We start from the raw sequence: 57,671 nt of genomic DNA, 5'->3' as shown, positions 1-57,671 counted from the left end.
CTGTGCCAGCGCAGACCCCCCAAAGCCGAATATTCCAGCCAGGACGGTGGTTAATATCAACAGGGTTGCGCTTTTGTGCACCGCCCCACCCGCAGCAACCAAAGGACTTTTGTTCACTCAGATTCCAAATGAAGAGATTTGGCTAAGCGTTTGGGATAACCTAACAGAACCGAGAAGGCAAGAAACCTTCCCGCATGTGTGACGTACAAACTTGACTGATTGCACTCGCTATCCGGAGAATCAAAGCTGCCAATGAAAGCGGCTCGCCACTTTAATCCCGGCCCTTCAGCTTTAGCGACCATCATCGCCGTGGTCTCGACTTTGATCTTGCTCGGAAGCGCGTCCGCACGCGCCGATCTCAAGGTCACGATCGGCAATCCCGGCCTCGAGCACTTCGATTCCGACGGCGGCGTCGAGCTCGATTTCGGCCTGACCGATCCCAACGGCAACCCGGTCGGGAATCTCAAGCCCGACAACGTCAAGGTCTACGAAGACGGCAAGCTCGCGAAGATCCTGGATTTTCGCGGCGTAGGGCAGGGGCGCCCGGTCGATATCGTGTTCGTGATGGACATCACCGAGTCGATGCAGCCCTATATCGACGCGGTCAAGCAGAACGTGATTGCGTTCGCGCAGGACCTGGCATCGAACAATCGCGACTACCGGCTCGGCCTCGTCACGTTCGAGGACTACGTAGTCTCGAAAGAGAAGGACTGCAACTGCCCGTATAGCTACACGATGACCTCGAACGTCAAGGAGTTCACGGACTGGGTCGGCGGGCTGCACGCCGGCGGCGGCGGCGATATTCCCGAAGACCAGCTCGACGCGCTCGCTTATGCCGCGACGTTTCCCTTCCGGCCCGAGGCCGAGGGCATCATAATTATCGTGACTGATGCGCCGCCGCATCACGCGGGTGACGGCTCGGCGTTCTCGCAACACGACCAGGCCTACTGGGACCATCATCCGGATAAGAACGCCGACGTGACGAACCTCACGGGCGACAAGGTTGCGGCACTGATGAAGAAGAACGGCCTGACGCTCTACGCCGTCGTGCCGCCGCCGTTTATCGCGCCCGAATATCAGCAGATCGTCGATGCGACCCACGGCCGCTCGTACAACATCATCACCGAGGAGGGACGCTTCCCCGAGCTCGTGCGCGAAATCGGCCATTCGATCGCGACCGAGTATTCGCTGACTTATCGCACTCCGCGTCCGATTGAGGACGGCACCAGTCGGAGCATCGAGCTCAAGATCGATTACGACGGCCAGAACGGCGACGCGGCGACATCGTATCAAGTGCGCGGCGTCGGCGGCGCGGCGATCAACGTCCCGGAAGACACGGGCAATAGCGGCGAGAATACGACCGGAACGGGACTGCGGCAGTTCTCGTTCAACTGGTGGAACGCCGCGGTTCCGATGATCGGGCTGTTCGGTTTGTTCGCGCTCTCGCGGATGCGCTTCGGCGTGTCGCAGGAAGAACTGAAAGCAATCGTACAGGCGCAGGGGAGTGCCCCCGCGCCGTCAACTGTGATGCAGCAAGCGGTGCGCACAGTTCAGCGCACAGTCTCGTCCGTACCGCAGCGCCCGAGCGCGCCGCAGACTCCGCCGGTCACCTCGCCGCGTGGACCCGGGATGACCCAGGGGGCTCGCCTCGTGACCGTCAATCCCGGAGGCCCGCTGCCTTCTGAATACGCCCTGATGAAAGACGAGGTCACGCTCGGGCGCGGCGAGGACAACGACGTAGTGATCCCGCACGCCAGCGTCTCGCGATCGCATGCGCGCCTGATGCGCCGCGATGGCGGCTTCGAGCTGATGGACCTCGGCTCAACCAACGGCAGCTACGTCGATGAGCGTCGTATCCAGGGTTCGGTGTTCGTCGGCGCGGGCGCGCAGGTGCGCCTCGGCGATATAAAGTTCGTGTTGCAGATTTAGCTCGCTTGCGAGGTCGCGATGCGCGTTTTCGTCACCGGCGCCACGGGATTCATCGGTTCTGCGATTGTTGAGGAGCTGGTCGCCGCGGGTCATCAGGTGATTGGGCTCGCGCGCTCGGATGCCTCCGCGAAGGCCCTGGAAGCAGCGGGCGTGCTCGTGCATCGCGGCGATATCGAAAATCTCGAAAGCCTGCGCAGCGGCGCCGCGGTGTCCGACGGCGTCATCCACACCGCCTTTAACCACGATTTCTCACAATACCAGGCCAACTGCGAGACCGATCGACACGCGATCGAGGCACTCGGCTCGGCGCTGGCCGGCTCGAATCGTCCACTGATAGTCAGCGGCGGCACCGCGATGCTCGCGCCTGGTGGCTCTGGCACCGAGGATGACGCGGTGGTTCCCAGCGCCGCCGGCGTTCCGCGGAGCGCGTCCGAAGAGGCGACGATGGCACTGGCGGCGCAAGGCCTTCCCGCTTCCATCGTGCGTCTGCCGCCCTCGGTCCATGACACGGTGAAGATGGGCCTGGTTACGCCGCTGATCGAAATCGCGCGCGAGAAACGTATCTCGGCGTACGTTGGCGATGGCACGAATCGCTGGCCCGCGGTGCATCGCCTGGACGCGGCCCAGGTCTTTACTTTGGCATTGCAGAAGAGCTCAGTCGGCGCCCGCTTTCACGCGGTCGCAGAAGAGGGCGTCGCGCTCAAAGACATCGCCGAGGTCATCGGGCGCCGCCTGAACATTCCCGTCGTCGCGCAATCGCCCGAAGAAGCCGCCGAACACTTCGGCTGGCTCGGGTTCTTCATGGGCATTGATTCGCCCGCCTCGAGCGCACAAACGCGGGAGCGCCTCGGATGGCGTCCCACTCATCCCGGACTGCTCGCCGATCTCGAGCACGCGCGTTCTTGAAATTTGAATGAAGGGCGCATCTGCGGCGCAACCACGCCGCAGATGCGTTTCGAATAGATTCTCAGTGCCCCGCGTTCTGGAGCTTCTCCGGCGTGAAAAACGCGTTATCGACCGTGCCCATGTCGATATACCAGCATTCGCGCTCCTCGGAGTTCGGCCCCGGCATATAGACGACGGAGCTGACCCCGGTCTGCAAATCCTGATCGACGAGGCCGAGCTGGAACATCCGCTTGTAGGGATAAATCGCGACCTTCGCGTCAGGCACCGGGCGATCGCGATAGGTCTGGAAGGTCGCGATCGTTTTCCAGAGCGCCCCGTTGCGATCGTATTGGTCCGAGGCGGTGATGAACCATCCTTCGGCATCGAGGTAGAGGGTGCGCTTTGGGATCGAGAGATCCGTCCCGGGCTTCGCGTCCGCCTCGACTACGTAGAGATGGCGCATCTCCCAGGCTTCGGGGCAAATCGTCTTGCCGCCATCGGTCGGACAGGGTTGCTCGGGCGAATGCTCGGCGTGCACGGACGCCAGCATGTTCTTGTCACCGAGGTACTTGTAGGTGAAGTCTTCGATCTTGGCCGAGAACCCAAAGTACGAATCTGGGTCGAGCGTGTTGACGTAGGCCGGAGCGCCGCCGCCTGCGCCCACTCCGCCCATACCGCCACCACCGCCGCCCCCGCCCGAGAAACCAGGCAGCGCCGCAATCGCGTCGGAAAGGATTTCCGGCGACTGACGGCGCAGTCGGCGGGTTTGCGGATTGAACACCCACACGTTGTCATCCTGCTTCGGATCGATGTGGCGGAAACGCAGCATCCCATAGCCGCGCAGCGAGGACGGCTCGAGGAAAGGATAAAAGCCAAACCGGTAACGGACACCGCTTGCTGCCCCGTCGGGATCGGTCGGAACGGGCGGCACCTCGATGCGGCCGATATTGTTATAGAACGCGAAGTGTCCGACCGTGTAGTAGCTGAGCGGCTCGCCGCTCGCGTCCGCTCCGTAGCTTGCGACCTCAGGAAAGCGCATATCAATATCGTCGCTGTACATCGGGCGGAAACTGAAGTTCCACATGATTTTCGTCGCGACGGTCGGATCGTTGGGATCAAGCAGCGGAAAGGGCTGGCCCGAGACGTAGTTTTTCAATGTTCCATCGGGCGCAAGCTGAACCTGCGGCGAGTACTTCTCGGTCGCGGCCGTGAACGGCGGCGGCCACTCGAGCTTGTCCGACGGCACGATTTTCATCGTCATGCCCTTCTGCACGAGCACGTAGTTGCCGGGGCTCAGAAGCCCCTGGACTTTCGCCGCGTTGTCCTTGGTGATGAAATCTCCCGGCTTAACCTGCGCTGCTGATACGCCCGCCAGAGCCAAAGCGGATGCCACCACAGCCAGCACAGCCGCGGACTTCTTGCCTAACTCCATTTTGCCTCCAATCCTCACGCGAGACCTCGCCCAATTGTCTATCGCGAACGTACAAAATCCGCGAACAATTAGCAAACCTCTTTGTGAACAGCGCCAGGTGCCGCCCTTGAAATCCTCAGTTGTCCGCATCATTCCCTGGCCATATTATCGAAGCAGAGGACGCAGTTTCTGATGAATATGAAGGCTGGGGCGCGGTACTACTCGGCGCTTATCATAGTCGCGGCGATCGCGGTCTCACCAGTGGCCTTTGCGCAGTTGTCGCGGATGGGTCCGCCGCTTCCCACGACAGTTGTGGTCACCAAACCGGCTCCGGGGCAGATATACGGAAATCAACAGGTCGTCACCTTCGGTGTGAAGAACAAGACCTACAAGTTTATCCTCAAGGACGCTTGGGTAGACGATCCGCAGCAGATCGTGCATTGGCCCGACGTGTGGCAGCAGGTCGAACAATACCGGCCGAATTTCCAGACCCAGGGCCTCGACGCCGACGTGTTCGAGAAACTCGAACCGGGCCAAACGCTGACCGTGCGCGGCATGTACGCGCCGCTAAACCAGACCTTCGAAGTAATGGGCACCGATCAGGGCGCCACCTTCCAATCCGCTCCGCACTACTAGGCGAGCGCGCAGGCCAGACAGAACGGGCTCGCGGAAAAGCATCGATTGCTCAAACTTCTCTTCCTGATTTGAGAAGGGTACCTGAAACTGCGCTCCTCATCGCCGCGCCGAGCTCGCGCTGACGATAGTCGAAGATCTCGCGCAGGCTGCGATCGACGAACAGAAGCCGCGCGATCTCGCCGAGCGGTCCGAACGGTATCGCGTACTCGACGCGATCCATCATCTCGGTTTGATCGCCGACCGCGCGGAAGTCGTGTGTATGCCGAAAGAAGGCGTAGGGGCCTTTTTCCTGGATATCGACAAACCTAAGCGGCGGCTCGACGAGCACGATCTTCGTCCGCCATTTGATCGGAACGGCGTAAAGCTGGAATCGATACTCGAGAACCGTGCCTTCGAGCGCTACCGGAGGGGGCTCACTTAAAAATTCGAAGTGCAGGAACGCGGGCATCAGGCGCTCGAGATTGCGCGGAACATTGAAAAAATCGAAAGTCATCCTGAGCGGATAGGGCACCAGCTGCGCGCGCTCGAAGAGGTGGATTTTCACGGCTTCGAGCCTAGCCGAGCCGCGCTCGCGACGCAGTCGGAGCGCACGTTGTAGGCTCGCCCGCCCTGATATACGCTTAGCTCTTCTACTATTCCGCCTCGAAAGTATTAGATGAAGAAACTCAAGGGATCCCAGATCGTGATCGAGAGCCTCCTCGCCGAGGGAGCCGATGTCGTCTTCGGCTACCCCGGAGGCGCGATCCTGCCAACCTACGACGCGCTCCTCGATTCTCCTATCAAGCACGTGCTCGTGCGCCATGAGCAAGGCGCCACGCACATGGCCGAGGGCTACGCGCGCGTGAGCGGCCGCCCGGGCGTATGCATCGTAACGTCGGGGCCGGGCGCGACCAATGCCGTCACGGGTATCGCCGACGCCTATATGGATTCCACGCCGATGGTCGTTCTGTCGGGGCAGGTCCCGACCTCGCTTATCGGCAACGACGCGTTTCAGGAAGCCGACTTCGTGGGAATCACGCGGCCGTGCACCAAGCACAATTTCCTGGTCAAGAACGTCAAGGACGTCGCCAAAACGATCAAAGAAGCCTTCTTCATCGCGGGTACTGGCCGGCCCGGACCGGTCGTCGTCGATCTGCCGCGCGACGTGCAGCAGGCCGAGCACATTTTCAAATATCCCGACAAAGTCGAGCTGCGCGGCTACAAGCCTACGTTCAAGGGCAATCCACGCCAAATCGAGCGCGCGATCGAAGCCATCGAAAAAAGCTCATGCCCGCTCTTCTATGTCGGCGGCGGTGTGCAATGGTCGGGCGCTGCGCCCGAGCTGCGCGAGTTGGTGCGTGGGCTGCATATTCCGGTCACCGAAACGCTGATGGGCCTCGGCTCGATGAATGCCTCCGATCCGCTGCGGCTCGGGATGCTCGGGATGCACGGCTCGTATGGCACCAACACGGCGGTCGTTAACACCGATTGCCTGATAGCCGTCGGCGCGCGCTTCGATGATCGCGTTACCGGACGGATCGCGGACTTCGCTCCCAAGGCCGAGACGATCATTCACATGGATATCGACCCCTCGTCGATCTCCAAGAATGTCAAAGTCGATATTCCGATCGTCGGTGACATCAAGTCGGTGCTCACTGACATGCTCGTGCAGATCAAAAGCCACGAGAGTATCGGCAAACGCCACGCCGACTGGGCCAAATGGCATCAGCAGATCATGCAGTGGCAGAAGGACCGCCCGCTCTACGAGCGCGACGCCAAGGAGCGCGAGAGCGTATCGCCGCTGAGCGTGATCGAGGAGATGCACAATCTCACCAAGGGCGACTGCATCGTCGCGACCGACGTGGGACAGCATCAGATGTGGGTGGCGCAGCTCTTTCCGTTTGAGAATCCGCGCTCGTGGCTGACCTCGGGCGGCCTCGGCACGATGGGCTACGGCCTGCCGGCCGGAATCGGCGCCAAGTTCGCCGCGCCCGACAAGCCGGTGATCGTGGTGTCGGGCGACGGCTCGATCCAGATGAATATCCAGGAGCTCGGCACGGCGGTTCAGTACGGCGTCGATATCAAGGTGATCATCCTGAACAATCATTTCCTCGGGATGGTCCGGCAGTGGCAGGAGAAGTTCTACCAGGAGCGTTACTCGTACTCCGCGATGTCAGTACCGAACTTCGTCAAGCTCGCAGAAGCATATGGCGCGCACGGCTTCCGTATCGAGAAGTCAAAAGACCTCGTTGCAACAATGAAAGAAGCCTTCGCAACGCCGGGACCGGTGCTGATCGACGTGGTGATCCCGAAAGAAGAAGCGGTGATGCCGATGATCCCGCCGGGCGGATCGATGTCCGAGATGCTCTTCGCGTAGGCAGAACAAGATCACCACCAAGACACGAAGGTCACAAAGAAGGACGGCGCTGACGCCGTCCTTTTGATTTTCCGTTTGAAGTTAGTAGGGTGGGCGTCCCTGCCCGCCATTAAGACGGCGCGCTTCGCGCCCTCGACTCTGCCTTGGCGCCCTTCGTGTCTTGGTGGTGATCTTTTTGATTGCTACTGTCCGACCACAATAACTGGAGGACATAATCGATGGCGGCGCGCGTTCCTTATCTTAACCGTGACGATCTGCCCGAGGCTGATCGGGAGATTTTCGACAACCTGACTCGCGAGCGTGGGAATGTTGGGAACATCTTTCGTGCGCTCGCCAATACTCCGAATCTGCTGCGGCGATTTTTGGCGCTGGGCGGCGAGTTGCGAAACGGCACCGCGCTCGATCCGAAGCTGCGCGAGCTTGCGCTGATGACGGTCGGCCGGCTCACGGAGGCCCAGTACGAATTCACGCATCATTGGAATCTGGCGCGCAGCGTCGGCGTCCCGCGCGCGCAGCTCGAGGCGCTCGCCGATTGGGAGCGCTCGCCGCATTTCAACGATCAGGAGCGTGCGATTATCCGCTATGCCGTCGAAGCGACCCAGAACGTCAAGGTCAGCGATTCGACCTGGAACGGGGCGCTCGGCTTTCTCGATCGGCGGCGGATGATGGAGCTGGTGCAAAATGTTGCGTTCTACAACATGGTCGTGCGCATCCTGGTGCCCGTCGGCGTGGAAGTAGAAGAGGGCGTCACCCGCCGCTGAGAAGAAAAAAAGATCGCCACCAAGGCACGAAGACAGAAGCACGAAGGCACAAGAATAATTGGCAAGGACGGCGCATCCGCGCCGTCCTTGCCTACCTTCGTGACTTCGTGTCTTTAACTAAGTGTCTTTGTGGTGATCTTTTTCTTCTCTCCCTTCGCGAGGCCGCCATAAGCGCCACCGACTTTCTGCATTAGAATCATTGACAGTTCTTTCAATCGGTGCGAGTAACTGGCGCAAGACCTGCGCCTTCGGGCTGGAGGATGGGATCATGGCGGATTTCGACCTCGTTATTCGCGACGGAATGATTATCGATGGCACCCGGATGCCGCGTTTTCGCGGCGATATCGGGGTTAGGAACGGCCGTATCGCGAAGATTGGCCGCCTGCGCTCCAGCGATGGCGCCAAGGTTATCGACGCGAGCGGCATGATCGTCGCTCCCGGCGTCGTCGACCTGCATACGCATTACGATGCTCAGCTCTTCTGGGATCCAAGCTGCTCGATTTCGAGCTGGCACGGTGTGACCTCGATCGTGATCGGTAACTGCGGCTTCGGCTTCGCCCCGGTGCATCCGGAGGGACGCGAGCGCGCGATGCTCACGATGACGCGCGTCGAAGCGATCCCGTATGCCTCGATGAAAGCCGGGATGCCGTGGGACTGGACCACGTTCCCCGAGTTCCTCGACAGTATCGACCGTCATCCGAAGACGCTTAACATCCTGCCGTATGTGCCGGTCTCTCCGCTGCTCACTTATGTGATGGGGCTTGATAACGCCAAGTCACGTCCGCCGACAGAGGCCGAGGAGCGCGAGATCTGCCGTCTACTCGACGAGGCGATGGATGCCGGTGCCTGCGGATGGTCGGCGCAGCGGCTCGATCCCAACGGGCCCGCATGCGTGCAGCGCGATTTCGACGGCACGCCGATGGTCTCCGACCTGATGGCTGATGAAACCTGCCTCGCGCTCGCGCGCGTGCTCGCGCGGCGCAACGAGGGCTTCGTGCAGATGACGCTGGTCTCGACCGACCCGATGCATGACATGAACCATTTCGAGCAGCTCGCGCAGATAAGCGGGCGGCCCGTGCTCTACAATGTCGTGCAGCCGCGCGACTCGCGGCCCATGGTTCATCGCCAGACGATCGAGTGGCTCGAGAGTTGCCGTCAGCGCGGAATCCCCGTTTACGGTCAGGCCGTCACGGTGGATACCGGCATGGCGTTCACGTTTATCGACTGGAACCTGTTCGATGAATGCCAGGCGTGGTGTGATGCCACGACCGGAACGCGCGAGGAACGCGCGCAGAAGCTCAGTGATCCCTCGCGCCGCGAAGCGCTGCGCAGCAAGATGCCTTTCGTGATCACCGATCAGTTCGATCAAATCTTTGTGAGCCAGGTGGAGCGCGCTGAGCTGAAGGACAAAGAAGGTCTTACGCTGCGCGAACTGTCGGAGCGCACGGGGAAGCATCCCGTGGACGCGATGCTCGATCTCGCCGTCGCCGACGATCTCAACGCGGAATTTTACGCACCCGGACCGAATCAGAACATGGACTTCATGAAGGAGATGCTCGAATACCCGTACCTGATTCCGGGTGTTTCCGACGGCGGCGCGCATACCAAGTTTTTCACCGGCGGCCAGTACCCCACCGAGTTCCTGGCCAATCTCGTGCGCGAGCGCGGGATGCTGCCACTCGAGGATGCGCACTGGCGGTTGAGCGCCCTGCCTGCCATGTGCGCGGGATTCCGCGATCGCGGCACGCTGCGCGAAGGCGCGCCGGCCGACGTGATCGTGTACGACCTCGACAAGCTCGCAGTCGGCCCGATGGAGAAGGTATACGATCTGCCGGGCGGCGAGTGGCGGCGAATCCGCAGGGCGAAGGGCTACCAGGCAATCGTCGTCAATGGCGAAGTCACAATGAGCGACGGCCTCGCCACGGGCGCAACCTCGGGCCGCCTGCTACGCCACGGCCACGGCGGTTAAGCTACGAAGTCTTTCCGAGGAAGATGTAGTGGGGCGGGCGTCCTTGCCCGCCGTTAAGATGCGCGGGTCTTCCCGCGCGTCTATTCTGCAGGCAACAATCGGTGGCGCGAGCCATCCGGCTCGCGCGTGTCAATGGCGGGCAGAGACGCCCACCCCACTGCATTTTCAAGCTATATTTCCATCGTGAAGTCGCCTGCGGAGCATTTCGAAAACGGGGTGGAACTCTTCAACGCCGGCCGCTTCTTTGAATGCCATGAGGCCTGGGAAGAAGTCTGGAAGCGCTCGCAGGGCGACGAGAAGCTCTTCTACCAGGGTCTGATTCAGGCCGCAGTCGCGATCCTGCACGCCGAACGAGGCAATCGTGAAGGCGCACGATCGCTATGTAGCCGCGCGATGGCCAAGCTCGATCAGCTTCCGGCCGAACATATGGGACTTGCGATCGCGGAACTGCGCGAAGCGGTCTGCGATTTCATTGCGATGGCAACTGCTCCGAATTTGGCGGAATTGCCGCCCCGGCCTCGACTCAGGCGAATTGCAGACCGTTAGCCATCGTCGATTTCCAGTCTCTACGGGCCGCTTAGGTCGTCCTCATATAGAAAGGTAATTTTCTTTAATGACTCATTCTGATTTATTAGAATGGTTCAAGATGTCCGCCGGCGGCTGGAGCGCATGCATCGTCTCGGGCCAGGGAAATACAGGTGGATGCTGAATTTAGTGGCGGATTTATCGTCCGATAGATGAGGGTCGAGGCGTGAAGCCGACCCTTTACATGCAAGCCTTTCCAGGAGGAGTTCATGGTTAAGAAGTTCGCCGCTATCGCGGGCGGCGTCCTGATCGGTCTGGTTGTAGTTTTCGCCCATCAAGCCGGCGCCTTCCCGTTCTGGGGTTCAGGCGACGACTCAAGTGCGGCGCCGTCGCCTTCGGCGGGCAACTCGATGCCGATGGCGTCGGAGCCGGCCAAGCCCAACACCCCCGAGCCCAACGAGCGCGTCGGCGTCATTTCCTCGTTCGCGCCGCTCGTCAAGCGCGTCATGCCGGCGGTCGTGAGCGTCAAGATCGTTCAGGACGTCAAGATTTCCGGCGGTCCGTTCGGTGGCTTTCAAGGCCCTGGAGATGAGGGCGGCGATCCTAACGCAGGACCCGGCGAAGGCGATCAGGGCGGTGGCCCGGGAGATCAGGGTGGTCAGGGCGGTGGCGGCCCAATGCAAGGCGATCCTTTTGAGCAGTTCCGGCGCTTCTTCGGCCAGGGCATGCCGCGCGAGTACAAGCAGCATGGTCTCGGCTCGGGCGTAATCGTATCGCCAGACGGATATATCCTGACCAACAACCACGTTGTTGGTAACGCCGACGAAATCGACGTGCAGCTCTTCGACAAGCGCGAATTCACTGCCAAGGTCATCGGCAAAGATCCCAAGACCGACCTCGCGCTAATCAAGATCGACACCAAGGACAAGGTTCCGCTTCCGGTTGCTCCCCTCGGCGTATCAGGCGACACCCAGATCGGTGACTGGGTGATAGCAATCGGCAATCCGTTCGGCGTCGGCACCACCGTAACCGCCGGTATCGTATCGGCCAAGGGCAGGATCCTCGGTGGCGACTACGACGACTTCATCCAGACCGACGCGTCGATCAATCCCGGCAACTCGGGCGGTCCGCTCTTCAACGCCGAAGGCCAGGTTATCGGTATCAATACCGCGATCTACAGCCGCACCGGCTCCAACGTCGGTATCGGTTTCGCGATTCCCATCGACCTCGCCAAGAACGTGATGGATCAGCTCAAGGCCCACGGCCGCGTGATCCGCGGATGGCTCGGCGTCGAGATCCAGGAAGTCACCAACGACCTCGCGCAGTCGTTCGGCCTCGCGCAGGCGACCGGCGCCTTGGTGGCGAAGGTTGACAAGGACGGACCTGCGGCGAAGGGCGGAATCGAGCGCGGCGATATCGTGATCAAGTTCAACGGTCACGACGTTCACGACGAGCACGAGCTGCCCGCTCTTGTCGCGGAAACTCCGATCAACAAGTCGGTGCCCGTCGAGATCATCCGCAACGGCAAGCACATGACCGTACAGGTCACGACCGGTGAGCGCACCGAACCCACGGTGCAGACCGCCAAAGCGGAAGATCAGGGCGGCAGCTGGGGTATGCAGGTCGGCGATCTGACGCCCGACCTCGCGCAGCAGCTCCATATTGACATCACCAAGGGCGTCGTCGTGCGCAAGGTGAATCCTGACAGCCCGGCGGCGGATGCCGACCTTCAGCCCGGTGACGTTGTGCTCGAAATCGATCACAACAAGGTCGCGACCGTGAACGATTTCGTCGCCAAGGCCAAAGCGGCCAAGGACTCGAAGAAGCCGGCGCTGCTGCTGGTTCAGCGCGGCGCGGCCACCCTCTACACCGTGATCAAGCCGCCATCGGAGCAAGGCCAGGGCTAATCACGAAACGGCTAGTCAATTGAAGCAGCTCGAGCGGCACGGCGAGAAATCGTCGTGCCGCTTGCATTTTGATGCCTTCTTTCGCCGCATCGTGCGCGATGCTACCGGTTGAAGCGTCAATGGAGTTTCCGCGCAAATGCGATGTGCTGATCGCCGGTGCCGGTCCCGCCGGACTCGCGACCGCGCTCTATCTGTTGAAGGCGCATCCGGAGATGGCCGGCCGTGTCGTCGCGATCGACAAAGCGGCGCATCCGCGCTTCAAGACCTGCGCCGGCGGTTTGATTCCCAAGACGATGCTGGCGCTCGATGAGCTCGGAATCACGCTCGATGTTCCCGCGGTCGATGTGATGCGCGGCGCTGCACGGACCGAGGTCGGCGACGTCGATCTCACTCGCGGTGACACATTGTGTACAGTGATCCGGCGCGATCAGTTCGACGCGATGCTCGCGCACAAGGCGCGCGCCGCCGGTCTCCAGATCGTCGAGCGCTGCCGTATTGCCGGCGCGGCACAGGACCCATCCGGCGTTCGTGTTGCGACCGATCGCGGCGCGATCGCGGCCAGCGTTGTGATCGGCGCCGATGGCTCCGGGAGCCGGATTCGGCGCTCGATCTTCGGCGACGGCAAGGAAAATCTGGGCCGCGCGCTCATGAGAGATATCGCGGTTAACCCGGAGGCCGCGCGCGAATTCATCGAGCATCGCTACGTCTTCGACTTTCGATGCGTCGGCGGCGGTATCAAGGGTTACTCATGGTCGTTTCCCTGTCTGATCGACGGCCAGCCTCATCTGAACGTCGGTATCTACGACCAACTGCCGCGCGAAGACCACGGTATCGCGGGTGAGCAGTCGCTGATGCTTTCCGAACTGCGGCGCGCGTTTCCCGAACTCCCGCTTGATGATCTGGGCCATCGCAGCATGAACTGGCACGCGTTCCCAATTCGATGGTTCGATGAATCGGATCGATACGCGCAGGGCAGGGTGATCCTTGCTGGCGATGCGGCCGGAGTCGATCCGTTGATGGGCGAGGGCATTTCCTGTGCGTTCGAGCACGGCAAGCTCGCTGCCGAAGCGGTCGCGAAATTCAGCGCAGGCGATAACATGGCGCTCAACCAATACGATCGCGCGCTTCATCGCGGCACGGTCGGGCGCAAGCTTAAGATTCTCTCGTTCGCGGCGCGAAACTTCTACGGCCGGCGGCATCGCGCGTTTTTTCGCATCGCCAGGATGAGCCGCCGCGCCCGGGAAATCGGCGTCGATTGGTACAACGGCGCCGCGCATTTCGATGAGCTGCCGCCGTCGGCGCTAGTCGCCAAATGGATGCGCGCAGTTTTGTTTCGCGCACCTGTACGGTAGCATCATCGAGGTTGGGTGGTATGGCGAAGCGGGTGCAGTCGACTAGTGTAAGGCCGCGCAGAACCGCAAAAGCGGCTCCCGCGCCGCGCCGCTCCCGCCCCAAACGCCGCCGCCCCACGATTCTGCTGGTGATGGCGCTGACCGCGCTCATAGCCGGCTTCCTATTCCGCCGCATGATGCTGCCACAAGCAGTTCACTACCTGGCGTACCGCCCACCCGATCATCCGATTGCCTCGCCCGCATCAGAATCGACGAGCAACGAGAACTTGACCGAAAGTGATCGCCAGGCCCTGGAGGCTGTCGCCAGGAAGAAATGAAGTAGCGCGATGAGTGGGCAGATTCAGGTTAGCGACGATTTAGGGTTTCGCGTCGATTTGCCCGCGGCGCCGGTGCGGATCGTCTCGCTGGTGCCGAGCTGGACGGAGACGCTTTTCAGTTTCGGATTCGAGCAGGAAATCGTTGGTATCACGAAGTTCTGCGTCTCGCCTGAGGGCAAGGTCGCGTCGATACAAAAAGTCGGCGGCACCAAGAATCCCGATATTCGTGCGATCGCAGCACTCGAGCCTGACCTGGTAATCGCCAACGCGGAGGAGAACCGGCGCGAAGACGTCGATCGAATCCGCTCGCATGGAATCGCCGTGTTCACGACCTATCCGCGTACGATCCCCGGCGCGGTCGATTCGATCCTCAAGCTCGGACGCGTGCTCAAGCGCGAGGCCGCCGCGGGAGCGCTGGCGCGGCAAATCACGCTGGCGGTCGGCGGTATCGAGGCGGGCCTCGGCATCTGGAACAAGATGCGGCTGCGCGTTTTTTGTCCGATCTGGAAAAAACCCTGGATGACTTTCAACGCCGACACCTACGCGCACGATGTCTTGCGGATGCTCGGCTTCAACAACGTGTTTGCATCCGCCGGCGAGCGCTATCCTGTGACTACCCTCGACGAGGTCCTGGCGCGCCGTCCCGACATCGTGATTCTGCCCGACGAGCCTTACGAATTCGGCGACGACGATGTTGCCGAACTGAAGCCGATGCTGCCGCCTGCGCTCAGCCGCCGCGTGCTGATCGTCAGCGGGCGCGATCTGCATTGGTACGGCATGCACATGGTGAAAGGTCTCAAGTCGCTCGCTGACCGGCTCGCGAAGGTTCGCGCCGCCGTAATCTGATCGATTAGTCTTACGCAGCCTCGGCGCGTTAGAATCGCAATTAGTAATGTTAGGCAGATTATCTTTCATTGCCGCGTTGATGATTCTGATCGCGATGGTATTCGCGTCGTTCAAGAGTTTTCACGCGTCCGATTTCTCAGCCTCCGCACATCCTGTGGCGGTCGCGATGAACCATAGCACTGCGCCTGCTGCCGGGATGAGCGACGCCCCTGCGCCTGCGCCGATCTATCCGGGTGTTGCGGCCGCGCCGCCGCAGGACGCGGTTCCTGCTTCGCCCTCGAATCCGCAGGTTGACGCGAACTACCCGCCGCCCGGGATCGTTCAGCCGCCACCCGAGGACAATTCCCAGGCTGCGGTGCCCGACAGCAATAACGACGACAACAACAACGACAACAGTGACAACAACGACAACAACGACGCGCAGGCCGATCCGGGCGCGCCGCCGGTATGGCAACCGCCGCAACAACCGAGCGACGATCAAAGCGCCGATCAACCGGCAACCAATGGCATACCCGGTATCGTAATGCCCGGTATGCCGCCTCCCGACTAGGTCGCGGTTGCACCGTCACCGCAAAACGATTTAAAGGTCTGCGATCGCGAACTATGAAACGCGACTGCGCATCTTCACTGCTCGATAACGCTCAAGGAGAATTCCGATGCCTTCACCAGCGCCGCTTTCAGGTATCAAAGTGCTCGATCTGACCAAGCTCGCGCCGGGACCGTTCTGCACGATGATCCTTGCCGACCTCGGCGCCGAAGTGATCAAGATCGAAGAGCCGGGGCCGCCGACCGGTCGCCGCGCGCAGCAGGCCGGCACGGCTGGCCTGCAGGGACCGGGCGCGGGCTTCAGCAGCTCGCCGTTCAATGCGCTCAATCGTAACAAGAAGTCGATTGGACTTAACTTTAAGACTCAACCGGGCAAGGAAATATATCTGCGGCTGGCCATGCGCGCCGACGTGATTGTCGAAGAATACCGCCCCGGCGTCGCCGATCGCCTCGGTATCGGATGGGAAAAGCTCTCGGCACGAAATCCCAAGCTCATCTACTGTGCCATTACCGGCTACGGTCAGACCGGTCCCTATAAGAACTTGGTCGGTCACGATCTCAACTACATCGCGACCGCGGGCGTGCTCTCGATACTCGGCCGCAAGGACCAGCCGCCGACGATTCCCCACAATCTCATCGCGGACTATGCCGGCGGCGGCTTTCACGGCGCGATCGGCGTGCTCGCGGCACTCCTGGCGCGCCAGCAGACCGGCCGCGGACAATACGTTGATATCTCGATGATGGACGGCAGCCTGGCGCTGCTCGCGCAGGCCTTTTCGACCTTCTTCGCCGGCGGCAAAATTCCAACCCGCGGCGAATCGACGACCGACGGCGGAATCCCGAACTACAACGTCTATGCGACCAAGGACGGCAAGTTCATCACCATCGCGGCGATCGAACCGTGGTTCTTCGCCAACCTTTGCCGCGCGATGGGCCGCGAGGATCTCATCCCGCACGAGTATGACTCGTCGAAACGTGCCGAGATTTCGCAGTTCCTTACCGGCGCGTTCAAAACGAAGACGCGCGACGAATGGTTCGAATTGCTCAGCACGACCGACATCTGCGTCGGCAGGATGCTCACCTTCGACGAGGTCCCCGACGATCCCCAAATCAAGGCGCGCAACATGATCGTCGAAGTCGAAGCTCCCGGCGGCGCCAGGGTCAAGCAGGTGGGTATCCCGGTGAAACTCTCAGAAACTCCCGGATCGATAAGAACGCTCGCGCCCCAGCTCGGGCAGCATACCGAGGAAATTCTCACCGGTCTCGGCTACGCGCCGGAGGATATCGCGAAGTGGCGCGACGACGGCTCGATCAAATGAAGTGGCGCTGGCGCGCCTTCGCCCGCCAGCGCCGGCTCGTTACGGCGCAGCCTTCACCATTGCGTCGGTGGTGAAGAAGTCGCGATCCACCGCGCCCATGTTGATATACCAGCATTCCTTCTCCGGCGTGTTGCGGCTCGGCAGATAGCACATCGCGGTCATGCCGCTCTGGGTATCGGTCGCAGCCGCGGCCACGACAAAGGAGCGTTTGAATGGATATATCGCGACCCGCGCATCAGGCACGGGGCGATCGCGATACGTCAGCCAGTAAATATGGTTTTGCCATAGCTGTCCCTGCCGATCGTACGCGTCTTCGTAGAGCGGGAACCATACTTCGCTGTCGATATACAGAATGGTCTTTGACTGCAGCGCCTGGCTGTTATTTTTGCTGTAGCGGGGCGTCGCTTCGACGATGTACATATTGCGTTCTTCCCAGTTCTCCGGGCAGGCGCTCGCGCCGCCGTCGGTGCCACAAGTTACCTCGGGCGAATGAGCTGCGTGCACTGAACCGAGCATCGTTTTCTGGCCGAGAAAACGATAGTTATATTCTTCGACCTTAGCGTTGAAGCCCGAATAGTGATCGGGATCGAACACCACTATATTTCCGCCGCCTTCGCTGGACAGCCCGCCGCCCGTTACCGCGTCGGTCATCATGCCCTCGTTCAGCCGTCGCACGCGGCGCGCGCCGGTGTTCCATGACCAGATATCATCGGGCTTGGTTGGATTCGCATAGCGATAACGGATGAATCCCGCGCCGCGCATATTCTCTGGCGACATAATCGGATAAAGCGCGAATAGCCAGTACCGATTGGTAGTCTTGTAGTCCGGATCGATTGGAATCGGGTCGACTTCGGTGCGGCCAACTTCGTTGTATCCGGCATAATGCCCGACGTCGATTTCATCGAGCACGTTGTACGAATGATGCAAGCCGCCGCGCAGATTCTCGCACGCGAAATAACGCAGGTCGTAGTCATCGGTCGTGATGGGCCGAAATACATTGTTCCAGATGATCTTGTTCGCGACGTTCGGGTCGTTCGCATCGAGAAACGGGAACGGCTGGCCGGCGACGTAATTGACCAGCGAGCGGCCGTCGGCCGACATTCGCACCTGGTCCGAGTATTTCTCAGTCGCGTCGCGATATGGCGGCGGCCAGTCGATACGCGACGACGGCACAATATGCATAGTCATGCCGTTTTCGACTTTGTAGTAAACGCCAGGCGCGACCATGTCTTTTATCTTGTAGGCATTCTGCGAGTTGATCATATCGCCGGGCTTCACCGTGGCATTCGCAGATGCGCTCCAGCAGAACGCCAGCAACGCAACTGCAATCGGTGCGATACTCAATCGACACCATTTATTTTCTCTATTCATGAAATACTTCTCCGCGCCACTTTACTGGTGGCGCATTCGAGTGATGAATTCCGAATTGAAACTGGCGCGAGTGGCAATCAGCGCGCGGCGCGCCACAAAACATCAGAATTCAATCAGGCGAATTCGTCGGAAGATGGCGGAGAAGTTCGTCTATGGAAAAAGCTTCTGGTGGGCCGGTCACCGATCTCAACGTCGCGTGGGCGGGTCGAAATCCGCGGTTGGATCCGCGCCGGCGGCGCGAGGAGCGAATCGGCAAGTGGAGCGCGCGTGGCGCCCGCGGCATCGGGCGCAACCTCTTCGCTGGTACAGTGGGCGATGCCGCGCGACGGCGGCGTAACCACCGCCGCGAGCGACAATATCGACAAGGGCAGGGCGCGCGGCGCTGGAGCAATCGTCAACGCGCAGAACGAGATGAGCAGGATCCGCTGAACAGAGTTCAGTAGGCGGAAAAAGAGCATCCGAACGATGCTGGATATGCCGCGTGCGAACCTCAACGGCATGCTTCAATTTCACGCCTCGCGTTTCTCGAAGTCAAGGAGAAGTAAAATCGAGTTGCGCCGTCAACGCGTAAGCTCTGATGCATTGCTCAAATCCGCGAATCGATTCAAAATGCATCCATGCCACACAACGCCTTGTTCGTTCGCGGGCCGAATGAACCTCTGCGCATCGAGCGTGCCGAGGGACCCTGGCTCTTTACCACCGATGGCAAGAAGATCCTCGACGGTGGCGCCGGCGCGATCGTCGTGAATATCGGCCAGGGCCGCAAGGAAATCGCGGAGTTGACGGCGCGGATGGTCTCGACGCTCGATTACGTATTGCCGGTATGGAGCTCGCCCGAGCGCGAACAGCTCGTCGAGCGGCTCGTGGGCTGGACGCCGCAGGGAATGGAGCGCTTCTTCTTTACGAGCGGCGGCTCGGAAGCAATCGAAGCGGCGCTGAAGTTTTCGATTCTGTATCACAAGATCCGCGGCAAAGATTCCAAGCGCAAGATTATCGGGCGCCGCTTTTCGTATCACGGCAACACGATCGCCGCGCTCTCCGTCGGCGGCAGCAGCCGGCGTGCCGACTACGAGCACATCCTGTTCGATTGGCCGAAGATCGGGCCTTCGTATTGCTACAGATGTCCATGGGGCAAGACCTATCCCGAATGCGATACCGATTGCGCGACGGCGCTCGAGGAAGAAATCAAGCACAACGGCGCCGACACGATCGCGGCGTTTATCGCCGAGCCGATGATGGGCTCGAGCGGCGCGTGCACTCCGCCGGTCAAGGAGTACTGGCCGAAGCTGCGGGAGATTTGCGATCGCTACGACGTGCTGCTGATCGCCGACGAGGTGATGACCGGCTTCGGACGCACCGGGCGCCGCTTCGCCGTCGATCACTGGAACGTCGTGCCTGACCTGCTCGTTGGCGGCAAAGGGTTGACTGGTGGTTACATGCCGATGGGCGTGCTGGCCGTCAAAAACGAGTTGGTCGAAGTGGTCGAGCGCGCCAAGGCCGATTTCATGTTCTACACCTACAGTTCGCATCCGATCGCCTGCGCCGTCGCCAACGAGGTCCTCGCCATCATGGAACGCGAGCGCCTCGTCGAGCGCGCCGCCGAAGTCGGTGCCCGCCTGGGTGCGCATATCAAGGAAGAGCTGTCGGGGCATCCAATGGTTGGTGACATCCGCGGCTCCGGGATGTTCTGGGGCGTCGAGCTGGTCGAGGACAAGGCCTCGCGCACGCCGTATGCGCCCGAGAAGAAAGTGACCAATCGCGTGCTCGGCGCGGCGGTGCGGCGCGGGCTGTTCTTTTATCCATCGAGCGGGATGGCGGGGAAGGCGGGTGGTGACGCGATGATGCTCGCGCCGCCGTTCATCATCGGCGATCCCGAAATCGAGTTCATCGTGCGCACCGCGCGCGACGCGCTGGAAGAGATTCGCCCCAACCTGTAGCCTCGAAACGTACGCGCAGGCCGCGGAATCTAACGACTCGAGAGGAAACTGGATGGCCGATAGTATCATCGGGCCGACTTCGCATTATTTCTATTCGCAGCGGCTCAAGCTGCACTACGTCGATTGGGGAAACCCGGACAAGCCGCTGATGGTGCTGGTTCACGGCGGACGCGACCACTGCCGCAACTGGGACTGGAGCGCGCTCGACCTGCGCGAGCATTTTCACATCATCGCGCCCGACCTGCGCGGACACGGCGACTCCGACTGGGCTGTCGGCGGATCCTACTCGATGATTGATTATGTGCTCGATCTGGCGCAGCTGATGTCGGCCGTTGCGGCCGAGCCCGCCACGCTTATCGGGCATTCGCTGGGCGGCAGTATCGTGCTGCAGTACTCGGGAACCTTTCCCAGCATGGTCAAGCGCGTGGTCTCGATCGAGGGTCTCGGTCCGCCGCCGGGGATGATCCAGGACACTCCCGCCTACGAGCGGATGTCGAACTGGATCACGCAGATGCAAACCCTCGCGCGGCGCAAGGTGCGCGAATACCCGTCGATCGACGAGGCGCGGGCGCGGATGCGCGAGGCCAACCCCCATCTGAGCCGCGAGCAGGCGCGCCATCTGACGATCTGGGGTGTGCGCCGCAACGAGAACGGCACGTATTCGTGGAAGTTCGACAACTACGTCCATGCGACGTCGCCTTACATGTTCAATTCGAAGGATGCGCGCGAGATTTGGGGACGCATCACGTGTCCGACGTATTTGATTCGCGGCGCGGAATCTTGGGCTGGTGATTGGGTCAAGGACGGCCGCTTCGCGACCTTCAAGAACGCCGGGACCACGACCGTCGAAAAAGCTGGCCACTGGGTGCATCACGATCAACTGGCAGAGTTCCTCGAGATCGTGCATCGCTTTCTTGAGATTTAGCCGCGAGTTTGTTCTGAGTGGAATTGTATGCGCGCGCCAGGACTCTCACTTCGTTCTGATCAGTTCGAGTACGTTCGGCTGATCCTTCTTTCAGTGATCGTCGGTGTGCTCGGCGCGCTTGGCAATCTTGGCTTCCGCGAGCTGATCGATTTTTTCTCCTGGCTGTACCGCGGCCTGGAATGGAACTTCCTCGGTATTCCGCACGGCGGATGGCATCTGGCCTTTGTGCCGATCATTTTGCTTAGCGGCGGCCTCGGAATGCTGCTGCTGGATGCGCTGTCGCCCGGCGATGTGTTCGGCTACGGATTTCCGAATTTTCTCGAGATGGTGAATCTCGGCACGGCGCGCATCAAGCGGCGATGGATCGTGGTCAAGGCCGCAGGAGCGGCGTTGTCGCTGGGCGCCGGCGCCTCGGTCGGCCGCGAAGGACCAATTGCACAAATCGGCGGCGCGCTCGGCTCGCTGGTTGCGCAGGTAACCGGGCTCTCCGTCGATCGCGCGAAGGTGCTGGTCGCGGCGGGAGCGGGCGCCGGTATCGCAACGACCTTCAACGCGCCGATTGGCGGGCTGATGTTCGCGCAGGAGATCGTTCTGCTCGGCCATGCCGAGCTGGCCAACCTGACACTCCTCGTCATCGCGACGACCAGCGCGGTCGTCACCTCGCGCGCGATCCTCGGCGCCAGTGGCGCGGTCTTCGTGGTTCCTGAGTTCGTCCTGCGCAGTTACTGGGAACTCATCACGTATGGGCTGATGGGCGTGGTGCTTGGCCTCCTGGGCTCGGCTTACATCGAATTTTTTCACGCGACGGGGCGATGGTTCCGCAGACTGAACGTGCCCGACTGGGGGCGGCTCGCGATTGGCCTCACGATCGTCGGCATGATCGCGATCCCACTGCCGCAGAACCTGTCGGATGGTTACCCGGTCATCAACTCGGTGATGGCGGGCGAGTACGGGCTCGTCATGCTGCTGGCGCTGACGGCGGCGAAGTTCTTCGCCAGCAGCGTGTCGCTCGAATGCGGCGCGCCGGGAGGAGTCTTCGGGCCCACGTTTTTCATTGGCACGATGGCGGGGGGAGCGTTTCAGCGGGTCTCGATGCATGTGATGCCGGCTCTCACCGGACCGCGTGGATCGTATGGACTGTTGGGGCTCGGGGCGTTTCTCGCCGCCGTCACCCATGCGCCGCTGACGGCTCTGTTCCTGCTCTTCGAGATGACCCACAGCTACGAGGTCGCGGTGCCCGCGATGGTCGCGACGATCACGGCGTTGGTCGTATCGCGCGCAGTGCAGAGCGAATCGATGGACACCTACAGCCTCGCGCGCGAGGGCAAGACCCTCCAACTGTCGAGCGAGCGCGTCGCACTGACGCAAATACCCGTCGGCGCAGTGATGACCAAACATGTGACGTTTGTGCGCGAGAACGCCTCACTGGCCGACGTGCTCCAGGTCGCTGGCGACACGCATCAATCGACGTTGCCCGTGATCAGTACCGACGGCGATCTCGCCGGGCTGATAATTACGCGCGATTTGCTTTCGCTGGTGGCGGGCGGCGAGGAGCTTGGCCCGCTGGTCAACGCATTCGATATTTGCCGGGACAACCCGCCGTTCGTGAAGCCCGATAGCAATCTCGACAGCGCGGGTCAGCTCATGGAGCACGAAGGACTCGATGAGGTTCCCGTCGTTGAGAAGGCGGGTGGCCGCTTTCTTGGAATGGTAACGCGGCAGCATATTGCGCAGGCGCTCAACCGGGTGAACGTGTCGCTGGCGTCGATGGCGACGCGCGATCAGAACATCTTCTGGGCCACAGGTTATCGCGTAACTCGCATCGATATTCCCGAGGCTGCCGCGGGCCGCACCATAAGAGAGATCGACCCGCGCGCAAGATTCGGCGTGACAGTGCTCGCGTTCCAGGATGGCGAGAATCCCGACGTCGGGTTCGTGCCAATTACGCCCGACCGCGCATTCAAGCACGGAGATTTGCTGATAGTTGCCGGCAGACCATCGGACATCAGGCAATTCACTCGCGAGCTGGAAAACCCAGCCGCCCGCACCACGAACGGCTCGGCTCAGGCAACCGGGTCGCCATCCGCGAATAAATAAGGCCGCGCACGGCCAGCGCGAAGCTCCGTGCACAGGCCTTCGACCGTGCTCACGGCGCGCTCAAGTTCCGTAGCGCAGGTTTGGAACCATTTTCCGGTTGCGAAGTGAGCGTCGCTGCCGCCGACCTGGGTTAGCCCCAGCTTGAGCGCCGCGTCGAGAGCGTGCTGGTTTTCGCTCTTGGAGTTCTGTCCGTTGATCGCTTCGATCGCGCCCAGCGCGGCGCCATGGCGAGCGAGGAGCGCGTCCAACCGTATGCCGAAGCCGGATTCGCGGAACGGATGCGCCGGAATCGCGATACCGCCCTCGTGATGCAGCACCTCGATCAGATGCTCGCTCTTGAGCATCCGCGAGCACAGGTCGAAGCGGCGCATGACTTCGTGGTTAACGCCGAATAACAAAAGGTGGCCGAGGTCGGTGTCAGCTTCGATGCCTTTAAAGACCGCAATCTGAAAGCGCTCTGACAGTCGGCCATACAGCCGGTCGATCTCCGGATCAGTCGGAAACAGGCGATGCTCGGTGAAGCAGATAGCTCCGAGCCCACGCTGAGTGCTGGCGGCGAATTCGAGATACTGCTCAGGCGCGACGTTCGAGTCGGCCGACAGATTCGTATGCACGTGCAAGTCGACGATCATTGCGGAGGCAGTTTCACACAGCCGCGTGGTGATGCAAACCCTCGCGAGGGAAGAGCGGTATCAACTACTTGATGTTCACCGGGCCGGTGTTGGCGATGAGCAATTTCCAACTCGCGATCTCGGGATAGTTGCTCAGGTTCAATTCCTCGGCGAATTGAATCAGCCGCGCCGTGTCGACACCGAAGCCCTGCTCCGATCTCTGCCGCAGATAGTAGGGCGGAATACTCTGATAGTAGATCGCAGCCTGCACCGCGGCCGGTGTGCCCGGAATCTGCGCCAGCGGAATCTGGTAGCTCACGATGCTGCAGCCGCATCCGTTTTGATACGACGGGTCATCGCCGACGCCGACTGATGGTATGAACTCCGCAAACGGGCCTTGTGCAGAGCGTCCCCGCGCCTGGATGCGGTTGTCCTTAACTTTGTGGTCGAGGCTGAGGAAGCTGGTGGTTAGCAGTCCCTGAGGGTCGACGACCAGCTCTTCGTAGATCTGGACCTGCTTGTCGCTTGTGATCGGCGAGTTTTCCCAAAAGTGAGGCTGGAAGCTCTGCTGGGCGGGACTAAAGAATTCGGTCTGAAGCGGAGCGCCGGAATTGTCCAGGATAACGCCGTTGCGATTGGTGTTGCCCGATGCCCACAGCACTTTGCCGGCCGCATCCAAAACCTGGAAGTTGACGAATGCACGGCGGAAGCTGACGCCGCTCGGAAAGTTGTGGCCCGCCAGATTGGTTACGGTGACCTTGGCGCTAAGCGTGCTGGCGTCGGTCGAAACGGAGTCGACGCCGATCGTGGCGGTGGCAGTCTGCGCTTGTCTGATTCCTTCCTGCACCGCGGTCTTCTGCGAAGAGATCTGGTCCCTGATCGGGCCGGGTAGATTTGGATTGACCTTGAACAATCCCAGGTCCCGGCGAAACTGATCGAACATATCGAGCACGAACAGGTTGATGCCGTTCAGCTGATGACGCGAGTAGTTGCTTCGTATTGGCAGCTCCAGTTCGCTGTCGGGAGCGCGCGTCGAGGGGCCAGTACGAGGGACCGGAGGAAAGGTATCGTCCTCGATATTGGCGATCTTAAATTCCAGAGCGGTGCCGTGATAGTCGGTCGGCATGTGGCATTGCTGGCAGGCTGTCTGATCGGTAGGCGGTAAGAAGAAGCTGCTGTTGGTCCATTCGAAGAAAGTGGTCTGTTCGAATTCGGTCTTCGGGTGACCATCCTCATCGAGAACCTGCCGCCCTTTATCGTCGAACACCGGCAGTTCAATCGTGTGACAAGAGGTGCAAAGCGAGGAGGACTGCTTGCCGAAACGGTCCCTGCCAAATTGCACCGCAAATATCGGCGCTACTCCGATCGCATTCTGCATCGGCAGTACAGGGGGACTGCTGTAAGGCCCGTAGAGCTCATCGGGCGGACCGATATTGAAAAGGCCTGTGTACGTTGCCGGGTCATTCAGCTGGTCCGCCGACATATGATGGCAAACGGCGCACGAGACACCGTCGCGCGCGAGCGCACCGTACTTGTCCGTCGGACTCGCCAGTCTGTCACGTGTAAACAGCTGGTTGGGTCCAGGATTGTCGATGTGAAACTGCCGCTGGCCCATCGTGCCATGGCAGCGCAGGCATAGATCCTGGACGAACGCAGTCCCGTTGGGCTTTCCTTCCAGGTGGCCGTGCAGAGCAGATTCAGTATCGAGTTGCGCGAAGAACACCGGGTCGCGCCCGGCGAGACCCATCATCGAGTAGCGCCACTCTCCGATTGCCGAGAGATTTTTCAGCGATCCGTCATCGGCCTCGAAGATCATCCGCGGCGTGACGCCGGTCAGCGTTCCGGTCGCGTCATGGCATCCGCTGCATTGATCGGAAGTGACGAACTGCTGCGGTCCGCCATGCGCCGGGCTCGGCGTCACCACGTGGTCCAGCGCCTCGGAAACCATGCAGGGCGGTTTCAGCGCGGAAAGCGGTATCAGATTTTCGAAGATTGAGCTCGGCAGTTCGGTAAACTCGCGAGCGAGCTTCGCTTCCAGAGCACTCGTGTCTTCGATCTTGAACGGCGCCATCTCGTTGGCTGCGTCGAATGAAAGCGCGAGCGTTCGAGCGGCAGGCGTGGCAGCGAGGTAAGCGGTGCTCGAATAGGTGTCCTGCGCGCTGGCCGAAGCATGACAGTTGAGACAGTAGAGTCCCGGGCCGTTGAAAAGGACCTGCGGCTCGGCACAGCCCCCGCCCGGAGGCGGCTGCGGCGGCGCGTTCGGATTCGACGGACTCGGGTTGGTCAGGTCGCCCCAGTACCATCCGTCCCACGAGATATTCGCGTCCTTGATCATCACCGTCCATTCGGTGAGCGGCGCGGTCGGGCTCGCATACATTTCCTTGACGATAATCGCGCCGTTGGGAATGGGACCCTTGCGCTGACTCGTCGTCATCCAGGTGAAGACCTCGGGCGAGTACCAGACCTTTACGTAAGGATGGACGCCGTCGCTCGTGCGGACCGCAGCATCGTGCTTCCAGTTCTCATGCTGGTAGCAGAGGTGGTTTAGAAAATTCGTCAGCTGAGGCAGGAAGCCGGGCGAGGAGGCCGGCGGCAGCGGAGCGCATTGAATCGCGCGCGCGGCAGCCGGCAGTCCTATCAAGAGAAGGGCCAAAACGAACGCGACGACTGTCTTTCTAACCATCCGCAACCTTCGAAACCATGCCCAAGCAGAATTCCAAGAAACCGGCGTTAGAGTAAACACAAAAGGTGTGATTTAGGGAACTCGCCGCCATCGTCCGCTCTTCGTCGCGGGCAGCGGGCGCGGCGCGGTTCAGGGCTCGCCGAAGCCGTCGCGGACCTGGAGGTGATCTTCGATCGAGAAGACGCCCGCGATCATGTAGACCTGGGACTGCACCATGATGCGATCGGTTTCGTTCTGCACCGTGCCCCAGAGTACGAGAGTGTTGCCGTCCATCTTGAAGTGCACGCCGTTGTAACCTTGTGCGTCGAGCGATCGGCGCAGCATCTGCAGCCGTGGATTACTGGCCAATGCGTCGCCTTCATCGGGTGCTGACGGCGCTGAGGGTGCGGAAGGTGGGACGTAACTGCTGCCGCCACCGTCGGGTGACGTGTCGTCCCCTTGTTGCTGCATGTATCGGATCGAGAAGAAGCCGGCGAGAAAAAGTATGACCACGAATAAGGTCAGATGGCGCGGGCGCACGGCGCGCCGCCGCCGCCGCATCGGCGGCTCTTCGCTTTCAAAATCGTAGGAGGGCTGTGGCTGCGACCACGAGTCGGGACCAGGACCGGCCACATCGTCGAGCACGATCGTGCGCGCTTCGGCTTGCGCGGCTGGGTTTCGTGGCAGACCGAGCGTGCCGGTCACATTCGCGGCGCAGAACGAGCAGAAGTTGGAATCGATCGGAATTTTCCGCCCGCATCGCGGACACGCCGCATCGATGGCATCGCTGAGCATCGTCGGCGCGGATGGGGTTGCTGGCGGCTTCTTTGAGAGCGGAAGCTTGAGTTGCGAGCGTGGTTGACTGCCGGATGTGCCCGGCTGAGCCGTATCGGCAGCGGGCGGATACGCGCGCCCGTCGCGAATTTCGAGCAAGCGCCGTTTGAACTCGGCCGCATCGGGAACGCGCAAGACGACGTCGTATTTCAATGCGTCATCGATAAGCTCGCACAGACCCGGCGTCGCCTGCGGACAGAGCGAACGTAGCGGCGGAAAGCTGAACGGCGGCTCGAGCGCGGGATCACGGCCGGACAGCGCGTGATGCATCGTCGCGCCGAGCGCGTAGAGATCCGAGCGCGCCTCGACGCGGCCGCGATACTGCTCGGGCGGCGCGTAGCCCTGCGTGCCGATCATCGTGGCGTTGCTCAGCGGCTGGAAATGCCGCGCGATGCCAAAGTCGATGAGCTTGGCCTGCGCGTTGCGCCCGATCATCACGTTCGACGGCTTGAGATCGCGATATATGACGGGCGGCTCGAGGTTGTGCAGGTAGTTCAGCGTGTCGAGGATTTGCAGCGCGATGTCGATGAGCTCGGCCTCGGGCATCTTGCCGCCGTCGGCCTTGAGCTCGTCCTCGAGCGTGATGCCATCGATGTATTCCATCACGAGGTAGTGATGGTTTTCCTCGCTGAAACGATCGAACACGCGCGGGATATGCTCGTTGCTGAGCTGCGCGAGCATGTCGGCCTCGCGCTGGAAGGCGGCCACGGCCTGCTTCTGCATGTCGGGGCTGGTGAAGCTGTCGACCATCTCGGCGAGTGCGCAGGGCCGCGATGCGAGGCGCAGATCCTCGGCGAGATAGACGAGCTTCATGCCGCCGCCGCCGAGCGGGTGCAGAACCTTGTAGCGTCCGCCAACGATAGTGTTCGAATCGATCATGCCAGCACGAGCTGCCGCATATTCCTATCCAAGCTTAGCCGGAGTTCGATCGCTAGCGAACTCTTGGTGTAGCGAACGCATCGTCGGAGATTGTGCCGGCGAGTGCGGCATTGGCGGCGCATATGATGTGAAGCACGACGCCCAGCGGGAACGACGCGCCGTAGGCGAATGAAACTCCAAAGAACCATCCGATCCCGCGCCCGACGCGGCCGCGATAAAGATGCCCGAGGCCGGGAATAATGCTGAGGATCGCCGCCATCACCGGGTTGAAGCCGGGGTTCTGCCGAATCCAGACCGAGGCGTTTAACGGCGCGCCGCATTCCTTACAAAACGAAGCATCCCTGACGACCACTGGCTTGCCGCATCGCGAGCAGAAGCGCGGCTTCATCGCGTCGCGATCACGCACGGAAGACGAACCACGCGTCGCCCAGCCGGAATGATTCGCCGTCAGCGAGCGGCGCCTCCGTCACGCGATTGTACGCCACGTAGGTGCCGTTCTGGCTGCCGAGGTCGCGCACCACGAAGCCGCCGTTGCGCGTCTCGACGCTCGCATGATGGCGCGAGACCGAAGAATGGTTGATGACGATATCGTTGTCGAGGGCGCGGCCGATCGTCGTCGCCGCTCCGGTCTTGAGTTGAAATCGCGTGCCCGCGGTGTCAGTCAGACACGGCCCGGCTCCCGAAGGTGTTGCCGATGTGACAGGCGGTGGAGGCGGCGCGACGCGAGCAGGCGAGGGGGCGCGCGTCGTGAACGCCGCTTGCGGCTGACCCACGGCGTTGCGCAGGTGAAAGACCATCTCGTAGCCGCCGATCGCGACGCGATCGCCGTCGTGCAACGTCACCGTTTCGATACGGCTGCCATTGACGAAGGTTCCCGCCTGGACGGCGAGATTCTTCAAGACGTAGTCACTGCCCTGGCGCTCGATAATCGCGTGACGCGCCTGCACGGCGGTATCGCCGAATAGACCGATCGGATTTTCCTCGGCGCGGCCAATTGTTGCGCGCGCTCCCTCGACGCGGAACTGGCGGCCGCGCAGGCGGCCCTTGTCGACGACGATCCACGCGGCCTTGGTGAGCTCCTGCACGAGTCCGATCAAAAGCCCAATCAGCAGTCCGATAAGGCTGAGGCCGATGAATCGCGCCGGCAGTCCACCGCCCGTCACGCCGTTGATTAAATCGAACAAAGCGCCGCCGATGAACCCGCCGATCACACCGCCGAGCGCGCCCTTGGGCACGTTGGCCATGTTGAACGTAGCGATGCCGACGCCCAGACCGAGCACGCCGCCCATCACGACCCAGCTCGTGATTCGCGCGACGACGAGGAAGAACATCGAACCCTGGTGATTGAAGCTCCATCCGCCAGCGTTGAGGATCGCCCCGAAGATCATGTTGGAGATGAAATTCGAGACCAGTCCTGCCAGGCAGCAGATCACGAATCCGCGCAGGAACTTGCGCTGCGTCTCGGGCGATAGCTCGATTTGTTGGCCCTCAGCGGCGACGATGAAGCCGCCAATCATTCCCGACAGGATGACCATCGCGAGGTAGCTGAGGATTACATTCGTGGTCGAGATTTGCTCGGTCAGCGAATGACCATTCGTCACCAGCTCGACGGGGAGCCATCCGATCGCACCGCCGGCCAAGCCAGCCAGTGCCTTCATCATCAGTTCGCGGCGATTAAGCGTGCCGTTCATGTGGATATCTTTGCTTCGTTTGGGACCTGAGACCTAAGCAAGGGCTGTGCTGTCTATAATACCCGCCCAAATCGGGCTGGAAAACGCATCCTCTGGATGGTCGGTGCAGGCGCGGTCCTGCGCCGAGGTTGCCGATTCCAGCCAAATCGGTGCATCATCCGTGGCTAAACTTAATCACGATCGCGGGATGGTCATGTCCGAAGAGACTCTTTTGCCTGAGAAATTCGGCCCTTTGCAGGGCGTCAAGATCGTATCCACCGGAACACTGATTGCGCAGCCGTTTGCGGCTGAACTCGCCTCTGAGATGGGCGCGGAGGTGATTCAGATCGAGCGCGTCGGCGTGGGCGATACCGGATGGCGCAATATCGGCGTGCGCATTCCCACCACCGACGGCAAGGGCGCGGTGGCGACGAGCTGGATCCAGGAGCGGCGCAACGTCTTTTGCGTGACGCTCGATCTCTCCAAGCCGCGCGGCAAGGAGATCTTCCTGAAGCTCGTCGCGCGCGCCGACATCTGGATGGAAAGCTCGAAGCCCGGCACCTATTCGAAATGGGGACTTGACGACGCCAGCGTCTGGAAGGTCAACCCGAAGCTGGTGATTACGCACGTCTCGGGCTTCGGCCAGACCGGTGATCCTGACTTCGTCGCGCGCGCATCCTACGACATCGTGGGTCAGGCTGCGGGCGGGATGCTCTATCAGACCGGTTTTCCCGATCCGACGCCGCCGACGCGCGCCGCACCTTGGACGGGAGACTACATTACGGCGCTTTTCACGATGTGGTCGTCGCTCGCGGGCCTGACTTACGCGCGAACAACCGGCAAGGGGCAGTCGATTGATCTCGCGCAATACGAGGCGATTCACAAAACGATCGGCGGCACTATGCTCGAGTACTTTCAGAAGGGCATGGTGCGCGAGCGCACCGGTAATCGCGCGACGGGCTTTCAGCCGCTCGATACGTTTCAGGCCAAGGACGGATGGGTTGTGCTCGGCGCGCTTGGCGACGTGTACGGGCGCCTGCTCCAGGTTATCGGCCTCGACCCCAAAGATCCCAAGTGGGAAATCGCCCGGACCGATCTCGAATCGATCGAAGGAATCGAGTTCGACGCGATCCTGCGCGGATGGATCAGCGAACGCACCGTCGCCGAAGTGGTGCATCAGATGGCGGCGGGCGGCAAGGTTCCGTGTTCGCCGATCATGTCCGCGAAGGACATGGCCGATGATCCGCAATATCGTGCGCGTGGCGTGCACGTCGAGTGGAACGACGAACAGGTCGGGCCCGTCAAAGGAATCGGCGTGGTGCCGAGGTTCTCGCTGACGCCGGGCAAGATCACGCGCGGCTCGGTTCCGATCGGCCACGACAATCAGCGCGTATTCGGCGAGATGCTCGGGCTCAGCGCCCAGGACCTCGAGGCATTGAGCCGCGAGAAAGTGATCTAGCTCGCGACCTTGGCCATAAAGGTCTCGACCGATTCGCCGAACGCGGCTTCGTCGGGATAGCGGCCCAGGTCGAGGATGAAGTAGGTCGCACCCGCCTCGCGCTCAGCTTGGAGCCTTGCGCGCGCAGCCGCGATATCGTGGAACTTCATGCCACGGCGAACGATGATCTCAGGATCGGGGCGCCCCTTGGCGCGCAGCATCGATTTCAACTCTTCAACTTTCGCTTCAAGTTCCGTGGCGGACAGCATCGGATGCCAGCCGTCGCCGAAATCCACGACGCGTTTGATCGCCGCGTCGCCGTTGCCGCCGATCCAGATCGGGGGCCGCTTGGGCCGCGGCAGCGATACGAAAGAGGGGAAGCGTACCGTCTTGCCCTCGAAACCGCCCGGAAGGTCGGCGCTGAAAAGGTGATGGATCACTTCAAGTGTCTCGGTGGTGATCACTCCGCGGCGGCGGAAATCCACGCCCAGCGCCTCGAACTCCGGTTTCATCCATCCGCTGCCGGTCGCGAGGATGACGCGCTCGCCGGAGAGCTCCTGGATCGCCGCGAGCTGACGCGCAGTCAGCACCGCTGGACGATATGGCAACACCAGCACCGAGATGCCGATGCGGATCCGCTCGGTCATGCCGGCCAGAAAGGCGATCGTCGCCATCACGTCGAGGTAGCGGCCGCCCGAGCCCTCGGCCTGATCGGTAGGAATACACAGGTGATCGGAAACGAAGATTGCGTCGAACCCCGCCTGCTCAGCGATCCGCGCGCAAGCCATGATCGTTTTGCGGCTCGACTGCGGGCCCATATTGCGAACTGCAATGCCGTACTTCATTGTGTTGCTGCCCTTGAATCCGCTCGGTGATCTTTCGATCTATATCCACATCACATGCGCACAGTGCAACATACAGTTAAACCCGCGGGTCGAAAGGGGAGGCCGCGCAATTTGGGTCGTCCGCCGGCAAAAGAACGCAAGCCGTACAATCCGGATACTATTCTCGATGTAGCAGTGCGCGTATTTCGTGAGCGTGGCTACGACGGTAGCTCGCTCGAGCAGGTCGCGAGCGCCGCGGGAATCACCAAGGCGAGCATCTACTATCACGTGCGCAGCAAGGAAGAGTTGCTCGCGCGCGGAGTAGGGCGCGCATTCAACGCGCTGTTTGCCTCGCTCGAGGAGCCGGCCGCAACTTCAGGGCGTGCGGTCGATCGCTTGAAGTTCATCGTGCGTCGCACGATCGAGATCACCGTCGAGCGGCTCGACGAGGTGGCGCTGCTGTTGAGTGTTCGCGGGAATACCCGCGTCGAGAAGCGAATCGTGGATCGGCGCCGAGAGTTCGATCATCGCGTCGCGGCGATCATGACCGCGGCGCAGGCGGCGCGCGAACTGCGCGCCGATATCGATCCGCGGCTCGCCACGCGGCTTCTGTTTGGGATGCTGAATTCAATCACAGAATGGTATCGTCCGGACGGCGATCTGGGCAGCGCTGAGATCGCGCAGGCGGTCTATCGGATCGCATTCGAGGGCCTCGAATAGGCGCGCTTGCATAATCTACCGAATAGTTGGTAAGTTTTGGGCAGAGGCACTCCATGAGCGAATTCAACGTCGCCAATCTGATTCCCGCTCCCGAAGTTCCGCAGCCCAATATCTTTCCCATCGAATGGCGCTGCGAAACTCCCAAGCTCGCCGAGATCTACGATCGCGCCAAGCGTGAGGGTTTCAACCCGGCCGAGATCAAGTGGGCCGACCTGTCGCCCGAAGCATGGAGCGACGACGAGAAGGTCGCGATCATGTACTGGTGGGCGCTGCTCTCGAACTTCGACTCATCGGGACCGCCGGTCTTTGCGCGCGCCATGATCCGCGCCTTCGAGACTCACGAGGAAGATCCGATTCGCAAATGCTTTTTCTCGATCACCCGCGACGAGACCAATCACGAGGAAGTGTGCCAGCGCGTTATCCAGCGCCTCGTGCCCAAGGGGCCGCAGGGCTTCGCGCCGCAAAACGATCTGCAGCGCGCGGCGCTCAACAATATCGGATGGCTCTATCACAACGGCGGACGCTACTGGACGGGATTCAACCATGGCGTTGATAAGTATCCGCTCGCGATCCTGTTTACCTCGTTCATGATGGGCGAGGTCGCCTCCTCGACGCTCTTCCATGGGATGTCGCGCGCGACGACCAATTCCGTGTTCCGCGAGATCTTCACCAAGATCGGCCGCGACGAGTCGCGTCATCTTCAGATCTGCATCAACCTGCTCGAACAGCAGTGGCCCGGCCTCACTGATGAAGATCGCTCGTTCGTGACCAAGCAGCTGCGCGCGGGATTTGTGTTCCTCTCGATGGTGCTGTGGGAGCCGCCGGCGCAGTTCTGGGATCTGCCGCCGTACTTCCTCGAGAATCATCGCGCGCTGCTTAAAATAGCGCGCGAGGCCGGACTTGGCGTGCTCACCTACGAGCAGCAGGCTGATAACTGGAAGCTGGCAATCGCGCGCGTGCGCAAGCTCGTCGAGCGATGGGGCATCCAGTTCCCGGCGATTCCCGAACTTGATATTGAGGGAGTCGATGTCGGCGATATCTCGGCCGAGGATATTATTCCGGTATTCTGAGCGCTCGCATTTTCGCTTCGCCGCACGGAGGCCACGATGAGCATCGTCCTATCGGTTGAGGGCGCGATCGCCGAAGTCGTTCTCAATCGGCCCGACAAGATGAACGCGGTGAGCGGGGCGATGGTCCGCGAGCTCGGCGCGGCGCTTGATCGCGCGCAGGCGCAGGGTGTTCGCGCGCTGCTGATTCGGGGCGAGGGTCCCGGTTTTTGCGCGGGCCGCGACCTCGCCGAGGCCAATCCCGGCAACGAAGACGGCGAGGCGATTCTCGAAGAGACCATCAATCCGATCATCCGGCAGATCACGACCTTCCCGGCGCCGACATTCGCGTCGGTTCACGGACCATGCCTTGGCGCGGGGCTGGGTATCGCGCTCGCCTGCGATGTGGTCTACATCGCCGACGATGCAAAGATCGGCTCGCCATTCGCACGAATCGGCGCCGTGCTCGATTCGGGCGGCCACTCGTTTTTCGTGTCGCGGCTCGGCGCGCATCGCACGCTGGAGCTAATCTACTCGGGCCGCCTGATGTCGGGCACCGAGGCCACGCAACTCGGCCTGGTCAACCAAAGCTTCCCGCGCGATAGCGTGCTCGAAAATACCCGCAAGCTCGCCGCACAAGTCGCGGCCGGGCCAACGGCAGCATTCATGGAGTCGAAGCGCCTCGTCCGCCGCATCGACGAAGAAGGCCTCGGGCTATTCGCGGTCCTCAAGTGCGAAGCGAAATCGCAAGGCATCGCCGCCCGGACCGAGGACTACAAGGAAGGTATCAGCGCCTTCCAGCAGAAGCGCCAACCGAAATTCACCGGCCGCTAGCCCTGACGATGGCTGCGGCGGAAGACCCGCGCCTCGTCCCAAGATCCCTCGGGGGTCGTCGCTCGGGATGACGGAACTGAGCCGGGATGGACGGAATTTAAAGCGAGCGGCAACGGAATCTCAAGCGCGGTGCGACTGCCCCTTTCGCGATTTTTTGTGGTGTGCCGAGCGAGTCTCATTGATGCGCATCGAGTAGCGGCATACCCTTTCTTTGGTGATCTTGAAGGCGCACACGCTCCTCGGCGCCGTTTTGGCGGTCCTCGAAAAAGCCGGGCTGCGGCCCGACAGCCATCTCTTGCTCGGCGTCTCCGGCGGCGCTGATTCGGTTGCACTTCTTCATGTTTTGCTTGAGCTTCGGGCGTATCGCGGATTTCGCGTTTCGGCGGCTCATCTTAATCATGGGATTCGCGGGGCTGAGGCCGATCGCGACGAGGCCTTTGTACGCGGACTTTGCGCGCGGCTGGGTGTCGAACTGATTTGCGAGCGAGCAAACGGGCTCGATGCGTCGATGCCGAATCTCGAGGAGCGGGCCCGCGAAGTTCGCCATGAGTTTCTCGAGCGCATCGCCGATGCCGTTCATGCGGAATTCATCGCGCTGGCGCATCATGCCGATGATCAAGCTGAGACGCTCTTGATGCGGCTGCTGCGCGGCTCGGGCGTCGCGGGACTGGGCGCGATGGCCGAGCGCGGGCCGGGCCGGATCGTCCGCCCGATGCTTTCGCTCTCCCGCGAGGATATCCGCAGCTTCATCGCCGAACGGCAAATCGAGTTCGTCGAAGACTCCTCGAACGCGGCGCACTCGATCCTGCGCAATCGGATTCGGCACGAGCTGATGCCGATGCTGGAGCGCGAGTATGCGCCGGGTCTCGGCCTGCGGCTTTCAGGACTCGCCGACGAGATGCGCGACCTCGATGCTCTCGTCGCGCCGCTGGCCGCGCGTGCGCTGGATGCGATTCGCATCGGCGCGAATTCAATTGACGTGTTGCAATTCGTGCGCCTCACTCCCGCATTGCAGCGCAGCGTGGCGCGCGAGTTTATCCGGGGTGCGACGGGCAGTCTCCGGCGTGTATCGCGCGAGCATATCGAGAGTATTCGTCGATTGGCTTCTGAGGGCGGTCCAAACGCCTTCGTTCAACTCCCGGATCGATGGAGAGCCCGTCGCGAGTACGAACTACTGAGGTTGGAGCGCGACGATCAGCCGCCAGTCCAGCCGTACTCTATTCCCCTGACGCTTGATGGCGACACGATCATTCCCCATGCCGGAGTTGTCCTTCATTCCCGAATCGAGTCGACAGGCGAATCTTCGATGCCGTACTCGCTCGACGAAGCCATCTTCGATGCCGCGGCCGTCACCGCGCGAGGTCTCGTCGCGCGCAGCTTCCGGCCCGGCGATCGCATCGCGCCGCTCGGCATTGGCGGGCATCGCAAGCTGAAGGAGGTTTTCATCGATCGCAAAGTGCCTCGCGAGCGCCGTGCGGTCTGGCCGGTGGTAATCCTGGGCGACGAAATCGCGTGGCTACCCGGTCTAATCCGTTCGCGAGCCGCCCTCGTCTCGCCGTCCACCGAAATCGTCCTCAGAATCGAAGCGCGGCCCCGTCACTTCTTTTGATATCGTCGTTGCGCGCCATTTAACACGCGTGATAATTTTGATTGTGGGATGAACCAGTTTTCCCGCAGTATTGCGTTATGGCTAGTGCTGGGACTGATGTTCCTGCTGCTGTTTAACATCTTCAGCAGGCAGCAGCCCAAAGAACCCGAAATTATCTTCTCCCAGTTCCTGAATGATGTTCAGGACGGCAAGATCGACTCCGTCACTATCCAGGGCAACCAGATAAAGGGCGACTATAAGACCGCCGAGCATTTCAAGACCTACGCCCTCAACGACCCCGACCTTGTCAAGATGCTGCGCGACAAGGGCGTCAAGATCGCCGCGAAGCCCGCCGAGGGCGATCCGTGGTGGATGGTCGTTCTGATCCAGTGGTTCCCGATTCTGGTGCTGGCGGCGCTCTGGATCTTCTTCATGCGACAGATGCAGATCGGCGGCGGCAAGGCGATGTCGTTCGGTAAGAGCCGCGCCAAGCTGCTAACCGAGAACACGCACAAGGTCACATTCGCCGACGTCGCTGGAATCGACGAAGCCAAGGATGAGCTCGAAGAGATAATCCAGTTCCTGCGCGATCCGAAGCGCTTCACGCGCCTTGGCGGGCGCATTCCGAAGGGCGTGCTCCTGGTCGGGCCTCCGGGAACCGGCAAGACGCTGCTCGCTCGCGCGATTGCGGGCGAAGCGGGCGTGCCGTTCTTTTCGATCTCGGGCTCCGATTTTGTCGAGATGTTCGTCGGCGTTGGCGCCTCGCGCGTCCGCGACCTTTTCGTACAGGGCAAGAAGCACGCGCCCTGTATCATCTTTATCGATGAAATCGACGCCGTCGGACGGCATCGTGGCGCAGGCCTCGGTGGCGGACACGATGAGCGTGAGCAGACCCTCAACCAGTTGCTGGTCGAGATGGACGGCTTCGAAGCGAACGAGGGCGTTATCCTCGTTGCGGCGACCAACCGGCCCGACGTTCTCGATCCGGCGCTGCTGCGGCCCGGCCGCTTCGATCGCCGCGTCGTCGTTCCGCGTCCTGACGTGAAGGGCCGCGGCGGAATCCTGAAGGTTCACACGCGCAAGGTTCCGTGCTCCGACGATGTCGATATCAATAAACTCGCGCGCTCGACTCCCGGATTCGCTGGCGCCGATCTCGAAAACCTCGTGAATGAGGCCGCCTTGCTCGCCGCCCGGCGCAACAAGGAAAAAGTCGAGATGGCAGACTTCGAGCTCGCCAAGGACAAGGTCATGATGGGCGCGGAACGGCGCTCGATGGTCATGTCGCTGGGCGAGCGCAAGAACACTGCCTATCATGAAGGCGGTCACGCTCTCGTCGGCACGCTGCTACCCGGTGGCGACCCGGTCCACAAAGTTACGATTATCCCACGCGGGATGGCGCTCGGCGTCACGCAGCAACTCCCGCTCGACGATCGTTACACGTACTCGGCCGACTACCTGCTTACGCGGCTCGCCATGATGTTCGGCGGACGCTGCGCCGAGGAGCTGGTCTTCGGTCATATGACGACGGGCGCCGGCGACGATATCGAAAAGGCAACCGAGCTTGCGCGCAAGATGGTCTGCGAATGGGGCATGAGCAAGGAACTCGGCCCGATGACCTTTGGCCGCCGCGAAGAGCAGGTCTTCCTCGGCCGCGATATCGCCCATCACAAGGATTACTCCGAGCACACCGCGGTTGAGATCGATCGCGAGGTGCGCCGCATTATCGACGACTCGTATCAGAAAGCGCGCCAACTCCTTTCCGATCATCTGGTGCTGCTGCACGCGGTTGCGGAGCGGCTGCTGGAAAAGGAAGTCCTCGACGGCGCCGAGGTCGAGGCGATGGCCAAGGCGTTCCAGGAAGGCCGTGAGATGCCGCCCTCAACCACGCCCCGCGCCGAACCCCCGCAGCGTCCCGGCACGCCGGCGATCGAAAAGCCGAAGACCGCAGACGAGGAGAGCGCGATCCCCGGGCTGCCGCCCAAGCCGGTGCTCGCCTGACGCGCCTCGCGCATTCCGAATCGAATCTGAACCACACGCCGCCGCGGAGCATGAAACTCCGCGGCGGCGTTGTTATTCGCTTTCCCGCGATTATGGGTGTGCTTAACGTCACGCCCGATTCATTCTCTGACGGCGGCCGCTATCTCGATCCTCAGCGCGCAGTCGAGCATGCGCTCGAGATAGAAGCCGCGGGCGCGTCTATCATCGACGTTGGCGGCGAATCGACACGCCCCGTTGGCGCACTTGAGGTTCCGCTCGAAGAAGAGATCGCGCGCGTCAAGCCGGTGCTCGAGCGTCTCGGGCAAAAGCTCCGTATCCCGATGTCGATCGACACGCGACGATCCGCCGTGGCTCGAATCGCGCTGGATGCCGGTGCGTATATAATTAATGATGTGACGGCACTCAAAGGTGACACGGAAATGGCCAGCGTTGCGGCGCGATCGAAATGCGCCGTCGTGCTGATGCATATGCGCGGCGGCCCGCATAATCACGCGCGATTTGCGCGCTATCGCGATGTCATCAGCGAAGTGCGCGAGTATCTGATGCGGCGCGCGCGTTTTGCCGAGTCATCCGGAATCGCGAAATCGAGAATTATCCTCGACCCGGGAATCGGCTTCGCCAAGGACGCTGCGCACAACTTCGCGATCCTCGCAGGGTTGCCCCGGCTCTGCGCGCTCGGCTATCCGATATTAGTGGGGGCTTCGCGCAAGCGCTTCGTGCGCAGCATCGCGGCCGGCGGCGAGCGCGAACTGACGATTGCTGGTGCGGCAGCCGACGCACTCGCGGTCGCGAGCGGCGCCTCAATCGTTCGGGTTCACGATCCAGCGGCGGCTGGTGCTGCGGTGCGGATGGCGGAGGCGGTAAGACGGGCGGCGATGCGATAACGATGCATTATTACCTGCCAATGATTCCGGCGCCGCGATGGCAGGATATCGTCGATATCCTGATCGTGGCCTACGTGATCTACCGAATCGCGATTTTGATTCGCGGCACGCGCACCACGCAGATGGTGGCGGGCCTGGTGATCGTCGGTGGCGCTTTCGTCGCGTCGCAGGTGTTCGGGCTCTTCACCCTCAACTGGCTGCTCAACAACTTCCTGTCGTCATTGGTCGTGATCCTCGTCGTGATCTTTCAGGCCGATATCCGGCGCGCGCTGACGCGTGTCGGATCGCAATCGTTCTTCGTGCCGCGCCCGCAGATGGCGACTGCGGCCGAGGCGCTGGCGGCCGCGGCGGCCTGGCTCTCCGCGCGCCGGATCGGGGCGCTTATCGTGATCGAACAGGACATGGGCCTCAACGAATTTGTCGAGAGCGGCCGTATGATCAACGGCGAGATTTCGCCCGAGCTTATCGAGACGATTTTCTTTCGTGGCTCGCCGCTTCACGACGGCGCAGTTATCTTGAAGGGTGATACAATTCTTGCGGCCGCGTGTTTGTTGCCGCTGTCGACAAATCCCAACGTGAGTCTCGCCTTCGGCACGCGCCATCGCGCGGCAATCGGGATCACGGAGGACTCGGACGCGGTGGTGCTGGTGGTGTCGGAAGAGGATGGAACCATTTCGATCGCTCGCGGTGGCGAATTGCTCCGCGGCCTCACCGCCGATGAAGTGCGCGAGGCGCTGAGCAAGCTGTCGGCGTGAGCGAGCTGAGCGACCGTGATGCAGTTGGCGACTCTGAAGCAGCGAATCGGGTTCGACGATCTGAAGAAGCGTGTCTCGCGCAACATCGGCCTGCGTTTGCTCGCACTCGCGATCGCGATCGGCTTCTGGATTTTTGTCAATGCCGGAGAGCGCGGTTCCGTGATTCAGCTCACCGTGCCGATCAGCTATCGTCAACTCGCACCGGGGCTGGTCATCGTCAATCGTCCGCCGGATTTCGTGAAAATCGAAGTGACCGGCACGCGCACTCTGCTCTCGCTACTCGATCCCGAGCGAATCGCGCTGAGGCTCAACCTGAACGGCGTCGTCAACGGCCAGGCTGACATCAGGATTCTGCCGACCATGTTCAACACGCCGCGCGGCACGACGGTCACGCGCATATCGCCGGACCAGATTACGCTCGATGTTGATCACGTCATGAGCCGCGACGTGCCGGTGCATCTGACGACGCAGGGCAAGCCCTCGACGGGCTACACCGTCTCCAACGTCGATATCAAGCCAGCCACGGTCACGGTGATTGGACCCAGCCGTTTCGTGCTGCCGCTCACCCAAATCAACACCGAGCCGTTCGATGTCGAGGGCCTCACCAACGACACCGACCGCAGCGTCGATCTCGCGGATACCGATTCCGCGATTCGCTACGGCGTCGATCACGTCGATGCGCACGTCGATGTCGCCGAGGTAATCGCCGATCGCGAGTTTCGCTCGGTGGGCGTTGACGTTCAGAACTGTGACTATCGCTTCCGCGTCGAGCCGCATTCCGGTTCGGTCACGCTTCGGGGTCCGATGCTGAAGCTGAAGAGCCTCGATGCCAAGGGATTGCTCTTCGTAGATGCGAAAGACCTCGAACCCGGCTCCCACGAGTTGCCTGTGCAGGTGAATTTGCCCGATGGCATTCAACTCGTGCGCGAAACGCCCGACAAGGTAAGACTCAGGATGTACCATACCAAGAAGATGACCACCGCAGATGAGCACCCATCCTAAACTGTTCGGCACTGACGGCGTTCGCGGCGTCGCTAATCGCGAGCCAATCACCTCGGAAACTGCGCTCAGGCTGGGCCGCGCGCTCGCCTACGCGTTCCGCCACAACGGCGGGCGTCATCGCCGGATCCTGATCGGCAAGGACACGCGCCTTTCGGGCTACATGCTGGAAACGGCGCTCGAATCCGGTATCTGTTCGATGGGCGTGGATGTGTGGCTAATCGGGCCGCTGCCGACTCCGGGAATCGCCTTTCTCACCCGCAGCATGCGCGCTGATGCCGGAGTCGTTATTTCGGCGTCGCATAATCCCTTTCAGGACAACGGCATCAAGTTTTTCTCGAGCGACGGCTTCAAGCTCGATGATGAAGTCGAAACGCGAATCGAGGCCCTGGTTTTCGACGACGCCGAGCTCTTGAGCCATCGCGCGGAAGCGCACGACATCGGCAAGGCCGCCCGTATCGACGATGCGCTCGGACGTTACCTGGTCTTTCTCAAGACCTGCGTGCCACGAACAGTCACATTCGATGGACTCCGAGTCGTTATAGACTGCGCCAATGGCGCCGGCTACAAGGTCGGCCCCGACGCGCTCGAGGAACTCGGCGCCGACGTGATCGCGATCAACAACGATCCCGACGGCACCAATATCAATCGCGATTGCGGCGCGGTGCATATCGACGGCCTGCGGCGCAGGGTGCTCGAAGAGCGCGCTCATGTCGGAATCGCGCTCGACGGCGACGCCGATCGCGCGCTCTTTATCGACGACAAGGGCGAGCTATTCGATGGCGACGACGTGATGGCCGTGTTCGGCCTGAAGCTCGCAGCCGAAGGCCGTTTGCATGCCAACACTGTCGTCGCATCGGTGATGAGCAACTTCGGCCTCGAGATTGCGCTGCGCAGTGGCGGTGTGCGCCTCGTGCGAACCGACGTCGGCGATCCCGCGGTGGCGCGCGAGATGCGGCAGCATTCCTACTCGGTCGGCGGCGAGCAATCCGGCCACGTGATCTTCATGGATTGCGCGACGACGGGCGACGGTCTGCTCACCGCGCTTCTGCTCTTAAGCTCGATGGTCGAATACGGAAAGGCGCTCAGCGACATGCGTGTGATGCGCCGCGTGCCGCAGGTGCTGGAGAACGTCCGCGTCGCGCGCCGCGTACCGCTCGCGGAAATGCCCGAGGTGCAGCGCATGATCGCCGCCGCCGAGTCGCGTCTGTCAGGCAACGGCCGCCTCCTGGTGCGCTACTCAGGAACAGAAATGCTCGCCCGCGTGATGGTAGAAGGCGAAGACGAGTCGCACATCACGATGCTGGCAAAAGAAATCGGCGCCGCAATCCTCCGCTCCACCGGCTCTCCGAGCTGAAGTCACGGGCGCGCGATGCTTTTTCGAAGGAAAAGCCGTCGCCGGACCAAAGGCGGCTATTGGACGTGGCTCGGTCGTGTTGCCGTCAGTCCGCGCTTCGATTGGAACGTCCGAACTGAGTTGGCGATCAAGCTTGCCCGACACGTCGTGCAGCATCCCGAGTATCTTGAACTGTTGGCTGCGAGCGTCCCGCGAATGGTGACTAAAAGCGGCCGCTCGAAGCGCTTCGACCCCTTCGAATTCCTCGAGGACGTAGCCAACCGCCCGCTACTCCGACCAAGTGTAAGATCGAAAGCCGCCGCCGCGCTCCGCCGATATAAACGCCCGCCCCAGGGTATTTGGGGTACTTTGAAAACGATCGTCGCCCGTTAATCCGATTCGGATCACCACGCCACGCACAAGAGCACGCGCTATGCCTCGCGCGGATTGTGAAGCTTCCGACTTCTCTTTGCCGCGATAACGGGACGAATCTGAGACAGACAGTCAACATAACGCTCGTGCTGATTTCCGAATCAATCTTCCTGGTCGGAAAGGGTTTGTCAGGCGCGGGAATCAGAGGCGTAAACCGCCAGTGGTTTTGAGCCCAGTGCTTTCAGGTACGCCTTCACCGCGCGGGCGAGGCCGGTGTAGATCGCATCAGAAATCAGCGCGTGGCCGATCGATGTTTCCTGCAAACCCTTCACCGTCTTCACGTAGAGCGGCAAATTGCGCAAATCGAGATCGTGACCCGCGTTGACGCCGAGACCGATCCTGCGCGCGAGCTTGGCCGCATCGCGATGCGCTCCAAGCACTGCATCGCGCTCCGGCGTGTCGAACGCGGCGGCATACGGCCCCGTGTATAGCTCGATTCGATCGGCGCCGAGCTCCTTCGCGCGCTCGATCGTTTCAGCGTTCGGCTCGACGAAAAGGCTCGTGCGAATGCTCTCCGAGCGCATCTTGGCGAGCACCTCGCGCAGCCACTCGGCGCTGTCGTCCAATTTCCATCCGGCATTTGACGTGAGCACTCCCGGCGGATCGGGCACCAGCGTGCACTGCGTCGGACGCACTTCATGAATCAATTCGAGAAATTCCGCGCCGGGATAACCCTCGATATTGAACTCGATGCGCTTGTATTCCTGCGTAAGCAGCGCCGATAAATCGAACACATCCTGTCGCCGGATGTGTCGACCGTCGGGGCGCGGATGTACCGTGATCCCGTGGCATCCGGCGGCGATCGAGGTGCGCGCCGCTTTGAGTACGCTCGGCAGGTCGCCGCCGCGCGAGTTGCGAATAACTGCAATCTTGTTGAGGTTGACGCTGAGCTTGACCATCAGGCGGCCTTTCGTCGATTCACGGTAGGAGGCTAGCAGAGCAGGCCGCGCGAACGCAGCGATTTGCACGGCGTGGCCGTTTGCTAAACTCGCTGGTGTGGAATCGACGCGATGATACTTCTGAACGCCGGTGAGAGCCGCGAGCTCGACCGCCTGAGCCAGGAAAAATACGGCGTGCCGTCGTATTCGCTGATGACGCGCGCGGGCGAAAGCGTTGGCGACGCTCTGATGCGCGTGTTTCCCGAATCGGCTGCGGCGGGAGTTCTCGCGGTCGCCGGCAAAGGCAACAACGGCGGCGATGCGATGGTCGGCGCCCGCCGGCTGCATCAGGGCGGCGTTATCGTGCGTGCCGTGCTGCTCGGCAGCGCCGCCGATCTCAAGGGCGATGCGCTGCGCGCCTACAACGATTTTGTCGCTGCCGAGGGCCACGTCATCACCGCCGCCAACGAGGCCGAATTCGACGCGATCCTCACGCATCCGCCGGGCGCGGTTATTGATGGCATCTTCGGCACGGGCCTCAACTCCGAGGTCCGCGGGCTGCCACGCCATGCGATCGAGAAACTGAATGCGTTGGAAATCCCGATCGTCGCGGTCGATATCGCCTCGGGCGTGAACTCTGACACCGGCGCAATTATGGGTACGGCGATCAACGCCCGGATGACTGTGACTTTCGGTTTCGCGAAGATCGGCCATATGTCATTCCCCGGCGCGGGACGCTGCGGCGAATTGCGGATCTTCGATATCGGCTTCGCCCCCAACGCGATTGCCGAGGTCGCCCCTCGCGCGCGCTTCGTCACTCTCGAAGATGTTCAGCCGCAATGGCATCCGCGGACGATGAACTCGCACAAAGGGATGTATGGCCATCCGATGGTGATCGCGGCGAGCCTGGGCAAATCCGGCGCCGCGCTGCTCGCCTCGCGCGGTGCGCTCAGGATGGGCGCGGGTCTGGTGACGACTGCGATACCCGCCTGCGTTCAGCCAGTAGTCGCCGCGGGGCAAGCTGAGCTCATGACCGAGCCGATCGCCGACCGCGACGGCCACTTCGACGGCGATCGCGCGCCCGAGGCTTTCAAATCTCTGATCGCTGGCAAGGATGCGCTTGTCGTCGGCCCCGGCATCGGCCTGAACGACGACACCGTACGCCTCATCGAATGGCTGATCACCGAAGCGTCGGACCCGAAGCTGCCGATACTGATTGATGCCGATGGGCTCAATGCCCTGGCACGCCTCGGATGCGATCGCTTGAAAAACGCGCGCGGGCCGTTCGTGCTCACGCCTCATCCTGGCGAAGCGTCGCGGCTGCTGGGTGTGACGACCTCAGAAATCAACGCCGATCGCGTAAGTGCGGCGCGACTGCTCTCAGAGCGGACGGGAGCCTGCGTGCTGGTGAAGGGCGCGCGCTCGGTGATCGCCGGTCCGGGCGGCGAGCTGTTCATCAACTCATCGGGAAATCCGGGTATGTCCACGCCCGGGATGGGCGATGCGCTCTCCGGGATGGTCGGCGCTCTGCTCGCGCAGGGGATGCGTCCGATCGATGCGCTGTTGTTCGGCGTGTTTGTTCATGGATTCGCCGCGGATCGCGTGGCCGATCGGATCGGACGGGTAGGGTACCTGGCCGGTGATCTAATCGAAGAGCTTCCCGCAACACTTGAGGCGCTATCCTCATGATCGCGCTATAATTTTTTGCGATGCCGAACCAGGTCGAAATTCAAAGCACGGCCGTGACGTTTGTGATCGAAAGCGCCTCGCCGCACGAAACCAAGAATTGGGGACGGCGGCTCGCATCCGTGCTTGAGGGCGGCGAACTCCTCGGCCTTATCGGCGATCTCGGCGCGGGCAAGACCTGCTTTATCAAAGGCCTCGCGCGCGGGCTTAGCCTGCGCGAGGAGGACATCCTGAGCCCGACGTTCACGATGATTCAGGAGCATCGGGGGCGCCTGCCGCTTTATCACATCGACCTTTATCGCCTCGACGAGGCGGGCCTCGACGATCTGGGCCTGCGCGAATATCTCTTCAGCGAGGGCATCGCGGCGGTCGAATGGTTCGAGCGCCTGCGCGAGTCGGCGGACCTCGACTACCTCGAAGTGCGAATCAGTTATTCGGGGGCGAATTCGCGGCGAATCGAGTTCGCGGCGTCAGGGCCGCGCCATAGCGAAGCGATCGCCCGCCTGCGCGCGCGGTTCGAATAGAATTTCGCCTCGAAATATCGCTCGATCCTGCCTCTGGAACGGCAGCCTCTTTCTACGCATAATTATCGTTTACCCCTTGGCTGGGGCATTGGAAGGCTCGTTTTCAATTGGCGCTTATCGTTCAAAAATACGGCGGGACCTCGGTTGGCTCCGTCGATCGAATAAAGGCTGTGGCAGAGCGTGTTGCGCGATCGCGTCAGCGTGGCGATCAAGTTGCGGTCGTCGTTTCCGCGATGGCGGGCGAGACCAATCGCCTGCTCAAGCTGGCGACCGAGCTAGCGGATTCGCCGAATCAGCGCGAGTCCGATGCGCTCGTTTCGACCGGCGAGCAGGTGACTTCGGCGCTGCTGGCGCTGCGCCTCGAAGCACTTGGTCATCCCGCAGTATCGTTCCTCGGCTTTCAGCTTCGAATTGCGACGGACTCGAATCACGGCCGCGCGCGTATCAAGTCGATTGAATCCGATCGCGCAAGTGCCGAGCTCAAGAACGGCAGGATTGTCGTGGTCGCCGGATTCCAGGGAATCGATTCCGCCGGCGATATCACGACACTTGGCCGTGGCGCATCAGATCTGACGGCGGTGGCGCTCGCGGCCGCTCTGAAAGCCGACGCATGCGAGATCTACACGGACGTTGACGGCGTCTATACCGCCGATCCCAACATCTGCCCGCGTGCGCGCAAGCTCAAGCGGATCTCCTACGACGAGATGCTCGAGATGGCCGGACTCGGCGCCAAGGTCTTGCAGATTCGCAGCGTCGAGCTCGCGCAGCGCTATGGCGTGCCGCTCGTGGTGCGTTCCAGTTTCAACGATTCGGAGGGCACGTTGGTCGGTAAAGAGGATAAGTCGATGGAAGAGGTGCTCGTTTCAGGAGTCACCCTCGACCAGAACCAGAGCAAGATCACGATCCTGAGCGTCGAGGATACGCCCGGCCTCGCAGCGCGGATTTTCGGCCCGATCGCTGATGCGGGAATCGTAGTCGATATGATCATCCAGAACGCCAGCGCCGACGGCCGCACTGATATGACTTTCACCGTGGGCCGCGATGATTTACGCCGCGCACTCGAGGTGATCAACCGCATACTGGGCGATATCGGCGCCAAGGGAGTGCGCTCCGAGGACCAGGTCGCGAAGGTCTCGATCGTCGGCCTCGGGATGCGCACGCATGCCGGCGTTGCGGCGAAGATGTTCTCCGTGCTCGCCAACGAGCGGATCAATATCCAGATGATCGCGACGTCCGAGATCAAAGTTTCGGTGGTCGTCGATTCGAAGTACGCCGAGCTCGCGATGCGCGCGCTGCACGACGCGTTTCTCGACAGCACCAACGGCGCTCGGGAGGAGTCCGTCTAGTCCGATGGCCGACCCCAAACACATTCAGATCTACGACACCACGCTGCGCGACGGATGCCAGTCCGAGGACGTGTCGCTCACGGTCCAGGACAAGGTGCGAATCGCCGAGCGCCTCGACGATCTCGGCTTCGACTACATCGAAGGCGGATGGCCGGGATCGAACGAGCGCGACGCGGCGTTCTTCACCGAGATCAAGCGCCTCAAGCTGAAGCACGCGAAGATCGCCGCCTTTGGCTCGACGCGCCGCGCCAACGTGAAGGCCTCCGCCGATCGTAACCTGCAACTCCTGCTCAAGGCCGATACTCCAGTCGCAACCGTGGTTGGCAAAACCTGGGATCTGCATGTGCGCGAGGCGCTGCGTATTTCATCGGAAGCGAATTTCGAAATTCTCTCCGATACGATTCTCTACCTGCGCAAGCATGTCGATGAAGTCATCTTCGACGCCGAGCATTTTTTCGACGGCTACTTCTCGAATCCCGAGTTTACGCTCAACTGCCTGCGCTCCGTCGATGAAGCCGGCGTGACGCTGATCGCACTCTGCGACACCAACGGCGGCCGCTTGCCGCACGAGATCGAAGCGGCGGTGAAGGCCGCGCGCGGCGTTGTTAACTGTCCGATTGGGATTCATTGTCACAATGACAGCGACGTCGCGGTCGCAAATTCGATCGCCGCGATCGAGGCCGGCGCGACGCAGGTGCAGGGCACGATCAACGGCTTCGGCGAGCGATGCGGCAACGCCAATCTCGTCTCGATCATTGCCAACCTCCAGCTCAAGCTCGGCTATCATTGCCTGCCGCCCGGCAAGGTCGAACATATGAGCGAAGTCTCGACGCTGGTGTACGAGCTCGCCAATATCCCGCCGCATGCGCGTCAGCCCTACGTTGGCCGTAGCGCGTTCGCGCACAAGGCGGGACTGCATGTATCAGGAATTCAGCGCGATGCGCGCACGTATGAGCATATCGATCCGTCGAGCGTCGGCAATGCGCGCCGCGTTCTGCTCTCGGAGCTTTCGGGCCGCGCGAATATTGTCTACAAGGCCAAGGAGTTCGGCCTCCAGCTCGATCCTAACGATGAAAAGATCGGCTTGCTGCTCGAAGAGCTGAAGCAGCTCGAGGCGCAGGGCTACGTCTTCGACGGCGCTGATGCCTCGTTCGAGCTCTTGATGCTGCGGACCCTGGGGCTCACACGCGAGCATTTTAATTTTGTCAGCTTCCGCGTCTTCGACGACAAGTGGCACGAGGACCAGGCGCCATTCAGCGAAGGGGTGGTCGTGATCGAAGGCCCCGACGGCGCGCGCACCCGCAACTCCGCGATCGGCAATGGCCCCGTCAACGCGCTCGACACCGCGCTGCGCCAGGCGCTGCTGCCGTACTATCCGGCGTTGTCCTCGATGCGACTGGTTGATTACAAAGTTCGCGTGCTGGACAACGGAATGGGCACCGACGCGCGCGTGCGCGTTTTGATCGAATCCACGGACGGCAAGCGCCGCTGGGGCACCGTCGGCGTTTCGAGCAACGTCGTCGAGGCCAGCTGGCAGGCGCTGGTTGACTCGGTCGAATACAAACTACACAAGGATAGTAGGAAGCCGCGCGCCAAGCCGGCCAAATTGAACGGGACGCGCCCGCGGGGCAAGGGCGCCAACGAGTCCGTCGCTCACCCAAAGGCCTGAACGAGAGCGCGGCAAGGAGCAACGACCGTGGGTGTTATCAGCCGCATGCGCGAGGACATCCAGATGGTCCTCGATCACGACCCCGCCGCCCGCTCGGCGATCGAGGTCGTGCTGGCTTATCCGGGTATCCATGCGATTTGGATTTATCGCGTTGCTCACTCGTTGTGGAATCACAACTTCAAGCTGACCGCGCGTGTGCTCACTGAGCTGTCGCGCTTCCTGAACGCAATCGAGATTCACCCCGGCGCTCAGATTGGCCGCCGCCTCTTCATCGACCATGGCCTCGGCGTGGTGATGGGTGAGACCACCGAGATCGGCGACGACGTCCTGATCTACCAGGGCGTAACGCTCGGCGGCACCAGCCTCAAGAAAGAGAAGCGCCATCCGACGATCGAAGACAACGTCATGATTTCGTCGGGCGCGGCCGTGATCGGCCCGGTGACGATCGGGCGCGGCAGCAGAATCGGCGCGGGCGCGGTCGTCGTGTCCTCGGCGCCGCCTTATTCAACGATTGTCGGAATCCCGGGCAAGGTAATCGAAGGCCAGAGCGCCAAGACCGATGTCGTTCAACTCGATCACGCGAAACTGCCCGACCCCGTCGCGCGTGCGATGACCACGCTCGTCGATAAGCTCAACGTCCTGACGGCTCGGTTAGGCGAAATCGAAGAGCGGCAGGATTGCCTTGAAGACAAAGTCAGCGAGCACCATCCCGAATCCGAGAACGGCATCGCGGTCAACAAGGGCTAGATTTTCGCTGTTGATGCGAGCCACGCATCCTCCGCGCGTCTGACGGGTCGTTCTGAACTAGCGTTATACGCCGTCTTTTGCCGAAAATGTCGGTAAGATAAACTGTCTGCCTCACTGGGGAGATAAGGCCATATCGATCTATCTCGACCATAACGCGGGAGCGCCGCTTCGTCCCGAGGTGAAGCGCGCAATCGCGGACTTCCTCTGCGAAGAGGAGGGCAATCCTGCGTCTGTCCATCGCGCCGGTCAGCGAGCGCGCAAGGCCCTCGAGGGTGCGCGCGGGCAGGTGGCGAGTTTGATCGGCTCGGAGCCGCGTCGAATCGTGTTCACGAGCGGCGGAACAGAGTCCAACAACATGGCGATCTTCGGCACGGCGCTCGCCGCTGCGCATCGGCGAAAGATCGTATCCTCGATGATCGAGCACTCGTCCGTGCTTGCTCCGCTGTCGGAACTGGAGCAGCGCGGTTTCGAGATCGTTCGAATCGCACCTGATTGCGAGGGCCGCATCTCGCCTGACTCTGTCGTTGCCGAGATCGATGCGAACACCGCGCTGGTCACGCTCGCGCTGGCCAACAGTGAAGTCGGCAGCATCCTCGAGACACCGAAGATCGCCGAAGCTGCGTCAGCGGTAGGCGCGGTCTTTCATCTCGACGCGGCGCAGGCAGCAGGAAGAATTGCCGTCGATATATCCGTGCTCGGCTGCGACCTCATGACGCTCAGCGCGCACAAGCTTGGCGCTCCTGCGGGTATCGGCGCGCTCTACATTCGCGATGCCGCACGCATCGCGCCGCGCATGTCTGGTGGTCCGCAGGAAAGCGGGATGCGCGCGGGTACGCCGAATCTCATCGGTGCAGTCGCATTCGGCGCATCAGCAGAAGCGGCACGCCTCGCTATGGCCGAAGAATCGGCACGTGTTGCGATGTTCGCAAGTTCGCTCCTGGAGCGGCTGCGCGCCTCGATTCCAGATCTTCGGCTCAACGGTTCCGCGAACGATCGGCTTCCCAACACGCTCAACCTGACGTTTCCGGGGGTGCTGGGCGAGACGATGCTGATCGCGCTTGACCTCGAAGGCGTTGAGGTTTCGATGGGGTCGGCGTGTGCCGCAGGCGCGGTCGAGGCGTCGCACGTTTTGCGTGCGATGGGCCTGAGCGACGGTGATGCACGCTCCTCGCTAAGAATCAGCCTCGGATGGAACACGACCGCCACCGATATCGACACGGCAGCCACGACGATCGCTCGCGTATGGCGGCGCGTCGCGGTCAACGAGCCGCTCGGCTCGGAGGCCGCATCATGAAGGCGCGCGTTCTGGTTGCGATGTCGGGCGGCGTCGATAGCTCCGTCGCAGCAGCGATGCTCTCGGAGGAGGGCTATGACGTTGTCGGCGTCGCGATGCGCCTTGCGCCGGAGTCTGCTCCGGCCTCGCGCAAGCGCGGCACCTGCTGCTCGCACGATGACTTCGAAGATGCGCGTCGCGTCGCGGAGCTGATGAACTTCCCATTCTACGTCATCGACCTGCGCGCCGACTTTGCCGCGCGCGTCATGAACAACTTCGTTTCGGAGTACCTGGCTGCGCGGACGCCGAATCCGTGCGTGATGTGTAATCGCGAGATCAAGTTTGATCGGCTCTGGGAGCGGGCGCGCGCGCTCGAAGCTGATTTCATCGCGACTGGTCACTATGCGCGAATCGAGCGCGACGCCGCGGGCGCGTTCCACCTGATGCGCTCCGTCGATGAGTCGAAGGACCAGTCATATTTCCTCTTTATGCTTGGGCAGGAGCAGCTCGCGCGCACGCTTTTCCCGCTCGGCGCGATGACCAAGAGCGAGGTGCGGAGTAGGGCACGCGCACTGGGGCTTGCCAATGCCGACAAGCCGGAGAGCCAGGAAATCTGCTTCGTTCCCGACGGCGACTACGCGCGTTTCGTCGAGCGCCGCGCGGGCAACTCGGATATTCGTCCGGGCCGCATCGTTGACAACAGCGGCGACACTCTCGGTGAACACGCTGGCATCCACCGCTTCACCGTGGGCCAGCGCCGCGGACTCGGAATCGCGACGGGCGAGCCGATGTACGTGCGCGCGATCGATCGCGATAGCGGCGATGTTGTTGTAGCGCTGCGCAATCAGATTTCATCGGCGGGATTGATCGCCGAGCGCGTCACGCTCGTCGATCCGTCGCAGCGTGAGCACGACGAAATTCGCGTTGAGGCGAAGATTCGCTATCGGCATCGCGCGCTTCCGGCGACATTACGGTTCGACGATGGCGATCGCGCGGAGGTTCGGTTCGATTCTCCCGGACCCGCTGTCACTCCCGGCCAGGCTTGCGTTTTCTATCGCGGCGACGATGTGCTCGGCGGCGGTTTTATCGAAAAGGCGGTTCTTAGCTGATGCGCTTTGCAATCGCCACGCTCGGATGCAAGGTCAATCAGTACGATTCGGCGACGATCGAGACGCGCCTGCTCGCGCGCGGCATGGAACGCACCGAGTTCAACCAGGCCGCCGACGTTTATATCGTCAACACCTGCACCGTCACGAATCGCGCCGATGTTGAGAGCCTGAGGCTCGCGCGCCGCGCGCGGCGGCTCAATCCGAATGCACGCGTCGTGATGACTGGCTGTCTGGCCCAAGCCTCTCCCGGGAAGCTCGCGGGCGCGAACGAAGTCGATGCGGTCGTCGGACTCGGCCGGCTCGACGATCTCGAACGCGCGATTATTGTTGGCGATGGCGAACGAGTGATGGTCTCGAATCTGCGCAAGGAGCGCGGCGCCATGGAACTCGGCGCCGTCACGCTGGCGGGTCAGACCCGCGCGTTTCTGAAGCTGCAGGAGGGATGCGACCAGTTCTGTACTTTCTGTATCGTGCCGTTCTCGCGCGGAACTTCCCGCAGTATCGAGCCGCGCCGCGTGATCGAAGCGCTCGAAGAGGCTCATGATCGCGGTTTCAGAGAAGTGACACTCTCGGGCGTTCACCTCGGAGGATACGGCAAGGATCTTTCGCCGTCCGTCGAGCTTGCCGATCTGCTCGAAATGATTGCTGAGCGATCGCCCGTGCGGCGCGTAAGGCTCAGCTCGCTCGATCCTGAGGAGCTGAGCGATCGAATTATCGACATCGTCGCGGCGAGCGAAGCGTTTTGCCCGCATCTTCATCTGCCGCTGCAGGCGGGCGAGGACGAGGTTCTTTCGCGGATGCGGCGCCGATACGTGCGCGACGAATTTCGCGCCCGGGTCGAGCGCGTGGTCGAGGCGATGCCCGAAGCCGCGATCGGTACCGATCTTATAGTCGGATTTCCGGGCGAGAGCGCGGCGCAATTCGACTCTTATTACGCCTTCGTCGAAAAGCTGCCGCTTGCGTACTTCCACGTATTTCCTTATTCGGTGCGCGACGGTACGACAGCGGCCAAGATGCCGAACAAGGTAAAGCCCGGGGAGATCAAGCTGCGCGCCGATGCAATGCGCCGGCTTGGCGAGGGCAAGCGCGCCGACTTCGCGCGCCGCTCGCTGGGCAGCACGCTCAATGTACTAATCGAAGAGCGCAACGCCCGCGGCGCGCTCGAAGGATACAGCCGCAATTACATCCGCGTTTCCGTGGCTGGTCCCGACGGTCTCATCAATCAGGAAATTGAGGTGGAGGCGCTGACTGCAGATGCCGCTCAAGTGGCTGGCCGGATTGTTGCGCAAGCGGAGCAGAACGGCGCCGCTGCCGCCGCTGCCGAGTGACGGGCGCCACGCCGGAATCGAAAAGGCGCTCGGATATAATTTCACGCGGCCGGAGCTGCTTGAAACCGCGCTCACTCATCCGAGCGCCGCGGTCGGCACCGAGACGCATTACGAGCGGCTCGAGTTTCTTGGTGACGCCGTGCTCGATCTTGCGATCGCGGACCTGCTGATGCGGAAGTTTCCCGAGGCGAAAGAAGGACCGCTCTCCAAGCAGCGCGCATCGATCGTTAATGCGCGGACGCTCGCGATCAAGGCCCAGACTATCGCGCTCGGCAGCGCGCTGCGGCTCGGCAAGGGCGAAGAGAAAAGCGGCGGACGCGACAAGACTTCGATCCTGGCGGCGGCGTTCGAGGCCGTTGTTGGCGCAGTCTACACCGACGGCGGTCTCGCACCCGCACAGCGCGCGGTCGAGCGCTTGTTTGATGGTGATATCGGTGGGCCCGCGGCCGAGCGGGATTACAAAACGGAATTGCAGGAGCTGTCTTATCGTCATTATCGAGTGCAGCCGAACTACGAACTGGTCAGCGCCGAGGGACCCGATCATGCCAAGCGCTTCACGACGCGGATTCGCGTCGGCGGGCGCGAGCTCGGAATCGGCGAGGGCGGCAGCAAGAAGCAGAGCGAGCAGGCCGCGGCGCGCGTGGCGCTGGATGTGATCGCGCAGGAGAAAGGTGGACGCGCCAACTGAGCATCGCGCCGGCTTCGTCGCAATTACAGGACGGACCAACGTCGGCAAATCGACCTTGCTGAATCGGCTCGTCGGGCAGAAGGTCGCGGCCGTAACGCATCGTCCGCAAACCACGCGGCGGCGCATTCTCGGCATCCGCAGCGATCCCGACGCGCAGTTTTTGCTCATCGACATGCCGGGAATTCATGAGAGCCGCCGCGCGATTAACGAGCGGATGGCGCAAACGGCGCGCCGCGCGATCAGCGAAGGCGAAGTTCTGCTCGTGATGATCGAAGCGGGACCACGCCTGAGCGCCGAGGACCAGGCGATGCTCGCCGAGCTCCGCGCCATGAAGCGCCCGGTCGTGATCGCGGTCAACAAGATCGATCTCAAACCGCGCTCGTATGTGCTGCCGATGCTCGAAGAAATCGGCCGCGAATTTCCCGAGGCCGAGTTGGTTCCGATAAGCGCTCGCTCGGGAGACAACGTCGAAGAGCTGCTCGCGGTGATCAAGAGATCGCTGCCGGTGAGCCCGTCGCTGATGTCCGAGGAAGAATTCACCGACCAGTCCGAGCGAATGATTGCTGCCGAAATTATCCGCGAGAAAATCTTCCTCAAGATGCGCGAAGAGATCCCGTTTTCAACGGCAGTCGTGATCGAGGATTTTGTCGAGGAGCCCGAGCGGCAACTTAAAAAGATTAGCGCGCGCATCGTCGTCGAGCGCGAGCCGCACAAGGGCATGCTGATCGGCGCGGGCGGCCGTACGCTCAAGGAAATCGGCACCGCGGCGCGCCTCGAACTCGAGGAGATCCTGGGCTCGCGGGTGTTCCTCGAGATGCGCGTGCGGGTCGATCGCGATTGGACGCGCGATCCACACAAGCTGTCGGAGTACGGCCTTTGAGCAAAGAGCGATCGCCACGAAGCGTCGAGAGCCGCGGCGGCGCCGAAGTGCGGCGGCTCTTTTCGGAGGGCCTGCCGTCCGTGGTTCTCGTCGGCCGGGCCAACGCCGGCAAATCGACGCTGTTCAACCGTATCGCGAAAGGCCATCGCGCGATCACGAGCGCAATTCCCGGCACCACTCGCGATCTCAACTTCGCGCGGGCCGCGCACGAGGAGCGCGACTTCGTCGTGGTCGATAGCGGCGGTCTCGAGCTCGGCGGGCGCGAGAACATGAGCGAGCGAATCGTCGCTGAGGCGCTGGGGGCGGTTGGCGCGGCTGACGTCGTCGTGTTTGTGCTCGATGGCAAAGCCGGACTTGCCGATGCGGATTCGGAGGCGGTCGCGCTGGTGCGCGACACCGGATGCCCGCTGATCATGGCGGTGAACAAGATCGATTCCGACAAGCAGGAGACGAACGCAGCGGAATTTTACGCGCTCGGCGCCGACGAGCTGTTCTTCATCTCGTCGGCGCATGGCCGCGGAGTCGGGGAGCTGCTCGATGAAGTCGTAAAGCGCCTTCCGGCGAGGGAATCGGCGACGCAAGCAGGACCCAATCTGAAACTTGCGCTGGTCGGGCGCCCGAACGTCGGCAAGTCCTCGATGCTGAATCGGCTGTCGGGTTTCGAGCGCGCGATCGTCGATTCGATTCCCGGCACGACGCGCGATCCGATCGACGTTCGCCTGAGCGCGGAGGGACGCGACGTGCTGTTGATCGATACCGCGGGTATCCGACGGCCGACGCGCGTCGAAGGCGAGCTGGAGCAGCATTCGGTGGCGCGCGCGATCGAGACGATCCGTCGCGCTGACGTGGTTCTGCTCGTGATCGACGCGAGCGAGGGAATCACCGACCAGGACGCGCGGCTCGCGCGGCTGGTCGATACCAACGATCGCGCGATGGTGATCATATGCAATAAGTGGGACGCGGCCGCGAAAGCGGGCGGCAAGATTGCCACGTTCGCGCGCGACGTCGAGAATCGCTATCCGTTCATGTCGTATGCGACGAAGGTCTTCACGTCGGCGCTGACGGGCGACGGCGTGAAAGGCATTCTGCCCGCGGCGATCGCGGCGGGCGAGTCGTGGCGATCGATGTTCCAGACTTCGCAGCTCAATCGCATCCTGGCGGCCGCGACGGCCGCGATGGATCCGCCGTTGGTTGCGCGCCGCCGCCTCAACCTGATGTACGTGACGCAAGTCGCGAGCGCGCCGCCGCGGCTTCGATTCTTTTCCAACATCGAACGCGACATCCCCGCGCACTACATCCGCTTTCTCGAAACGCGCTTTCGCCGCGAACTGAAACTGGTCGGCACGCCGCTGCGCTTCTCTTTCAAGCGCACCGGCCGCACGCCCGCGATCGGCTCGACGGAAGCATTGCGGGGAACCTCGAAGAGCAAGCGCGAGCGAGCCAAATCCGCGCGCAAACCTGCCTGAAACACAAAACAGCGCGCGGCGCTATGCATGTCGCGTCTGTCGCAATTGCTTAACTCGCGGTATGACTCTGACGACTAGTCGAAGGCGTGGGAGGACGTTTCGATGAACACGAGAACCATCTCGCCCGCTATTTATGGCGTCGCCTTGATCGCGTTCGTCACTGGATGCTCGCCGGCTGCTGCGCCGGTCATGCCGCAGCAGCCAGTTTCCAATGTGCAGGCTGCTCCCGCCGCACCGCCGCCCGTAGCCGCGCAACCCGAGACGCCTGCGGCGCCGGGCGGGAACTACGAGCAACCGCCTGTTATCAATGTGTCCGATCTGCTTCCGGCGAGCGCACTTTCGGGTCCGGGGTTCATTGTTCAGCAGCAGGTTCCGACCAACGGCGCGATGGGCGAGTACACGATCGTCGCCGATGCCAGCGTCTTTCATAACAACGCCGGGACTTACCAGGTTGAGAGCCTCGACATGCTGAAGATTCGGCTGTCTGAGATCCCTGCGATCGCGCAGTTGGACAACAGCAGTCAGACGGCGATTTTTGCGCAGGCGGTCGCGAAGAGCGCGGAGCGGCCGATCTCGGACGCGGCCAACATGGTCGTTCATCCGATGGATACCGTGACCGGCTTGCCGAGCGGGATAAACGAATTCTTCGGCCGCGTCAGCCTGGGCGCCAATCAGCTTTATGCGACCGCGACCAATTCGTCGGAGAGCGGCGGTCAGCGCGCAGAACAGACGGCCGAGGAGTCCGGTTCGATCACGGCGACCGCGCTCGGCTACGAGCAGGTGCGCCGCAGCCTCGCGAGGAAGCTGCACGTCGATCCGTATTCATCCGATCCGATTCTGAAAGCAAAACTGAACCACGTCGCGTGGGTGATGTTTTCGGCGCGCCTGGCCGTTGACACCGTAGTTACCGTGGCAGTGCCGGGCTCGATATTCATCACCGGAACGGAGTTCACCGAAGACCTCGTCTATCAGACGCCTAAGGGCGATCTGATCCTGCTGGTGCAAAAGAAGCTCAAAGAATTTGGGCTGTCGCAGTCGGATATCGCTCTGTTTACTCACAACACCGCGATTCCACTGAGTCTTCAAGTCACTGCCGTTCACGATCTCGACGCGCTCGGGCCAATCCGCGGTCGCAAGAGCGCCGCGATTGCGCTGGCGAACGTGCTGACGGAGTACCAGGCGCGCTTCCTCGTGACCTCGATTCACATGCTTGCGAAATGGAGTCAGCAGAAGAGTCCCATCACAAGAATCGAAGTTCCCGGACTGATCATCGGGCGCGATCAGAACGGCACGACGATTGTGCCTGCGCCGGTTGATTATCTCTCGTGGACGCAGCGTATTGCCGGATTCGCAACCGATCCAGCTCTGCTGTCCCGTCCGAACCGCGTGCTCTGGATACCGGCTCAAATGACGCCGCTCGCTCTACAACAACTCGCCGCCAATGGCTGGAAGGTGCATCAAGGTGATCAGCCTTAGTC

The 57,671-nt window shown here is 61.8% G+C and carries 50 protein-coding genes (1 of these 50 running past the window's edge); 39 read left to right on the top strand and 11 right to left on the bottom strand.

Going from position 1 to position 57,671, the window contains the following annotated elements:
- Positions 1 to 117: the 5' end (the start) of a hypothetical protein gene (locus tag VMA09_16305; GenBank protein ID HUA35173.1), read on the bottom strand. 2,079 nt of this gene lie to the left of the window's left edge; 117 of the gene's 2,196 nt are visible here — the first part of the coding sequence; the start codon lies at positions 115 to 117; the stop codon falls past the left edge of the window.
- 135 nt (positions 118 to 252) lie between these two features.
- On the opposite strand from VMA09_16305, the gene VMA09_16300 reads away from it, so the two are divergent.
- Both VMA09_16300 and VMA09_16295 read left to right on the top strand, forming a co-directional pair.
- Positions 253 to 1,929, top strand: a complete 1,677-nt coding sequence (locus VMA09_16300) for an FHA domain-containing protein (GenBank protein ID HUA35172.1) — start codon at positions 253 to 255, stop codon at positions 1,927 to 1,929.
- 18 nt (positions 1,930 to 1,947) lie between these two features.
- Complete coding sequence (locus tag VMA09_16295) at positions 1,948 to 2,835, top strand: SDR family oxidoreductase (GenBank protein HUA35171.1); 888 nt, start codon at positions 1,948 to 1,950, stop codon at positions 2,833 to 2,835.
- Positions 2,836 to 2,896: 61 nt separating this feature from the next.
- Here VMA09_16295 and VMA09_16290 read toward each other — a convergent pair whose 3' ends face one another.
- Positions 2,897 to 4,246 (bottom strand): DUF1329 domain-containing protein, encoded by a 1,350-nt coding sequence (locus VMA09_16290; protein HUA35170.1) that lies wholly within the window; start codon positions 4,244 to 4,246, stop codon positions 2,897 to 2,899.
- 171 nt (positions 4,247 to 4,417) lie between these two features.
- Here VMA09_16290 and VMA09_16285 point away from each other — a divergent pair, with 171 nt between their 5' ends.
- Positions 4,418 to 4,861, top strand: coding sequence for a hypothetical protein (locus VMA09_16285; GenBank protein HUA35169.1), 444 nt, complete (start codon positions 4,418 to 4,420; stop codon positions 4,859 to 4,861).
- Between the two features lie 49 nt (positions 4,862 to 4,910).
- On the opposite strand, the gene VMA09_16280 is transcribed toward VMA09_16285, so the two are convergent.
- On the bottom strand, positions 4,911 to 5,405 hold the full coding sequence (locus VMA09_16280; protein HUA35168.1) for an SRPBCC family protein: 495 nt from the start codon (positions 5,403 to 5,405) through the stop codon (positions 4,911 to 4,913).
- Positions 5,406 to 5,516: 111 nt separating this feature from the next.
- Between VMA09_16280 and ilvB the strand changes: the two genes are divergently transcribed.
- The 10 genes from ilvB to VMA09_16230 all read left to right on the top strand — a co-directional run bounded on the left by ilvB (position 5,517) and on the right by VMA09_16230 (position 16,759).
- Entirely contained in the window at positions 5,517 to 7,217 is a 1,701-nt protein-coding gene (gene ilvB, locus VMA09_16275) for a biosynthetic-type acetolactate synthase large subunit (GenBank protein ID HUA35167.1), read from the top strand.
- A 218-nt stretch (positions 7,218 to 7,435) separates the two neighbouring features.
- Positions 7,436 to 7,978, top strand: a complete 543-nt coding sequence (locus VMA09_16270) for a carboxymuconolactone decarboxylase family protein (GenBank protein HUA35166.1) — start codon at positions 7,436 to 7,438, stop codon at positions 7,976 to 7,978.
- Positions 7,979 to 8,246: 268 nt separating this feature from the next.
- A complete protein-coding gene (locus VMA09_16265) occupies positions 8,247 to 9,947 on the top strand; it encodes an amidohydrolase family protein (protein HUA35165.1) in 1,701 nt (566 codons plus the stop codon).
- A 183-nt stretch (positions 9,948 to 10,130) separates the two neighbouring features.
- A complete protein-coding gene (locus VMA09_16260; protein HUA35164.1) occupies positions 10,131 to 10,493 on the top strand; it encodes a DUF309 domain-containing protein in 363 nt (120 codons plus the stop codon).
- Between the two features lie 248 nt (positions 10,494 to 10,741).
- Positions 10,742 to 12,379 carry a DegQ family serine endoprotease gene (locus tag VMA09_16255; GenBank protein HUA35163.1) on the top strand — a complete coding sequence of 546 codons (1,638 nt, stop codon included), beginning with the start codon at positions 10,742 to 10,744 and terminating at the stop codon, positions 12,377 to 12,379.
- 98 nt (positions 12,380 to 12,477) lie between these two features.
- Complete coding sequence (locus tag VMA09_16250) at positions 12,478 to 13,731, top strand: NAD(P)/FAD-dependent oxidoreductase (protein ID HUA35162.1); 1,254 nt, start codon at positions 12,478 to 12,480, stop codon at positions 13,729 to 13,731.
- Between the two features lie 131 nt (positions 13,732 to 13,862).
- Positions 13,863 to 14,048 carry a hypothetical protein gene (locus tag VMA09_16245; protein HUA35161.1) on the top strand — a complete coding sequence of 62 codons (186 nt, stop codon included), beginning with the start codon at positions 13,863 to 13,865 and terminating at the stop codon, positions 14,046 to 14,048.
- A gap of 9 nt (positions 14,049 to 14,057) precedes the next feature.
- Positions 14,058 to 14,894, top strand: coding sequence for a helical backbone metal receptor (locus VMA09_16240; protein HUA35160.1), 837 nt, complete (start codon positions 14,058 to 14,060; stop codon positions 14,892 to 14,894).
- Between the two features lie 166 nt (positions 14,895 to 15,060).
- The gene (locus VMA09_16235; GenBank protein ID HUA35159.1) at positions 15,061 to 15,444 is read left to right on the top strand and encodes a hypothetical protein; all 384 of its coding nucleotides are present in this window, start codon (positions 15,061 to 15,063) and stop codon (positions 15,442 to 15,444) included.
- Positions 15,445 to 15,550: 106 nt separating this feature from the next.
- Positions 15,551 to 16,759 (top strand): CaiB/BaiF CoA-transferase family protein, encoded by a 1,209-nt coding sequence (locus tag VMA09_16230; protein HUA35158.1) that lies wholly within the window; start codon positions 15,551 to 15,553, stop codon positions 16,757 to 16,759.
- A 39-nt stretch (positions 16,760 to 16,798) separates the two neighbouring features.
- Here the strand turns inward: VMA09_16230 and VMA09_16225 are convergent, their stop codons facing one another.
- Entirely contained in the window at positions 16,799 to 18,130 is a 1,332-nt protein-coding gene (locus VMA09_16225; protein HUA35157.1) for a DUF1329 domain-containing protein, read from the bottom strand.
- A 267-nt stretch (positions 18,131 to 18,397) separates the two neighbouring features.
- On the opposite strand from VMA09_16225, the gene VMA09_16220 reads away from it, so the two are divergent.
- From VMA09_16220 to VMA09_16205, 4 genes are all read left to right on the top strand, one after another.
- A complete protein-coding gene (locus VMA09_16220) occupies positions 18,398 to 18,559 on the top strand; it encodes a hypothetical protein (protein ID HUA35156.1) in 162 nt (53 codons plus the stop codon).
- A gap of 188 nt (positions 18,560 to 18,747) precedes the next feature.
- Positions 18,748 to 20,067 carry an aspartate aminotransferase family protein gene (locus VMA09_16215; GenBank protein HUA35155.1) on the top strand — a complete coding sequence of 440 codons (1,320 nt, stop codon included), beginning with the start codon at positions 18,748 to 18,750 and terminating at the stop codon, positions 20,065 to 20,067.
- A gap of 52 nt (positions 20,068 to 20,119) precedes the next feature.
- Positions 20,120 to 20,992: an alpha/beta hydrolase gene (locus VMA09_16210; GenBank protein ID HUA35154.1), complete on the top strand. Its 873-nt coding sequence runs from the start codon at positions 20,120 to 20,122 to the stop codon at positions 20,990 to 20,992.
- Between the two features lie 27 nt (positions 20,993 to 21,019).
- Positions 21,020 to 23,089 carry a chloride channel protein gene (locus VMA09_16205; GenBank protein ID HUA35153.1) on the top strand — a complete coding sequence of 690 codons (2,070 nt, stop codon included), beginning with the start codon at positions 21,020 to 21,022 and terminating at the stop codon, positions 23,087 to 23,089.
- Here VMA09_16205 and VMA09_16200 read toward each other — a convergent pair.
- The 5 genes from VMA09_16200 to VMA09_16180 form a co-directional block, all read right to left on the bottom strand.
- On the bottom strand, positions 23,056 to 23,721 hold the full coding sequence (locus VMA09_16200; GenBank protein HUA35152.1) for a PHP-associated domain-containing protein: 666 nt from the start codon (positions 23,719 to 23,721) through the stop codon (positions 23,056 to 23,058). The genes VMA09_16205 and VMA09_16200 overlap by 34 nt on opposite strands.
- Before the next feature lie 64 nt (positions 23,722 to 23,785).
- A complete protein-coding gene (locus VMA09_16195; protein HUA35151.1) occupies positions 23,786 to 26,383 on the bottom strand; it encodes a hypothetical protein in 2,598 nt (865 codons plus the stop codon).
- A gap of 129 nt (positions 26,384 to 26,512) precedes the next feature.
- Positions 26,513 to 28,075, bottom strand: coding sequence for a protein kinase (locus VMA09_16190; protein HUA35150.1), 1,563 nt, complete (start codon positions 28,073 to 28,075; stop codon positions 26,513 to 26,515).
- 52 nt (positions 28,076 to 28,127) lie between these two features.
- A complete protein-coding gene (locus VMA09_16185) occupies positions 28,128 to 28,481 on the bottom strand; it encodes a zinc ribbon domain-containing protein (GenBank protein HUA35149.1) in 354 nt (117 codons plus the stop codon).
- The gene (locus tag VMA09_16180; GenBank protein ID HUA35148.1) at positions 28,474 to 29,766 is read right to left on the bottom strand and encodes an FHA domain-containing protein; all 1,293 of its coding nucleotides are present in this window, start codon (positions 29,764 to 29,766) and stop codon (positions 28,474 to 28,476) included. The genes VMA09_16185 and VMA09_16180 overlap by 8 nt, the downstream gene beginning before the upstream one ends.
- 160 nt (positions 29,767 to 29,926) lie before the next feature.
- Here VMA09_16180 and VMA09_16175 point away from each other — a divergent pair, with 160 nt between their 5' ends.
- On the top strand, positions 29,927 to 31,204 hold the full coding sequence (locus VMA09_16175) for a CoA transferase (protein HUA35147.1): 1,278 nt from the start codon (positions 29,927 to 29,929) through the stop codon (positions 31,202 to 31,204).
- Here VMA09_16175 and VMA09_16170 read toward each other — a convergent pair.
- Positions 31,201 to 32,028 (bottom strand): TIGR03619 family F420-dependent LLM class oxidoreductase, encoded by an 828-nt coding sequence (locus VMA09_16170; GenBank protein ID HUA35146.1) that lies wholly within the window; start codon positions 32,026 to 32,028, stop codon positions 31,201 to 31,203. The genes VMA09_16175 and VMA09_16170 overlap by 4 nt on opposite strands.
- Before the next feature lie 111 nt (positions 32,029 to 32,139).
- On the opposite strand from VMA09_16170, the gene VMA09_16165 reads away from it, so the two are divergent.
- The 9 genes from VMA09_16165 (at position 32,140) to glmM (ending at position 42,188) form a co-directional block, all read left to right on the top strand.
- Positions 32,140 to 32,727 carry a TetR/AcrR family transcriptional regulator gene (locus VMA09_16165; protein HUA35145.1) on the top strand — a complete coding sequence of 196 codons (588 nt, stop codon included), beginning with the start codon at positions 32,140 to 32,142 and terminating at the stop codon, positions 32,725 to 32,727.
- A gap of 53 nt (positions 32,728 to 32,780) precedes the next feature.
- Complete coding sequence (locus VMA09_16160; GenBank protein HUA35144.1) at positions 32,781 to 33,797, top strand: hypothetical protein; 1,017 nt, start codon at positions 32,781 to 32,783, stop codon at positions 33,795 to 33,797.
- 36 nt (positions 33,798 to 33,833) lie between these two features.
- The gene (locus tag VMA09_16155; GenBank protein ID HUA35143.1) at positions 33,834 to 34,607 is read left to right on the top strand and encodes an enoyl-CoA hydratase-related protein; all 774 of its coding nucleotides are present in this window, start codon (positions 33,834 to 33,836) and stop codon (positions 34,605 to 34,607) included.
- Positions 34,608 to 34,821: 214 nt separating this feature from the next.
- On the top strand, positions 34,822 to 36,216 hold the full coding sequence (gene tilS / locus VMA09_16150; GenBank protein ID HUA35142.1) for a tRNA lysidine(34) synthetase TilS: 1,395 nt from the start codon (positions 34,822 to 34,824) through the stop codon (positions 36,214 to 36,216).
- Positions 36,217 to 36,264: 48 nt separating this feature from the next.
- Positions 36,265 to 38,193 carry an ATP-dependent zinc metalloprotease FtsH gene (gene ftsH / locus VMA09_16145; GenBank protein ID HUA35141.1) on the top strand — a complete coding sequence of 643 codons (1,929 nt, stop codon included), beginning with the start codon at positions 36,265 to 36,267 and terminating at the stop codon, positions 38,191 to 38,193.
- Positions 38,194 to 38,243: 50 nt separating this feature from the next.
- Positions 38,244 to 39,077: a dihydropteroate synthase gene (folP, locus tag VMA09_16140; protein ID HUA35140.1), complete on the top strand. Its 834-nt coding sequence runs from the start codon at positions 38,244 to 38,246 to the stop codon at positions 39,075 to 39,077.
- A gap of 2 nt (positions 39,078 to 39,079) precedes the next feature.
- Positions 39,080 to 39,832 carry a diadenylate cyclase CdaA gene (gene cdaA, locus VMA09_16135; protein HUA35139.1) on the top strand — a complete coding sequence of 251 codons (753 nt, stop codon included), beginning with the start codon at positions 39,080 to 39,082 and terminating at the stop codon, positions 39,830 to 39,832.
- An 18-nt stretch (positions 39,833 to 39,850) separates the two neighbouring features.
- Positions 39,851 to 40,834 carry a CdaR family protein gene (locus VMA09_16130; protein ID HUA35138.1) on the top strand — a complete coding sequence of 328 codons (984 nt, stop codon included), beginning with the start codon at positions 39,851 to 39,853 and terminating at the stop codon, positions 40,832 to 40,834.
- Complete coding sequence (gene glmM / locus VMA09_16125) at positions 40,818 to 42,188, top strand: phosphoglucosamine mutase (protein HUA35137.1); 1,371 nt, start codon at positions 40,818 to 40,820, stop codon at positions 42,186 to 42,188. The genes VMA09_16130 and glmM overlap by 17 nt, the downstream gene beginning before the upstream one ends.
- Positions 42,189 to 42,727: 539 nt before the next feature.
- Here glmM and VMA09_16120 read toward each other — a convergent pair.
- Positions 42,728 to 43,498, bottom strand: coding sequence for a pyridoxine 5'-phosphate synthase (locus VMA09_16120; GenBank protein HUA35136.1), 771 nt, complete (start codon positions 43,496 to 43,498; stop codon positions 42,728 to 42,730).
- 111 nt (positions 43,499 to 43,609) lie between these two features.
- Here VMA09_16120 and VMA09_16115 point away from each other — a divergent pair, with 111 nt between their 5' ends.
- The 12 genes from VMA09_16115 to VMA09_16060 all read left to right on the top strand — a co-directional run bounded on the left by VMA09_16115 (position 43,610) and on the right by VMA09_16060 (position 57,669).
- Positions 43,610 to 45,166 carry an NAD(P)H-hydrate dehydratase gene (locus VMA09_16115; GenBank protein ID HUA35135.1) on the top strand — a complete coding sequence of 519 codons (1,557 nt, stop codon included), beginning with the start codon at positions 43,610 to 43,612 and terminating at the stop codon, positions 45,164 to 45,166.
- Positions 45,167 to 45,186: 20 nt separating this feature from the next.
- Positions 45,187 to 45,687 (top strand): tRNA (adenosine(37)-N6)-threonylcarbamoyltransferase complex ATPase subunit type 1 TsaE, encoded by a 501-nt coding sequence (gene tsaE, locus VMA09_16110; GenBank protein HUA35134.1) that lies wholly within the window; start codon positions 45,187 to 45,189, stop codon positions 45,685 to 45,687.
- 107 nt (positions 45,688 to 45,794) lie between these two features.
- Complete coding sequence (locus tag VMA09_16105; GenBank protein ID HUA35133.1) at positions 45,795 to 47,033, top strand: aspartate kinase; 1,239 nt, start codon at positions 45,795 to 45,797, stop codon at positions 47,031 to 47,033.
- Positions 47,034 to 47,037: 4 nt separating this feature from the next.
- Positions 47,038 to 48,702 carry a citramalate synthase gene (cimA, locus tag VMA09_16100; GenBank protein HUA35132.1) on the top strand — a complete coding sequence of 555 codons (1,665 nt, stop codon included), beginning with the start codon at positions 47,038 to 47,040 and terminating at the stop codon, positions 48,700 to 48,702.
- 27 nt (positions 48,703 to 48,729) lie between these two features.
- Positions 48,730 to 49,449, top strand: coding sequence for a serine O-acetyltransferase EpsC (gene epsC / locus VMA09_16095; GenBank protein HUA35131.1), 720 nt, complete (start codon positions 48,730 to 48,732; stop codon positions 49,447 to 49,449).
- Positions 49,450 to 49,546: 97 nt separating this feature from the next.
- Positions 49,547 to 50,743: a cysteine desulfurase family protein gene (locus tag VMA09_16090; GenBank protein ID HUA35130.1), complete on the top strand. Its 1,197-nt coding sequence runs from the start codon at positions 49,547 to 49,549 to the stop codon at positions 50,741 to 50,743.
- On the top strand, positions 50,740 to 51,831 hold the full coding sequence (mnmA, locus tag VMA09_16085; protein HUA35129.1) for a tRNA 2-thiouridine(34) synthase MnmA: 1,092 nt from the start codon (positions 50,740 to 50,742) through the stop codon (positions 51,829 to 51,831). Before VMA09_16090 ends, mnmA begins: the two co-directional genes overlap by 4 nt.
- Entirely contained in the window at positions 51,831 to 53,159 is a 1,329-nt protein-coding gene (gene mtaB, locus VMA09_16080) for a tRNA (N(6)-L-threonylcarbamoyladenosine(37)-C(2))-methylthiotransferase MtaB (protein ID HUA35128.1), read from the top strand. The genes mnmA and mtaB overlap by 1 nt, the downstream gene beginning before the upstream one ends.
- Entirely contained in the window at positions 53,086 to 53,847 is a 762-nt protein-coding gene (gene rnc, locus VMA09_16075) for a ribonuclease III (protein ID HUA35127.1), read from the top strand. Before mtaB ends, rnc begins: the two co-directional genes overlap by 74 nt.
- Positions 53,831 to 54,727 carry a GTPase Era gene (gene era, locus VMA09_16070; protein ID HUA35126.1) on the top strand — a complete coding sequence of 299 codons (897 nt, stop codon included), beginning with the start codon at positions 53,831 to 53,833 and terminating at the stop codon, positions 54,725 to 54,727. The genes rnc and era overlap by 17 nt, the downstream gene beginning before the upstream one ends.
- Entirely contained in the window at positions 54,724 to 56,193 is a 1,470-nt protein-coding gene (gene der / locus VMA09_16065) for a ribosome biogenesis GTPase Der (protein ID HUA35125.1), read from the top strand. Before era ends, der begins: the two co-directional genes overlap by 4 nt.
- 102 nt (positions 56,194 to 56,295) lie before the next feature.
- Entirely contained in the window at positions 56,296 to 57,669 is a 1,374-nt protein-coding gene (locus VMA09_16060) for a hypothetical protein (GenBank protein ID HUA35124.1), read from the top strand.
- Positions 57,670 to 57,671 lie beyond the last annotated feature (2 nt).

This window comes from Candidatus Binataceae bacterium (assembly GCA_035508495.1).
Classification (GTDB): domain Bacteria; phylum Desulfobacterota; class Binatia; order Binatales; family Binataceae; genus JASHPB01.
This window is presented reverse-complemented; position numbering and strand designations above follow the sequence as displayed.

Coding starts and splice junctions, on each gene's coding strand:
- glmM (HUA35137.1), top strand. CDS start 40,818: ATGAGCACCCATCCTAAACTGTTCGGCACTGACGGCGTTCGCGGCGTC.
- VMA09_16155 (HUA35143.1), top strand. CDS start 33,834: ATGAGCATCGTCCTATCGGTTGAGGGCGCGATCGCCGAAGTCGTTCTC.
- VMA09_16235 (HUA35159.1), top strand. CDS start 15,061: ATGAACCATAGCACTGCGCCTGCTGCCGGGATGAGCGACGCCCCTGCG.
- VMA09_16250 (HUA35162.1), top strand. CDS start 12,478: ATGCTACCGGTTGAAGCGTCAATGGAGTTTCCGCGCAAATGCGATGTG.
- tsaE (HUA35134.1), top strand. CDS start 45,187: ATGCCGAACCAGGTCGAAATTCAAAGCACGGCCGTGACGTTTGTGATC.
- folP (HUA35140.1), top strand. CDS start 38,244: ATGAAACTCCGCGGCGGCGTTGTTATTCGCTTTCCCGCGATTATGGGT.
- mnmA (HUA35129.1), top strand. CDS start 50,740: ATGAAGGCGCGCGTTCTGGTTGCGATGTCGGGCGGCGTCGATAGCTCC.
- VMA09_16225 (HUA35157.1), bottom strand. CDS start 18,130: ATGAATAGAGAAAATAAATGGTGTCGATTGAGTATCGCACCGATTGCA.
- VMA09_16195 (HUA35151.1), bottom strand. CDS start 26,383: ATGGTTAGAAAGACAGTCGTCGCGTTCGTTTTGGCCCTTCTCTTGATA.
- ilvB (HUA35167.1), top strand. CDS start 5,517: ATGAAGAAACTCAAGGGATCCCAGATCGTGATCGAGAGCCTCCTCGCC.
- cdaA (HUA35139.1), top strand. CDS start 39,080: ATGCATTATTACCTGCCAATGATTCCGGCGCCGCGATGGCAGGATATC.
- mtaB (HUA35128.1), top strand. CDS start 51,831: ATGCGCTTTGCAATCGCCACGCTCGGATGCAAGGTCAATCAGTACGAT.
- VMA09_16215 (HUA35155.1), top strand. CDS start 18,748: ATGCCACACAACGCCTTGTTCGTTCGCGGGCCGAATGAACCTCTGCGC.
- VMA09_16230 (HUA35158.1), top strand. CDS start 15,551: ATGCCTTCACCAGCGCCGCTTTCAGGTATCAAAGTGCTCGATCTGACC.
- VMA09_16170 (HUA35146.1), bottom strand. CDS start 32,028: ATGAAGTACGGCATTGCAGTTCGCAATATGGGCCCGCAGTCGAGCCGC.
- VMA09_16190 (HUA35150.1), bottom strand. CDS start 28,075: ATGATCGATTCGAACACTATCGTTGGCGGACGCTACAAGGTTCTGCAC.
- VMA09_16270 (HUA35166.1), top strand. CDS start 7,436: ATGGCGGCGCGCGTTCCTTATCTTAACCGTGACGATCTGCCCGAGGCT.
- VMA09_16240 (HUA35160.1), top strand. CDS start 14,058: ATGAGTGGGCAGATTCAGGTTAGCGACGATTTAGGGTTTCGCGTCGAT.
- VMA09_16120 (HUA35136.1), bottom strand. CDS start 43,498: ATGGTCAAGCTCAGCGTCAACCTCAACAAGATTGCAGTTATTCGCAAC.
- VMA09_16265 (HUA35165.1), top strand. CDS start 8,247: ATGGCGGATTTCGACCTCGTTATTCGCGACGGAATGATTATCGATGGC.
- VMA09_16130 (HUA35138.1), top strand. CDS start 39,851: ATGCAGTTGGCGACTCTGAAGCAGCGAATCGGGTTCGACGATCTGAAG.
- VMA09_16115 (HUA35135.1), top strand. CDS start 43,610: ATGATACTTCTGAACGCCGGTGAGAGCCGCGAGCTCGACCGCCTGAGC.
- VMA09_16255 (HUA35163.1), top strand. CDS start 10,742: ATGGTTAAGAAGTTCGCCGCTATCGCGGGCGGCGTCCTGATCGGTCTG.
- VMA09_16245 (HUA35161.1), top strand. CDS start 13,863: ATGGCGCTGACCGCGCTCATAGCCGGCTTCCTATTCCGCCGCATGATG.
- VMA09_16180 (HUA35148.1), bottom strand. CDS start 29,766: ATGAACGGCACGCTTAATCGCCGCGAACTGATGATGAAGGCACTGGCT.
- VMA09_16200 (HUA35152.1), bottom strand. CDS start 23,721: ATGATCGTCGACTTGCACGTGCATACGAATCTGTCGGCCGACTCGAAC.
- cimA (HUA35132.1), top strand. CDS start 47,038: ATGGCCGACCCCAAACACATTCAGATCTACGACACCACGCTGCGCGAC.
- VMA09_16300 (HUA35172.1), top strand. CDS start 253: ATGAAAGCGGCTCGCCACTTTAATCCCGGCCCTTCAGCTTTAGCGACC.
- VMA09_16295 (HUA35171.1), top strand. CDS start 1,948: ATGCGCGTTTTCGTCACCGGCGCCACGGGATTCATCGGTTCTGCGATT.
- VMA09_16205 (HUA35153.1), top strand. CDS start 21,020: ATGCGCGCGCCAGGACTCTCACTTCGTTCTGATCAGTTCGAGTACGTT.
- VMA09_16285 (HUA35169.1), top strand. CDS start 4,418: ATGAATATGAAGGCTGGGGCGCGGTACTACTCGGCGCTTATCATAGTC.
- VMA09_16290 (HUA35170.1), bottom strand. CDS start 4,246: ATGGAGTTAGGCAAGAAGTCCGCGGCTGTGCTGGCTGTGGTGGCATCC.
- ftsH (HUA35141.1), top strand. CDS start 36,265: ATGAACCAGTTTTCCCGCAGTATTGCGTTATGGCTAGTGCTGGGACTG.
- VMA09_16160 (HUA35144.1), top strand. CDS start 32,781: ATGAGCGAATTCAACGTCGCCAATCTGATTCCCGCTCCCGAAGTTCCG.
- VMA09_16060 (HUA35124.1), top strand. CDS start 56,296: ATGAACACGAGAACCATCTCGCCCGCTATTTATGGCGTCGCCTTGATC.
- VMA09_16210 (HUA35154.1), top strand. CDS start 20,120: ATGGCCGATAGTATCATCGGGCCGACTTCGCATTATTTCTATTCGCAG.
- rnc (HUA35127.1), top strand. CDS start 53,086: ATGCCGCTCAAGTGGCTGGCCGGATTGTTGCGCAAGCGGAGCAGAACG.